The sequence below is a fragment of the Acetobacter pasteurianus genome (genome assembly GCF_009914215.2).
Lineage (GTDB): Bacteria > Pseudomonadota > Alphaproteobacteria > Acetobacterales > Acetobacteraceae > Acetobacter > Acetobacter pasteurianus.
Genome location: NZ_CP039845.2, coordinates 173015 through 230350, shown reverse-complemented (window position 1 = coordinate 230350; position 57336 = coordinate 173015). Strand labels below are relative to the sequence as shown.

Annotated in this window: 58 protein-coding genes, 1 other RNA gene and 1 other annotated feature (2 of these 60 only partly in view); of the genes, 37 read left to right on the top strand and 22 right to left on the bottom strand. The window is 45.6% G+C overall.

The window, feature by feature from the left end:
• Together FCN51_RS01010 and FCN51_RS01005 are read right to left on the bottom strand one after the other, a co-directional pair.
• A protein-coding gene (locus FCN51_RS01010) for a site-specific integrase (RefSeq protein ID WP_160256076.1) crosses the window boundary here: on the bottom strand, positions 1–748 show its 5' portion. The gene continues 203 nt to the left of window position 1, outside the view; the window shows 748 of its 951 coding nt (coding positions 1–748); its start codon is at positions 746–748; its stop codon lies off the left edge, out of view.
• 51 nt (positions 749–799) lie between these two features.
• On the bottom strand, positions 800–1348 hold the full coding sequence (locus FCN51_RS01005; protein WP_160256075.1) for a hypothetical protein: 549 nt from the start codon (positions 1346–1348) through the stop codon (positions 800–802).
• A 116-nt stretch (positions 1349–1464) separates the two neighbouring features.
• Between FCN51_RS01005 and FCN51_RS01000 the strand changes: the two genes are divergently transcribed.
• Positions 1465–2313, top strand: coding sequence for a hypothetical protein (locus tag FCN51_RS01000; protein WP_160256074.1), 849 nt, complete (start codon positions 1465–1467; stop codon positions 2311–2313).
• A 29-nt stretch (positions 2314–2342) separates the two neighbouring features.
• Entirely contained in the window at positions 2343–3668 is a 1326-nt protein-coding gene (locus FCN51_RS00995) for a hypothetical protein (RefSeq protein ID WP_160256073.1), read from the top strand.
• 47 nt (positions 3669–3715) lie between these two features.
• Here FCN51_RS00995 and FCN51_RS00990 read toward each other — a convergent pair whose 3' ends face one another.
• Positions 3716–5026, bottom strand: a complete 1311-nt coding sequence (locus FCN51_RS00990; RefSeq protein WP_160256072.1) for a lipopolysaccharide biosynthesis protein — start codon at positions 5024–5026, stop codon at positions 3716–3718.
• Positions 5027–5516: 490 nt separating this feature from the next.
• Between FCN51_RS00990 and FCN51_RS00985 the strand changes: the two genes are divergently transcribed.
• The gene (locus tag FCN51_RS00985; protein WP_143225591.1) at positions 5517–6584 is read left to right on the top strand and encodes a glycosyltransferase family 4 protein; all 1068 of its coding nucleotides are present in this window, start codon (positions 5517–5519) and stop codon (positions 6582–6584) included.
• Positions 6585–6617: 33 nt separating this feature from the next.
• Entirely contained in the window at positions 6618–7757 is a 1140-nt protein-coding gene (locus tag FCN51_RS00980) for a glycosyltransferase (RefSeq protein WP_160256071.1), read from the top strand.
• A 169-nt stretch (positions 7758–7926) separates the two neighbouring features.
• On the opposite strand, the gene ssrA is transcribed toward FCN51_RS00980, so the two are convergent.
• Positions 7927–8276, bottom strand: a transfer-messenger RNA (tmRNA) gene (gene ssrA, locus FCN51_RS00975).
• Between the two features lie 116 nt (positions 8277–8392).
• Between ssrA and FCN51_RS00970 the strand changes: the two genes are divergently transcribed.
• Positions 8393–9040 (top strand): hypothetical protein, encoded by a 648-nt coding sequence (locus FCN51_RS00970; RefSeq protein WP_160256070.1) that lies wholly within the window; start codon positions 8393–8395, stop codon positions 9038–9040.
• Here FCN51_RS00970 and FCN51_RS00965 read toward each other — a convergent pair.
• Positions 9029–11431 (bottom strand): autotransporter outer membrane beta-barrel domain-containing protein, encoded by a 2403-nt coding sequence (locus FCN51_RS00965; protein WP_160256069.1) that lies wholly within the window; start codon positions 11429–11431, stop codon positions 9029–9031. The two genes, FCN51_RS00970 and FCN51_RS00965, sit on opposite strands and share 12 nt — an antisense overlap.
• 343 nt (positions 11432–11774) lie before the next feature.
• Here FCN51_RS00965 and FCN51_RS00960 point away from each other — a divergent pair, with 343 nt between their 5' ends.
• The 4 genes from FCN51_RS00960 to FCN51_RS00945 all read left to right on the top strand — a co-directional run bounded on the left by FCN51_RS00960 (position 11775) and on the right by FCN51_RS00945 (position 16030).
• Positions 11775–13244 carry a protoglobin domain-containing protein gene (locus tag FCN51_RS00960; RefSeq protein ID WP_160256068.1) on the top strand — a complete coding sequence of 490 codons (1470 nt, stop codon included), beginning with the start codon at positions 11775–11777 and terminating at the stop codon, positions 13242–13244.
• 163 nt (positions 13245–13407) lie between these two features.
• The gene (locus FCN51_RS00955) at positions 13408–13596 is read left to right on the top strand and encodes a hypothetical protein (RefSeq protein WP_160256067.1); all 189 of its coding nucleotides are present in this window, start codon (positions 13408–13410) and stop codon (positions 13594–13596) included.
• 603 nt (positions 13597–14199) lie between these two features.
• Positions 14200–14901, top strand: coding sequence for a hypothetical protein (locus FCN51_RS00950; protein ID WP_160256066.1), 702 nt, complete (start codon positions 14200–14202; stop codon positions 14899–14901).
• Between the two features lie 319 nt (positions 14902–15220).
• Entirely contained in the window at positions 15221–16030 is an 810-nt protein-coding gene (locus FCN51_RS00945) for a hypothetical protein (protein ID WP_160256065.1), read from the top strand.
• Positions 16031–16100: 70 nt separating this feature from the next.
• Here FCN51_RS00945 and FCN51_RS00940 read toward each other — a convergent pair whose 3' ends face one another.
• Positions 16101–16664, bottom strand: coding sequence for a hypothetical protein (locus FCN51_RS00940; RefSeq protein WP_099541929.1), 564 nt, complete (start codon positions 16662–16664; stop codon positions 16101–16103).
• A gap of 1494 nt (positions 16665–18158) precedes the next feature.
• On the opposite strand from FCN51_RS00940, the gene FCN51_RS00935 reads away from it, so the two are divergent.
• The 3 genes from FCN51_RS00935 to FCN51_RS00925 all read left to right on the top strand — a co-directional run bounded on the left by FCN51_RS00935 (position 18159) and on the right by FCN51_RS00925 (position 19829).
• Complete coding sequence (locus FCN51_RS00935) at positions 18159–18722, top strand: hypothetical protein (protein ID WP_160256064.1); 564 nt, start codon at positions 18159–18161, stop codon at positions 18720–18722.
• A gap of 167 nt (positions 18723–18889) precedes the next feature.
• The gene (locus FCN51_RS00930; protein WP_236661115.1) at positions 18890–19474 is read left to right on the top strand and encodes a hypothetical protein; all 585 of its coding nucleotides are present in this window, start codon (positions 18890–18892) and stop codon (positions 19472–19474) included.
• Between the two features lie 34 nt (positions 19475–19508).
• A complete protein-coding gene (locus FCN51_RS00925; RefSeq protein ID WP_099541926.1) occupies positions 19509–19829 on the top strand; it encodes a hypothetical protein in 321 nt (106 codons plus the stop codon).
• A gap of 139 nt (positions 19830–19968) precedes the next feature.
• Here the strand turns inward: FCN51_RS00925 and FCN51_RS00920 are convergent, their stop codons facing one another.
• Together FCN51_RS00920 and FCN51_RS00915 are read right to left on the bottom strand one after the other, a co-directional pair.
• Positions 19969–20565, bottom strand: coding sequence for a hypothetical protein (locus FCN51_RS00920; protein ID WP_160256062.1), 597 nt, complete (start codon positions 20563–20565; stop codon positions 19969–19971).
• Between the two features lie 26 nt (positions 20566–20591).
• Complete coding sequence (locus FCN51_RS00915; protein WP_124296424.1) at positions 20592–21548, bottom strand: hypothetical protein; 957 nt, start codon at positions 21546–21548, stop codon at positions 20592–20594.
• Between the two features lie 217 nt (positions 21549–21765).
• Between FCN51_RS00915 and FCN51_RS00910 the strand changes: the two genes are divergently transcribed.
• Positions 21766–23601 carry an RNB domain-containing ribonuclease gene (locus tag FCN51_RS00910; protein WP_160256061.1) on the top strand — a complete coding sequence of 612 codons (1836 nt, stop codon included), beginning with the start codon at positions 21766–21768 and terminating at the stop codon, positions 23599–23601.
• Positions 23602–23905: 304 nt separating this feature from the next.
• Here the strand turns inward: FCN51_RS00910 and FCN51_RS00905 are convergent, their stop codons facing one another.
• Positions 23906–24169 (bottom strand): hypothetical protein, encoded by a 264-nt coding sequence (locus FCN51_RS00905; protein WP_099541922.1) that lies wholly within the window; start codon positions 24167–24169, stop codon positions 23906–23908.
• Positions 24170–24440: 271 nt separating this feature from the next.
• On the opposite strand from FCN51_RS00905, the gene casA reads away from it, so the two are divergent.
• The 6 genes from casA (at position 24441) to FCN51_RS00875 (ending at position 30425) form a co-directional block, all read left to right on the top strand.
• Positions 24441–25946: a type I-E CRISPR-associated protein Cse1/CasA gene (gene casA, locus FCN51_RS00900; RefSeq protein ID WP_099541921.1), complete on the top strand. Its 1506-nt coding sequence runs from the start codon at positions 24441–24443 to the stop codon at positions 25944–25946.
• Positions 25939–26427 carry a type I-E CRISPR-associated protein Cse2/CasB gene (gene casB, locus FCN51_RS00895; RefSeq protein WP_160256060.1) on the top strand — a complete coding sequence of 163 codons (489 nt, stop codon included), beginning with the start codon at positions 25939–25941 and terminating at the stop codon, positions 26425–26427. The genes casA and casB overlap by 8 nt, the downstream gene beginning before the upstream one ends.
• A 52-nt stretch (positions 26428–26479) precedes the next feature.
• On the top strand, positions 26480–27547 hold the full coding sequence (gene cas7e / locus FCN51_RS00890) for a type I-E CRISPR-associated protein Cas7/Cse4/CasC (protein WP_099541919.1): 1068 nt from the start codon (positions 26480–26482) through the stop codon (positions 27545–27547).
• Positions 27547–28221 carry a type I-E CRISPR-associated protein Cas5/CasD gene (gene cas5e, locus FCN51_RS00885; protein ID WP_099541918.1) on the top strand — a complete coding sequence of 225 codons (675 nt, stop codon included), beginning with the start codon at positions 27547–27549 and terminating at the stop codon, positions 28219–28221. Before cas7e ends, cas5e begins: the two co-directional genes overlap by 1 nt.
• Positions 28221–28907 (top strand): type I-E CRISPR-associated protein Cas6/Cse3/CasE, encoded by a 687-nt coding sequence (gene cas6e / locus FCN51_RS00880; RefSeq protein WP_099541917.1) that lies wholly within the window; start codon positions 28221–28223, stop codon positions 28905–28907. The genes cas5e and cas6e overlap by 1 nt, the downstream gene beginning before the upstream one ends.
• A 123-nt stretch (positions 28908–29030) precedes the next feature.
• Entirely contained in the window at positions 29031–30425 is a 1395-nt protein-coding gene (locus FCN51_RS00875) for an RES domain-containing protein (RefSeq protein WP_160256059.1), read from the top strand.
• Positions 30426–30494: 69 nt separating this feature from the next.
• On the opposite strand, the gene FCN51_RS00870 is transcribed toward FCN51_RS00875, so the two are convergent.
• On the bottom strand, positions 30495–30962 hold the full coding sequence (locus FCN51_RS00870; protein ID WP_099541915.1) for a hypothetical protein: 468 nt from the start codon (positions 30960–30962) through the stop codon (positions 30495–30497).
• A gap of 195 nt (positions 30963–31157) precedes the next feature.
• Here FCN51_RS00870 and FCN51_RS00865 point away from each other — a divergent pair, with 195 nt between their 5' ends.
• Entirely contained in the window at positions 31158–31751 is a 594-nt protein-coding gene (locus FCN51_RS00865; protein ID WP_099541914.1) for a hypothetical protein, read from the top strand.
• A gap of 45 nt (positions 31752–31796) precedes the next feature.
• Positions 31797–32570: an ATP-grasp domain-containing protein gene (locus tag FCN51_RS00860; protein WP_099541913.1), complete on the top strand. Its 774-nt coding sequence runs from the start codon at positions 31797–31799 to the stop codon at positions 32568–32570.
• Here the strand turns inward: FCN51_RS00860 and FCN51_RS27115 are convergent.
• Positions 32542–32967 (bottom strand): DUF4326 domain-containing protein, encoded by a 426-nt coding sequence (locus FCN51_RS27115; protein ID WP_099541912.1) that lies wholly within the window; start codon positions 32965–32967, stop codon positions 32542–32544. The genes FCN51_RS00860 and FCN51_RS27115 overlap by 29 nt on opposite strands.
• A gap of 111 nt (positions 32968–33078) precedes the next feature.
• On the opposite strand from FCN51_RS27115, the gene FCN51_RS00855 reads away from it, so the two are divergent.
• Positions 33079–34218: a hypothetical protein gene (locus FCN51_RS00855; protein ID WP_099541911.1), complete on the top strand. Its 1140-nt coding sequence runs from the start codon at positions 33079–33081 to the stop codon at positions 34216–34218.
• Positions 34219–34328: 110 nt separating this feature from the next.
• Here the strand turns inward: FCN51_RS00855 and FCN51_RS00850 are convergent, their stop codons facing one another.
• Positions 34329–34853: a hypothetical protein gene (locus FCN51_RS00850; protein WP_099541910.1), complete on the bottom strand. Its 525-nt coding sequence runs from the start codon at positions 34851–34853 to the stop codon at positions 34329–34331.
• A gap of 544 nt (positions 34854–35397) precedes the next feature.
• On the opposite strand from FCN51_RS00850, the gene FCN51_RS00845 reads away from it, so the two are divergent.
• The 4 genes from FCN51_RS00845 (at position 35398) to FCN51_RS00830 (ending at position 38577) form a co-directional block, all read left to right on the top strand.
• Entirely contained in the window at positions 35398–35931 is a 534-nt protein-coding gene (locus FCN51_RS00845) for a hypothetical protein (protein WP_099541909.1), read from the top strand.
• Between the two features lie 56 nt (positions 35932–35987).
• Positions 35988–36305 (top strand): hypothetical protein, encoded by a 318-nt coding sequence (locus FCN51_RS00840; RefSeq protein WP_124296426.1) that lies wholly within the window; start codon positions 35988–35990, stop codon positions 36303–36305.
• Positions 36306–36578: 273 nt separating this feature from the next.
• The gene (locus FCN51_RS00835) at positions 36579–37211 is read left to right on the top strand and encodes a hypothetical protein (protein ID WP_124296427.1); all 633 of its coding nucleotides are present in this window, start codon (positions 36579–36581) and stop codon (positions 37209–37211) included.
• 781 nt (positions 37212–37992) lie between these two features.
• Positions 37993–38577 carry a hypothetical protein gene (locus FCN51_RS00830; RefSeq protein ID WP_160256058.1) on the top strand — a complete coding sequence of 195 codons (585 nt, stop codon included), beginning with the start codon at positions 37993–37995 and terminating at the stop codon, positions 38575–38577.
• A gap of 1041 nt (positions 38578–39618) precedes the next feature.
• Here the strand turns inward: FCN51_RS00830 and FCN51_RS00825 are convergent.
• Positions 39619–39918, bottom strand: coding sequence for a hypothetical protein (locus tag FCN51_RS00825; protein ID WP_160256057.1), 300 nt, complete (start codon positions 39916–39918; stop codon positions 39619–39621).
• A 507-nt stretch (positions 39919–40425) separates the two neighbouring features.
• On the opposite strand from FCN51_RS00825, the gene FCN51_RS00820 reads away from it, so the two are divergent.
• Complete coding sequence (locus tag FCN51_RS00820; RefSeq protein WP_160256056.1) at positions 40426–40755, top strand: hypothetical protein; 330 nt, start codon at positions 40426–40428, stop codon at positions 40753–40755.
• A 57-nt stretch (positions 40756–40812) separates the two neighbouring features.
• On the opposite strand, the gene FCN51_RS00815 is transcribed toward FCN51_RS00820, so the two are convergent.
• The 4 genes from FCN51_RS00815 to FCN51_RS00800 form a co-directional block, all read right to left on the bottom strand.
• A complete protein-coding gene (locus FCN51_RS00815; protein WP_160256055.1) occupies positions 40813–41292 on the bottom strand; it encodes a hypothetical protein in 480 nt (159 codons plus the stop codon).
• Positions 41293–41354: 62 nt separating this feature from the next.
• A complete protein-coding gene (locus FCN51_RS00810) occupies positions 41355–41999 on the bottom strand; it encodes a hypothetical protein (protein ID WP_160256054.1) in 645 nt (214 codons plus the stop codon).
• A 183-nt stretch (positions 42000–42182) separates the two neighbouring features.
• Positions 42183–43487 (bottom strand): type II toxin-antitoxin system HipA family toxin, encoded by a 1305-nt coding sequence (locus tag FCN51_RS00805; protein ID WP_160256053.1) that lies wholly within the window; start codon positions 43485–43487, stop codon positions 42183–42185.
• Entirely contained in the window at positions 43484–43768 is a 285-nt protein-coding gene (locus FCN51_RS00800; RefSeq protein ID WP_201762546.1) for a helix-turn-helix transcriptional regulator, read from the bottom strand. The genes FCN51_RS00805 and FCN51_RS00800 overlap by 4 nt, the downstream gene beginning before the upstream one ends.
• Before the next feature lie 229 nt (positions 43769–43997).
• Between FCN51_RS00800 and FCN51_RS00795 the strand changes: the two genes are divergently transcribed.
• The 9 genes from FCN51_RS00795 (at position 43998) to FCN51_RS00755 (ending at position 50844) form a co-directional block, all read left to right on the top strand.
• The gene (locus FCN51_RS00795) at positions 43998–44714 is read left to right on the top strand and encodes a hypothetical protein (protein ID WP_160256052.1); all 717 of its coding nucleotides are present in this window, start codon (positions 43998–44000) and stop codon (positions 44712–44714) included.
• Positions 44711–45202 carry a hypothetical protein gene (locus FCN51_RS00790; protein ID WP_160256051.1) on the top strand — a complete coding sequence of 164 codons (492 nt, stop codon included), beginning with the start codon at positions 44711–44713 and terminating at the stop codon, positions 45200–45202. The genes FCN51_RS00795 and FCN51_RS00790 overlap by 4 nt, the downstream gene beginning before the upstream one ends.
• A 138-nt stretch (positions 45203–45340) precedes the next feature.
• Entirely contained in the window at positions 45341–46039 is a 699-nt protein-coding gene (locus tag FCN51_RS00785) for a hypothetical protein (protein WP_160256050.1), read from the top strand.
• A 154-nt stretch (positions 46040–46193) separates the two neighbouring features.
• Positions 46194–47021, top strand: coding sequence for a hypothetical protein (locus FCN51_RS00780; protein ID WP_160256049.1), 828 nt, complete (start codon positions 46194–46196; stop codon positions 47019–47021).
• A 290-nt stretch (positions 47022–47311) separates the two neighbouring features.
• Positions 47312–47695: a LexA family protein gene (locus FCN51_RS00775; RefSeq protein ID WP_236661113.1), complete on the top strand. Its 384-nt coding sequence runs from the start codon at positions 47312–47314 to the stop codon at positions 47693–47695.
• 6 nt (positions 47696–47701) lie between these two features.
• A complete protein-coding gene (locus tag FCN51_RS00770) occupies positions 47702–48955 on the top strand; it encodes a Y-family DNA polymerase (RefSeq protein WP_160256048.1) in 1254 nt (417 codons plus the stop codon).
• Between the two features lie 272 nt (positions 48956–49227).
• Positions 49228–49503 (top strand): hypothetical protein, encoded by a 276-nt coding sequence (locus FCN51_RS00765; RefSeq protein WP_160256047.1) that lies wholly within the window; start codon positions 49228–49230, stop codon positions 49501–49503.
• Between the two features lie 18 nt (positions 49504–49521).
• Entirely contained in the window at positions 49522–49719 is a 198-nt protein-coding gene (locus tag FCN51_RS00760; RefSeq protein WP_160256046.1) for a hypothetical protein, read from the top strand.
• A gap of 198 nt (positions 49720–49917) precedes the next feature.
• Positions 49918–50844: a hypothetical protein gene (locus FCN51_RS00755; RefSeq protein ID WP_160256045.1), complete on the top strand. Its 927-nt coding sequence runs from the start codon at positions 49918–49920 to the stop codon at positions 50842–50844.
• Positions 50845–51141: 297 nt separating this feature from the next.
• Here the strand turns inward: FCN51_RS00755 and cas6f are convergent, their stop codons facing one another.
• Genes cas6f through FCN51_RS00735 form a run of 5 tightly spaced genes read right to left on the bottom strand, consistent with a single transcriptional unit; the run spans position 51142 to position 56249 of the window.
• Positions 51142–51708 (bottom strand): type I-F CRISPR-associated endoribonuclease Cas6/Csy4, encoded by a 567-nt coding sequence (cas6f, locus tag FCN51_RS27110; protein WP_309402423.1) that lies wholly within the window; start codon positions 51706–51708, stop codon positions 51142–51144.
• An 11-nt stretch (positions 51709–51719) separates the two neighbouring features.
• A complete protein-coding gene (gene csy3 / locus FCN51_RS00750) occupies positions 51720–52769 on the bottom strand; it encodes a type I-F CRISPR-associated protein Csy3 (RefSeq protein WP_236661111.1) in 1050 nt (349 codons plus the stop codon).
• 51 nt (positions 52770–52820) lie between these two features.
• Positions 52821–53786 carry a type I-F CRISPR-associated protein Csy2 gene (gene csy2, locus FCN51_RS00745; protein WP_160256043.1) on the bottom strand — a complete coding sequence of 322 codons (966 nt, stop codon included), beginning with the start codon at positions 53784–53786 and terminating at the stop codon, positions 52821–52823.
• Positions 53783–55072: a type I-F CRISPR-associated protein Csy1 gene (gene csy1, locus FCN51_RS00740; protein WP_160256042.1), complete on the bottom strand. Its 1290-nt coding sequence runs from the start codon at positions 55070–55072 to the stop codon at positions 53783–53785. The genes csy2 and csy1 overlap by 4 nt, the downstream gene beginning before the upstream one ends.
• A 19-nt stretch (positions 55073–55091) precedes the next feature.
• Positions 55092–56249 (bottom strand): hypothetical protein, encoded by a 1158-nt coding sequence (locus tag FCN51_RS00735; RefSeq protein ID WP_374727181.1) that lies wholly within the window; start codon positions 56247–56249, stop codon positions 55092–55094.
• A gap of 74 nt (positions 56250–56323) precedes the next feature.
• Here FCN51_RS00735 and FCN51_RS00730 point away from each other — a divergent pair.
• A protein-coding gene (locus FCN51_RS00730) for an IS3 family transposase (protein WP_096884248.1) occupies positions 56324–57336 on the top strand; the annotation gives its coding sequence in 2 pieces (ribosomal slippage) (positions 56324–56609 and positions 56609–57336; 1212 coding nt in all); it runs 198 nt beyond the window's last position.
• Positions 56602–56718 (top strand) — a sequence feature (AL1L pseudoknot). Its footprint overlaps the gene before it by 117 nt.

Below are 57336 nucleotides of genomic sequence, written 5' to 3'. Positions count from 1 at the left end.
TATCAGATCGTTTTTTGAGAATTTGCCTAATTGCGTCTGGCACCAGGGGCGTCTCATGCACTCGACCCCATCTGTCCACTTTGCGATACAGTGGGCCGTAAGAGATGCGGGCCTCTTTAAGCCAGTCTTTCAAAGCTTGTACTGGGCATGTCTCAGGGGAGGATCCCGAAGCGATGGTCAACACAGTGCCTTCTGCTTCAGCATCAGTCTTAGATCGCTCAATAATGATCTGCATACCATCTTCAATGTAACGCACGTTCGATACATCTAGAGCGACGATTTCGGATCTGCGCATTGCTCCAGCGAAGCCCATTAGAATAATAGATTTGTCTCTTAATCCAGCAAGATCTGAAGTGTCACAAACTTCAATCAGCTTTCTAATTTCTTCTGTTGCCAGAGCTGCAGACTGTTTGGGCGGTGCCGCGTGATTGCGAGCTATACCTCGAAGCGTTTCACGTATTGCAGGCTGTCTCACGTCCATAGGCATGCCTTCATGCCTATGCCTTCTTGCTATCGCTGCAACACGGCGTCTGAGGGTAGCCATTGCGTAAGACTCACCTGCTTCAGCCAGATAGGCACCTACGGTTTCACCTGATGCGGGCAGTGCTTGGAGGCTATTTTTTTCGCACCAATCTTCAAATGCCTTCCAATCGGTTTCGTATGCACGAATTGTATTTTCAGCGTCAGCATCTTTTTGGTATTCCTGAGAAAGGTTAAACCCGTCTTTCCGCCGTTCTGACCATTTCATGTCCATTCCTCCGGGTGCCCAAAAATGCTTACAAGCTGATGAATGAATGATCTATTCGGGATTGCCAACCTTTTTCCGATACCGGCGCATTTCAGATTTCTTTTTCTCTCTCAACAAATCATTGATAACTACATCAAGATTGTCTCCTTCACTCAGGAGAACGCCTAAGGTTTGGATATATACATACCCTCCAGCTTTCCAGATTGATTTGACAGTTTCCAATAGGTGAATCTGGCTAAAGCCAACGCATAATGGCGAGCGGAAATACACTATAAAAATATCCGGCCTTATTTCGTCCCTATGCTGTTTTGTAGGTTTTAGAATCTGTTTTATATTCTTTGACATACTTGATTCACGCTTCAAGTCCTCAATCAGAAAAGCGCGATTTTGGAGATGATTGCTCCAGTTTGTGGTTCTTACATTAGACACATCATCACAGTAACTGTTCAATCTGTGATACATCGCCGTTTGATGGCCAGTGGCAAGCAGGAACGATCTGGCTCCTCCGGTTTGGAGTGTTAAGTCTGGTAGGTCAGGATGGATTGTAAGAGAGACGGCGATGTGAGGCCCTCCCTCTTTCCCGAAGTAGATATTCATCATTGAGCGCACCTTATTTAGCTGATTAAACTTTCCCTATATGTAGTGAAAGCTATTGCGCTAAGCAATGTCCGCATTTAGAATGTCTCTAGAAATTACTAAGGAAAGCAAACGGATACATGTTACATCACATTTTTGACAATCCTCATTTTGAAGGTAACTTTGGGAATGATGGAATTAAGCATCAGAAGTCCGCGGGTTCCAAAGGTATAATCAGCAAATTCCTTAGCATCGCCTGGCGTCCTGCTTTCTCATCTTTCATGATTGCCGCAGCATTGTCAGTGTCGGGCTGTTCAGGCGTTATGGTTAACGGGAAGTTTGTCCCAACTGGATCACCAGAAGCCTCATACATGTTTTATGGGCATACGTTTGATATTGTTCCTACACTTGGGAGCACTGATCGTATCGTGATCCGAGGCGGCACGAAGTCCATCGATACCAAGCTGAGTAAAGTAAGGATCGTTGCTCAAAAAGTCATCCAGGGTGAGAGCATCGTCGTGATCGCAGGCACCAAATATTCTGGTGATTACGCTCCCACATGGGAGATTGTCTCTACCAGACAGGATGGTATGAGCATCTATCGGATACCTCTGGCCCCAACTGGGGTGTCAAGCGACCCGTATTCTTTCACGTATAATGAAGATGGGCTGGAAATTCGGGATATTTCTGCAGAAGGCGGGAATTCGCAACTCGGCGGTGGTGTATTCTATCGGGCAGGCAAGTTTTATTCCCTGGCTGACTATTATCGTCACAAGGCAGCTCTTGAACGCCGGGCCGCATCTTCTAGTTATCATCAGCGCGCTCAACAAACCTCTTACCGTAAGACCGATCGGGTTCGGCCGACCCGCTTGGGTTCCTCGTCTAACGCACCTTCAAATCAAGGCTTTGTCGATGATGTAAGCCGTGTTGAAGGGAAGGGGGTTAACAACACTTCCCAATCAACGGGGCAGATTAACCTCCAAGACTAATTTTTGAGAAAATTAAGTTGAGCTAAGAGATGTCATATACAAATGGTAGAGGCTATTTGCCTTATATCACCATAATAACCATTATTTATCTCATATTTGAGTTGTCATTTAATGCGCGACTTCTTGATGTTGTCGGCGGAGGTGGCACATCAGATAATGTCCATAGCATCGAAAACTGGGGCCGTATTCTATCTGGTATGGCAGTCACGATCTTTATCTGGGGCGTATTCATTATGCCCCGGTACAATTGGTCTGTCTTCGGTCGGCTTGTAGCTATGGTCGTAACCGCTGTTCTGTGTGTCAGTTGCGTTTACAACCTAGAAAAAAGACTTGTGACGCATTTCGTTGACATTTCCACTGGCGAGCAGCGTAAAGAAGCTGTTGCTATTAACTTCATTTCCCATGGCGTCCAGCAGGGGACAATCAATCTTGCTGGACTTCCCCTGAAGACTGGATCTGATGCCTCACCATCAGAAAAGCAGATGATGGCGATACTGCCTTTTTATGTCTTGTCGATAAAAGACGTAGATCTAAAGATCGCCGGCGGTATTAAAACAGCCATAAGAAATAGCCTTATTGATCAAGGTATGAATTCACAAAAGATGTTTGAAGACATTTACATGCCATTTGTGAATAGCATGCATGATTCATATAAAAAATATAGCGACATTGAGCGGAAAAAGCATTCTATTTTCTTGAATAGAGAGCAATATAAGTCATTTATGTACTCACTGTTCGGAGGTATTCCAGATCGAGAATACACTTATTTCAGTGATTTTTTTATGTCGCCAGCGATACAGGATAAAGCCAAGCAGGCATTGATAAATACTGATTGTTCATTTCCCATATCTCCAAAGCTTTCGGGCGCAGAATTTGCCACGCAACTATGGCCAGAGCTTATCAATTGTCGAACAGACTATGAATTTAGAAGCAAATTGGATCATGGCCCGGATAGCTATAAAGATGGTGAGATACGATCATACATTGGACGTCAGGCGATGGAAGCCCTCGTTGCACCTCCTCTTGCGTTGTTCTTTTCCGTCCTCGGTGCTCTTGTCCATATCTTCAAAAGCCTAAATTACCTCCTGAAATGGTTGAGGCCTGGCATTCCCCTCCAGCGTACCCTCTTGATTGGTTCATTAGCCTCTGTAGCTTTCTTAATTGGTATGAGACCAAATGCAGTGGTCGACACAAGTCTTTATCATACCATGGCCAATTCAGTAGCCACTTACTATCCACATGGTTCGATGGTAGCAAAGGGCATCACTTGGCTGATAAAAATGCAGAGTATTTTTTACCCTATCAATGAAATCATTAGAAAGTTGTGTCTGTTTGGCTTTAAATTTGGGTGCTAAGACATAAGTATTTCCCCTCCCTATAAAAAACAGGGAGGGGAATATTGTTATTTTGGAAGTCTTTTCTTCAAGTCGGAATTGAATGCGTGAAAACAAAAAGCAAATAATATTATTGATGAGAGAAGTATTTCTACAGAAGATCCGATTACCCCCCACGTGCTCATAAATACACCCAGAAGTGAGAAATATAGGAAAATGACGGATATTCTTATTTTGAGAAGATTGCTCACTTTACCGATCATAATGATGTAAGGCTCAAGAGGCACCATTAGGATATTTATTATGGAGTTGCAGCACAGAATAAACAGCACGCTGAACCCATATGTCGTTTTCTGATGGAGCATATAACTGATGATGTCTTGGCCAAAGAAATAGACGATGAGCAGCACGAGGGCTGATACGCCCAGCACAACGCCAAATGTTTTGTTGATGATGTGCTTAACGCCCGGCCAGTCCTCTTTATCTCTCATTTTGATGAATTCAGGATAAAGACTTGGGATCATGAGTTGGGCCGGTTTGACCAATCCATTGCCTATTTGCCTGGCTACCCGGTACACAGCCGCGTCTTTTGGCCCCAGATACGATCCGATGGCAAGGGTCGCCCCCTGAAGAAAAACAGCTTCGAGTATCTGATTGATGCTTGTGTTGACGTTATATTTCCACATCCCCTGCAGAGGTGTTTTTAGAGAGAAAATCAGCCTCGGCGCTGGCAGGCTTCCTGTAAATTTCTTGGTCAAATAAACACCAAAAAAAGTACACGACACAAACATGGTTAATTGTGTAAGGCACCAAACAAACAAAAAATAGTCGAGTGTGTAATGCCGGACAAATCCAATATATGTTGCAGTTGTTCTTACAGTTGTTGTTATCAATTCATAGCATGTTACATATTTGAATTTGTTGCACAGGCGCAGAATGCCCGTTGACCATCCAGTGTTCATACAGAGAATGGTCACGCTACATAAGAAAGCTTTCATCTGGATATCAGGCGACCAGTGCAAAACACTGCTGCCAAGAAAATAAACCAGGGTAATGCTCACCAGAAAACCGATCAGACCACTGATAAAATCTGATCTAATGCAAAAACCGAGAATATCATGGAACTTTGAGAATTCTTTTTTCTCGAAAAATGAGGTGCCATAGTGGAGCAGGCATTGCCACGATTGAAGATGGGTCACATCGCATATTAGAGAAACAAATGTGGTGACAAGTAGAAGATAACCAAAGTTGGCAAGCCCCAATGTCTGGGCTGCCCAGGCAACATAGATAAAACTGCAGATTGCGTTGATTATACGGCTACTTATCAATAAGGCTGTATTGCCCATAATGCGCGAAAATACTGAAGAGGTAGAGGTCATCTGGTCTCGCGAGGTAGCGTGATTACAAACAATCTGGGCATCACATGAAAATTAGCCTGTCAAATGCAGTTTAATTGCTTTTCTGTCAAGATTTTAGGGGGGCGCAAAGAGAAAGGTCACTATCATATCTAGATTTAATCGCGTGCAGATGGACTGCTATACATGCCTTCTCCTGATATGAAATTTAATTATTTTTAGGCAGGAAACCCATTTCATAATCATTTTTGAGCAGTTTTAACGGTTTTTTCCCAAAATATCCTCTTTTTAACAGCGTATAAGTTTCACTGGTTGTTTGCTGGTAAAAGCCAGATAGCTTTCGCAGTTCATAAGTCACTATCCTCTTGTACGCTTCAATCTGAGGGGTGTAGAATAGTCATGGCTATATGCCTTTTTTTGAGAATTGACTGATCAATTGGCATGAGATACCCCCATTCTAAATTTGGGTTTAGAAATTGATAATTCCCTTAGGATTCATTGAATTAGGTGCAAAGTGTTAAAAATTGGCTTTTTAATACAGGATATGGCGAAATTAGGCGGTACCGAGCGTAGCGCTTCAATTATCATGAATGGATTGGCTAAGGATGATCGTGTTTACCTAATTGAAGTCTGTCCAAAAGGTGAACCCGCATTTGAGCTCAACCCCTCCATTGAGAAGGTTGGCCTTTTCAAATCGGAAAAGTCTTTGATCTCCTCATATATTCCATTTGTGCATAAACTCTATAAGGCTATTTCAAGTCTCCAATTGGATGTTCTGGTGATTGTCGAGAGTAAGCATGCCCTTTACGGAGTGCCCGCAGCCAAATTAGCCGGCGTGAGATGTGTCGTCTGGGAGCATTTCAACTTTAATGTTGATCTTGGAAAAAAGAAAAGACGCATCGCAAGAAATATCGCTGCAAAATATGCTGATGATATCGTTGTTCTCACAAACCGAGATCGCCAAATCTGGAAAGAGAAAACTGATACGCATGCTCGAATTGTGACAATCCCCAATGCAGTGCCAGATCTAGGTGATATTCGTTACAATAAAAATGCTAAAACTGTAGTCGCTATTGGAAGATTAACCTTTCAAAAGGGGTTCGATCATCTACTCAATATCTGGGACACCCTTAAAAAGGACGTCCGGGCTAAAGATTGGACACTAAAAATTGTGGGAGATGGGCCTGACGCTCATGACCTGCAGTGTGATTCATTGAGAATTCCTGATGTGGAGTTTTTGCCGCCCCAGAAAGACGTGAGGCCCATATATCAAGAAGCCGGCATCATAGCTCTCACTTCACGATATGAAGGGTTACCCATGGTGTTGCTTGAAGCTGCCAGTGTGGGCATCCCCATTGTGGCTTATGATTGCGAAACAGGCCCCAGTGAAATCGTTGAAAACAATAGAACCGGATATCTGGTTAATTTTTGCGATATGGATGGGTTTGCAGAACGATTGCTCAACTTGATGGGCAGCGACAACCTGAGAGAAACTTTTTCACACAATGCAAAGGAAAGCGCTCTGAAATTTGCCCAGCCTGCCATTCTGAACAAATGGCAGCAAATGCTGGAAAATCATTGAGTTAAATATCAAATTGGATGGACGAAATTTCAGATGTTTAAGATAGGCATTGTTATTCATGATTTTAAGCTGGGCGGATCCGAGAGGATCGCAATTAGGCTGGCGAATTATTGGCATAGTCAGGGTCATAAGGTCATAGTTTTTTGCGGTTCGCGTACTGGTGAAATGCGTGAACTACTGAGTCCAAACGTCCAGATAGTCTGTGCAGTTCCCGCCATTGCCAGACGCCGAGGATCCCCAAGAGAAGTGGGGATCGCGGCACGCTCTTTCTTTAGCAAGTGCAATGTTGATTTCTGCTACATACCCGGAAATTATCATTGGCCGGTCACTTATGAAATGTCGAGAATGGCCAAGCCATTCCGCCCGATACTCGTTACCCAGATCAGTTCTCTTATCTATAAGCCTGGTCGGAGTTATTTTTCTCAAGCCGCATTTAATATGAGAATGAAGCTTCTGATTAAGAAAAGCGATATTATTGTGGCGCTTGACGGAAGTACAGCTCGCGAATGTGATCTCATCCTTAATCGCAGAGATACAAAGGTTATCCCATTGCCTGCATTGTCTGCGCAGGTAACCCGCCCAGTTTCACCTCCGACCAATTATAAAGCATTAGCAGTTGGAAGGCTTACTGAACAAAAAGGCTTTGACACGCTAATCAAGGCTTTTCGTTTGGTAGTTGACCGATTGCCAAACGCACATCTGAACATATGCGGTGAAGGTGAGCTCAGATCTTATCTAGAGAATATGATAAGAGAGCTGGATCTGATGCAAAATATCACGCTTCTGGGCTATCGTGACGAAGTGTGGGATCTTCTCGAAGAAAGCTCAATCTTTGTCCTTTCTTCTCGCCGTGAAGGATATGGAGCAGTCTTATTGGAGGCTCTGGCCGCTGGCCGGTTTATTGTAACAACGAACTGTACACCTGCCATATCTGAAATTTTTAGTCAAAATGGTCATTTGGGTGAAGTCGTGAAAGTAGATAATGTCCTTGAAATATCAAAGGCAATAATCAAAAACCTGTCTACAGTTCCAGATATATGTAATGAAGTTGAACCGATACTGCGCAAGTATCGTATTGATTATGGGGCGGGGCTATATCTCAATTTTGTGAAGGAATATAAAAGGGAACGATCATTATCCAAGACACAGCTAGTTCCTGAAGTGACATCTTGATCTTTGATATTGTCCAGCCGTGTTTTTGTGTGAAGGAGAGGGGATTTTTCATTGACGGCCAGACCGTCCGTAACCCGTAAATATCTTCTCCGGCACCCCACATGATTTTTGCTATACGGAACCCTGAACTGGCCTGAAAGGCTGAATGAAGGGGTGAAATTTCAATGGTAGTGGGGGGCTTCTGTTGCCCGGTGCCCCCCGAACCGCGCTTGCCGTCAAGCGACGGCAGCGAGTGCAACTTTGTTGTCGTTGGCACTTATAGGTTTAGCCCGATAACGGCGGTACAATGCCGGGCAAAAGAAAAGTCTTTACCACATCACGTCGATCCTATTTCATCCCCATTCTGCGATGCGAGGTTGACGTCGTTACGCCAAGCCTTAGTGAGGCTTGCAGATTTTGGTGGAGATGCAGGGTACTGCCCCCTGGTCCGCAATGTTTATTCCACTCTTCGTTTATTGCCATATCTCATATGGTTTGAGCAGGGACTATTTCGCATAACCTATTGCATATGGCAAGGTTAAAAATTGACAAAGCCTTGTCAATTTCCGCCGCGGCAAATTAGTTAGTCCTTTGCAAGGCCAATCATCTAGAATGATGGGAATGTCTTTACATCATTCAGCATGATAGGCTCCACAATGTCATTTCCCATGCAATATGATCTTACTGATCGTTTTTTTATGAAGAGGGGGTCAACCCCTTGCTTTGATTATTTTGACCGAACGAAGATGAAAAATGGTCAGTACGAGCGAATGGGTTGGATATCATTTGCATTGTTAGAGCCTCGGTTTGAGCCGAATTGCCCGGCGGAACTGAGGGAGATTATCCAATCTGAAGCTCAGAAATACTTCGCGTTGATGGGCTCGGAAGTGCCAATTCCCACACAAGATGAAACGGTTACGTTGGGGTACGCCAGGGCTGACTATTGTTACGAATGGGCAAAGCGAAGACACGAAGATTCTGTTAAGTGGCAACCGTTTCGTGACCTTGTAACGCTTAATGGCTATGATTTTGCCCACATCTATGACTTTGAGACTAAGATGCGGTTCAGGGATCATAATGGGGAGATCCCACCGCTTATTGGTGGGACAGGAAACTGGGTTATGTATGATCCGTCTGGGGCTAAACCTGCCTATAGAGCTGCTACCTCAGAAGGGTGTGCTGAGGCAGCAAAGGCTGACGGGAACTTCAGAACTGATATTCAGGCCCCCCAGCCAGATGCTCCAGATCCTTCGGTTGAAGATGAGTATACAGACAGCAGTGGCTTCTCTCCCTCATTTAGCTAATGCCAAGATTGCGGAGGTTGAACCGTAGGTTGTGCTAAAATCCTGCCCGCCCAAACTTGAAAAAGCTTCGACTCTGGAAGATCCAATGCCGGTTATTTCAAGCCTTGCGGCCTGACCGGCAGAGGAGATCAGCGCATCACCGTTTTCATATGAAATGGATAGTCCGCCGATACCTTCTGAGCCAAGATGCGTGAGGACGATTTCTCCATTCGCGGGATCGAAGCCTTTTATCGTTTCAACGGCCTCGGAGGACATGTCTAACACACTGGCCGTGTAACCCTGATCGTATGTAAGATTGGCCTGGCCACCTCCGATTGTAATCGTGGCATTGGTATCTGATGTTGCTTGATAATCTACCTGACCGCCATTGGCGTTAACATACAGACCAGTAGAATGTGTTTGAGCTGCCGTGATATTGCCAGATGCGCCGTTATTAAAAGTCACGGATCCATCGCCAGCCGTGATATAATCATATGATGGGCCATCTAGCGTCAAATTGCTCGCTGAGTCTTCAAGGCTTACACCTATATTCCCAGTAGCATCATACAATGCTCCCACACCGGCCAGAGAGACGCCAATATTGTTGTCTGTGCCGCCATAGATATACATCTGGCCCATATCGCCATACGCAGTTGTGTTGCCTGTGCCAGTGTGGGTCAGTTCACCGCCATAACTGAAAACACTGATATTGCTGTCATTTACATTGAGGCTCGCGTAGCTGCTTGATAGTGTTATTCCTGGTGTTCCTGATGCCTCCGCTATCGTCCCGGTGCCCGACAATGCTGAGGCAATTTGGGTATCCCCGGTAAGGCCAAAGAGGTTGAAGTACTTATAACTCCCGACCATCGTGACATTCTTCCCGCCATCTAGGTTCAATCCTCCATCAAGAGAGAGGATAGTTGAGCTGTCTGTTGTCGGGCTAAGGTACTGTGTCACATCGCGCTGTATCGTTATATCTGTAACGGTTGGCGTGCTTGATGTATTCGAACTGCTGGATGTCGATGACGTGCTGTTCACATCCGTTCCTGTGCTGGAATTGGCGGTGCCACCGCTTTGAACGAAATCTCCCTTGTCAGTCCGATTGTCGGTTATACTTCCATTAAATGAGCCGGATATGTTCACGGCGCCCGTGCCATTGAGGGTGATATTTTCATATCCAGAGGAAGGGGTAATCGTCAGATATCCATTGATATTGCTAAGATCGATAATCGCATTGTAGCCATTAAGATTGATAGTATCGTCAGTCCCTTCAGCATCGACCGTAATGGTTTTTACTCCACTGCCTGAGTAGGAGCTCAGGATAATGTCTGAAGAGCCATCGGATGGAAGGTGTATGACAGATGACTCATTATAAACTTTAATGGTAGAGGCTTGCCCATCACTGACCTGAACGATCTTTTGGTTTGCGGCCGAGTATGACTGATCTGCGCTATCACCGGAAGTGATCTTAATATCGTTTACTTCCATGGTGGCTGAATAACTTGGGTCAGTGGATCCTGAGGATACCCCCTCCGGGCCAATATAACTCCCAGTGAGCGTCCAATCAGAGAGATCTTGGTAATATGTCGCGTACTGCGGATATTTCAGAGATAGAGCCGATATAAGGCTATCAAGCATCGCGTTTAGATTGATAGTTACCTGATGGAAAGATGTGTCATCTTCCAAAGGTAGGGAATCAACGGCATCTGTGGCGTCAATATGCCATGCCCCAGATGTGTCCTGATATGTATCATTGTTGGAAACATTAAACACGCCTGTAGAGAGAGAGGTGCCATTCCCTGAATCAGCAGTTTCCTGGCCTCTGTTGTCGGCCATGACAGCTTGAGCAAAATAGCTGGCGGCCGGTACAGAGTATTTACCACTGAGGTTAAAAGCGAAGGTGAAGGCGTTGTAACAGAACCATGTGGTATTATCCCCATTTGGCTCGACGTTAGTAATCCGCTCATTGGCCGAAAAGGTTAACTGGTGGTCAAAGGTGTTAGCCACACCCGCATTCTGCTCTTTTGTTTGCAGGAATACGTCTGTGTTGGAACCTCCGGCCTGAGTTAAGGCATAGGTGTATCCATACTGTGATGACTTATAAACGGCCAATCCACTGGATACGTTGCCACTGACCGCGCTCCATTTTGCGATAGGATCCCCGTTTAACAGTGGATCGCTGTCTGCTGTGTCGTTGGTGTCTGGATTTGTAGGATCAAAATATCCTGGAGCAGTCCATTGGGTAATATCCCAGTCAGGATCGGTATTGCTGGTCAAATTAGGCAGGGAACTGTCAAATTCTTCTGTGTATCCGTCTACCTGGCCATTATTGAAGGCCATATCCGGCCCTGAGATGCTTGGGTCATCGTAAAGTAATTCGGAGGGGGAAGAAGTTGAAGCGTTATTACTCATCTGTTCCGCTCTTGACCGTGGAGGTTAATCAGTAGAAAATCCAATACCAAGTGAGACGCATCATAAGTTAATGCTCACTATTACAAAAAAAATTATAATAATCGGAATTATCAATCCAAAAACAAAACCATTATCTTTTAAAATAAAATAGGCCGATTGTAATAATCGTGTAAGTGTTTGGTTATGGCTACCAAATGAGAATTAGGCGGAGCTGTAATGCTTATTTTCATTTAAGAAAATGAAAAATAATTCAATAGAATTACATAATCCTTCTTAGCCTATTCATCCTAGGCATCGAAACACAATCTAAGTGGGAATATCGCGCAAAATGGAGGCGCATCGAATGGAACATATATCTCCATTAGGGGGCGATGGTGAACTGCCATCAATTTCAAATAGATTGGCCTTCTTGGGGATCAATGATCACCAAAGGCATGTTCTGAGCGAGATTAAATCATCTCCAATCCATGATATTTTAAACGATAGTTTGAAAATATTTTATGAGCGCATTCGAGAAACACCTGAACTGTCAGAGTTCTTTAAGACAGATGAGGTGGTTGAAAAAGCTTCACAGCGTCAAAAAGAGCACTGGGGGCAGCTTTTTTCAGGTGAATTTGACGAACACTATGTGAGAAATGTCACAAAGATTGGGGAAACACATGCAAGGATTGGCCTTGATCCTCAATGGTACATCGCTGGTTATGCGGTAATCCTTGAAAGGATTATTCAGGATGTCATTTCAAATTCCATAGTTCGTGGGACAAAGCCTCAAAAGGTCTCGCCCCAGCAGATGGCGCATCTTGGCGAACTGATTGGTGTGGTCGTTAAGGCGGCTTGCCTTGATATGGATATGGCCATTTCGACATATCTCAACAGATTAAAGCAAGAGAGAGAGAAGGCCGCGAAGGAAAATGACGCCCTAATCATTATATCTGAAGCCATTGATCGTATGGCTGAGGGCGACATGACTGTCACGCTGAACCCTTCTGTCATTGAGAGGTCGCCTGTCCTGGCCAATTCTTTCAAACGCCTGAAAGAGCGCGTGCAAGACATGGCGGAGGAAATTAAAGGGGCTTCTTCTCTTGTGGGAACATCCTCTGAGAAAATCAGTGATGGGGTGGCAAAAGCCGAAGAGCGTGCTCAGGATCAGGTGTCCGCAATTTCCGAAATCACGGAACTGACCCGTGTGCTTAAAAACTCTATTTCCGGCGTAGCTAAACAGACAGAGGCAGCGGAAGATGCCGTTAGGAGTTGTCTCAAAGCCACTATGGAGGGCAATGCTAACGTCACTAAAGCCCAATCCAGTATGGAGCAGATCGAAACCATCTGGAAGGTCATTCATGATCTGGTTGGCGCTATCGATGGCATAGCCACGCAAACCAACCTTCTTGCCCTTAATGCGAGTGTAGAGGCCGCGCGGGTAGGGGATGAAGGCGGAGGGTTCGCTGTTATAGCTGGAGAAATCAGGACACTGGCCAACACAACAAAGAACACGGCCGAACAGATTTCGGAGAAAACGCGACTAAGTAAGGATCTGGTCCTGGCAGCCTCTATATCAGTTTCCAGTACGGCAGAACTGCTTGCCAAGATCAAAGATGGCGTCTCATTAGTAGAGGTGGCTGTCACGAACATAAATTCAGAAATGAACAAGCAGACCTCCAGTGCTGAATCAACGCACCATGAGGCCATAAAACTACAGAAAACAACGCAAGAGTCAGTTCAATTGGCTGGTCTGATGAGAAAGTCGTCTCGTGATCTGATGGGGAGATCACAAGCCATGCAAATTCTCCTTAAAGAATTTGGGTTCGCTTGAGTTCAACTATATTGTAGCCAGATGGTCTAACTATCTGGCTCCTCCTTTTGTCCATTTGTGTTTGTGATGTTTAAGTTTTAAGCACTAATTTGGCTTGTTGAAAGGTTCGCGCTTTCACCGCAACCTGCTTCACAGCCTCATATCAGAAGAAAGTTACAGGATTATGAGTGGAAGTTTGACGTTGCTTTTGAGAAATTTGCGTTTGAAGTCTGAAGGCAAGCCAAACACTATCGATGCGATGGAAGAGCTGAAAGGCAAACTGATTAACGCACGCAAACGGTATGCAGAGCGAGGCCATGAAGCCGAACCTTCTGATCTACACAAACCTTACGTTGAAGGACAGGAAGCGTGAAGACAGGGCTGGATTCCGATTTCAACATCAAGGTTGTTTCTAGCATTATCTCTGACGGCATTCATCTGTAGTTCAGATCTGCGGATTTCATGACCGATAGCAGAAAAAGAAGAATGGCCTATCCGAATAGCATCTCTAAGCCCCTCAATTGACCTTCTAATTGACCTGGAACAGTCTGGAATATGGAGGTCTATTAACATGTGCTTTTCGGGGGGAAGAGAATGATTCCCACTTCCTCCGTATGTCTTATTGGTCGTGTCAGGAGATTCCGATGCCATTCTTTCAGACTTTTCTTTGACTGTGAACGTTCCGTTCATTTCCACTTAAACTAAAAAATCTTGCGAGAAAGGCCGGAACAGCAGTCAACTTCCCAACTGTCCCGCAAGACTTAATGAGCCCTCAAATCTTAGCCATTAGAGGCTTGTACCCTCCCGAAATGGAACGGGGTTGGCCCAGTCGTTCTTAAAACCAATGGCGATGAGGGACTTATAGGGCTCTTTTTAGAGCAGACTGAAGTGCTTTGCATACAAATCCTATAAAAAGGGAAAGACGGATTGAAGGGCTGAAAGCCTAGGAACTCAAGTTAGATATGGATATTCAGATATGACAAGCCCCACCAGTGAGCCACGACTGTTTATTCGACCGGTTGGCAGGATTGACGATGTCAGCAATATGGAAAGCATTCTGGCGGCTGAGAAGAATGGCATCCCCGCAATTACGGGTGAACTTCTGCTTTCAGTGCCTGTGCTTCCTGGCGACACCCTCAGCGACACTAAAGACATTATAATGACAATGGCCGAAGTGCGGATGCCTGAAGGGCTCATGCCAAGAGGCGCGCTTGACCCCAAAATGACGGAAACGGGTCAGAACTACACCAAAAAAGACTGGGAAGATGCTCTCAAGCTTTATTGCCGTAGCCGGGCAGACACAGAGATAACAGATCCCTCTGCAGCTCGTTACGATCAGGATGCAGAGAGATGTCCAACCAATATTATTGTTCAAGTAATCCCGATCGACAATCAGAGCGCGGCGCTCGATCTCTATATGGAATGTCTGGATCGATTTGAGAAAGGAGAGAGGGACTTCTCTGATCTCATACCTGAAGGCTACCTTGAAAATGACACTGCATTCCGTTGTGTAGATGGTTCGCTGTGGTCACGTGTGGAGGCTGCTGTTGATTCAGGGATGGATGTTGAAGGAGGTGAAAACGTCAGTTTCCGTGATTTAATGAACGGCACTTACGATGCCCCGGAATATGCCCCCAGTCATTCGCGAGAAGAAGTCTCAATGGCTCCAGGTGCCTAACAGGGCAGTTTACGAGGCGCGGTGATCACAGATCCGGGGGCAATCATTCAGGAATGCCCCCACTTTTCTTGCAGCTTGCGGCAAGCCAATATCACAGCGCTTTCTATCCACGCCATGAAGGACGGGGATTTGCGATACATCTGGTAAGCATTTGACATGGCCAAATGACAAGATTATTTCTTGGAGCCAAGGCAAGAGACAAGCATGCCTTCCGGCTCCACACACGGAAAAGTCTCTAATAACAAACGAGCTATATCCTCTTCGCGGAGAGTGATCGAATGGAGCCACGACACTGCCATCCGCTGAGGAGTGACCTGTCATGTCTCTTTCAGAAATCAAGCGAGCTGCACGATCCGCCAGCCAACGGTCTGATTTAACATATACACAGGCATTAGATCTTGAGTGCCAAAAGAGAGGTTACAGAACCTTCGCAGCATTTAAGGGGTCAAAAATAAATAACGCCCTTTCTCACGTTGATGAGAGATATAAAACGCCTTCTAGTGAGGCTTATGATGCTAATGAATTTGATGAGGTAAAATATTATCTTAATAATCTTCTCTCCAATCGTGGTCTTATAATAATATCAGGGGCTGCCGGAACCGGAAGAACCAATTTTGTAAACTTATCCATCCAGAAATATTTAAAAACAAATAAAACAGTTCATGGTATTTATATATCGCGCTTTAAAGAATGGAAGAATTCTCCGTGCTCTGGAAAACTAAAGCACATCAATCCGAGCCTAATTCAAAGTCAGGAACTACTCCGCCTCTGTAGCCTGAAAGAGAATAGCCTCATTATCTGTGATGATCTCTACCTAGACAATGTACTGGATGCCCTGAGGTGTTCACTTAAGCTAGGGAAGACGGTTGTTGGTATAATCCATGCAGCAAGTCCGAAAGACGCCCTCTATAGGCTGTCTTTAATGCTTTCCAGGTCTGAACTCCCCAATGACGACATAAGCGCAACAGGTCCTTTCCTTGGTGCCGTCCAATTAAATAGAATATCAGATCCTGAATCTGGCAGGACGCAAATCAGTTTTGTTACCTATCCGAGGGTATCAGGAAGGGAGGGATTAGATGTCACAGCCTGTTCACATCCAACCCCTTATGAACTCAAAAATCATCCATGAATTACAATGCTAAAACAAAAGGTTGCAGATCATGCCGGATCCGGTGGGATTAATCTCTGATCTCTAACCTCTAACCAAAACGGAAACATTCGCTTCGCTTGGAAGAGGGTGCAGGAGGGATATCATCTTGCACCCCTCCGGGAATTTTCTTCAGTGAAGGAATATCAAGGTCGGAGGGGAGCGGGGAGAGTTCAGCGAGTACACCTCGTACGGCCTGAAGTTTCCCTTCATTATCAAGTCCAGATACACATAATATGCTTCTGATAACTTTCTGAACATCCTGGATGTGACCTGCCAATCCTGGTGATGGACTTGCAGTTAAATCTTTGCTCTCTTTGGATAGCTCTGTGAGGGCGGGTTGTGGGGTACCGTAGAGACTGAGGATTTCCTTCTCAATTTCCATTTTTATCTGATTAAGGGGAGTGCCAAAGCCGCCAGAGGGCATGAATTCAATGATACTGCCATCTGGGCTTACAATTTCCCCAGTGAACCCTTCATGACCAGAGGCACGGTCTTTCCATGAAATGAGCTCAGCGATACGGCGCCCATTTAAATAGCCAAATGCCTTGCAGGTTTCATCGTCAAATGACCATGCTATACTGGTAGATGGATTGATGTTGATCGCCTTCGTCAATTTGAATAGGCCTTATCATTTTCTTTGGTGAACCAGAATAATTATTCTAACCTTGTTTTGTGTCTTTTGATCAAGGATATGACGTTATATTTTTAAAATAGCAAGGCTATCCTGTCGTGGAACTTATCCACATTTATGTTGGTAAGCCTGTGGATAAATCTGTGCCCAAGTTTTTATCTGAGTTAGCTTTTTTTCATAGGAATCTCCGATTAGAGAAAGATGACTTACCTTAATTGACAAATTCTATCTATCTGATTGTTTTTGAATTGTTTTCTTTATGTAGTTAGTGAGCGGTTATTATTTAACCTCACCCCAACCCAACCCCACTACCATTCTCAGAACTGAACACTAAAATTGATTTTGAAAAATACAAAATACCCTTTTGCAGATCATGGCGTTTGAAGGCTTTAGCGGGATAGGCTTTGCAAAGTCTTTTTTCTAAGATTTAAGATTATTTTAGCTATCTTTGGAGAGAGTGCTGACAAAGGCAATTTTTCCAATGTTTTTGACAACGATAGATGATATAGCCCGACTGTCATCAAGGTGCGTTTGGGATGCTGGAATTTCAGGTTTTTATAGGGAAACGGGATCGATATACATCGATTCAAACATGGCCTTCAAAGAGGTAGAGACACTTCCACCAAATCTTAAGGCTTGTGATGTTACCCTCTCATCAATGCCCAGCTTATGCGCAATTCCTCCTGGCCTGCAGGTGCGGGATCGGTTGATACTCCGTAATCTTCCCCAAATAACTGAGATACCTGATGATTTGCGAGTTTCCGAACTACAATTAACACGCTGTCATCGCGTCAAATCTCTTCCTTTCGGCACGACGACCGGATCCCTGTTCGTTACTGATTGTGCCAGCTTTTCCGACATACCTGCAGGATTTCAGGCCTACGGGCAGACATATTATCTTGGTGGGCGATGCCTTACATCAACGGCTGACCTTGTAATCAGCAAATGCCCTTCATTATCCATTTTGCCTGAAGGGATGAGAATTCAGAGAAATCTTCTAATTTCTTTTTGTCATTCTTTTGTTGGGTTGCCTCACAGAATGTATGTCGGCGGGACTATTGCTATCCGCCATTGCAGGAATTTCGAGGGGTTCCCAGAAAATCTAGGTCTTGTACGGGGCGACTTGATTATTGAGGACTGTCTCCATGTAGTCGATCTCCCCAGATACCTTAATATTTATGGCAATTTGATCATCAAAAATTGCCCAAATCTCAATTCAATCCATGACGGAATTAACGTGAAAGGTAAGGTGATTAGAATTTAGAACAAGGCCATTTCCAAGATCTTCTCATTTCATGCTTATGAGGTGTGTAAGAGAAATAGCCTTGACATTTAGGCTTTAACCTCATTGTTTCTTTTGCGGTTGATCATGCCCCTCTATCGATCCAGCATTTTCAACACGGTTCCAAAGGATGGTCGCTATTATAGGCCAATTTGAGGTGGGAGTATTAGGCCTAAAGCCTATTATTGTGCAGCATGACGAATGGTGACCTTGAGGGATTTACTAGGGTCGGATGGTACTATGAATTTTCAGATTGCTTGATCGGCTGGAAGCCTGATTTGTGTATCCATGAACGAGACATATATCTGTCGGGGATGAATGTCCGTAACATCAAAAGGGTATATATCCAAAATCCTCCACAGGAGGGGCATGTTGCCCAGCAGAGCGCCAAGCAAGAAGCTCCGATGCATCCTCATGCGGAAGATGCATTGAAAGCTATGGCTTGGATGGCTGACGGTCAGACCGGTGTGTCATCTCAAGCTATTGCATTCAAGATGTGTGGAATACCTCTGAGGGATTTTAATACTGCCCCACGTGATGCTGGCGACTTCAGTCGCTGTCACAAGCTTTTAGAGCGTTACCCGGAATGGAGGCTCAGGCTAAATGAAATGACAGCACTTGGGCGTGACTGGGCAGCTCTTGTGCCTGTTTGGAATAAACTGGAGGAGATGCTTCTTTCAGGAAAAACAGAACAACTCTTCCAAATTATTCAGACCCTAATCAATGGCCACGGAAATGAACAGGATCTGAACGACTGAAAGGCGGTATCGGCCTGATCGCCTGACCGTATCTCAATGATACACACACTCTTAATTAAAACTGAAAGGTCGTGTTGGTGAGAATAGATGGATTGACTAACAAGGTATCTCGCCGGGGAATGCCTTTTGTGTGCGTACAGCTTCTCACGTTGATTTTGCCGCCCCCTATGGCTTTAGCCTCAGAACATGATAGCCAGCCAGCTTTGCTGGGCACATCGAGCCCTGAAAACTTCAATTTCACCACCTATGCCAATGGTGATGTGACTTTAAATACGGATAATGGGTCCGTGGTGGAATCTAAGGCTGATGACGGAGAGGGCGCTTCCCCTAGCCACGAGGCGAACAGTTTTGTAGGGACTTCGGTGGATCCTGAAACTGCTGCCAGGATCAAAGTTGTAAGGTCTCACCCTAATCCTGAATTCACCAAGGATCTGCAGCCCGGTGACGCCTTATATGAAGGCATGGTCAATCATGCTCACCTGTACATCGACCTTTGCGATGCATCAAAAAAGGTGTGCATTTCAGCACTTGCCCAGGCCTATGGCCAAAGCTGTGAGCAATCTTTGGCTGACTCATACGGATATAGCCACTCCTTTGTTCTGGAGCATTCTCCTGATCACTCCAACCCAATGAGATATACCTCCTGGCATTGTGTTCTGGAGATGCCCTCCGATGAAGATATGCTGGCTGACGGAATATCTGGAAAGCCGGGCAAGACTGCAAAGGTAGATGCCTCTGTAACGCCTCAATAGGCCAACAAAGAGGGTAGAGGGGGAGATCCCGTTAATGAAGTTCTCACGCTTAGACGATATGACCAGAGGGTGGTTTATTGGTGATTTTGCTCCATCGGTGAACCGTACAAAGCAGTTTGAGACTGCCGTTCAGCACTTCTCTAAAGGAGATGTTGAGGCTGCCCATTTCCATAAGATCGCAACGGAAACAACCGTCATCATAAAGGGTGAGGCGATCATGGGGGGAAGGAAATGTACGGAGGGAGATATTATTGTGGTTCCTCCAGGCGAAGCAACTTCCTTTGAAGCTGTAACAGATGTCACAACAGTAGTCGTGAAGTTCCCCAGCGTGCCAAACGATAAATATCCTGCCTAACCTTGTTAAGGTCGGGATAATGTGGGCATGGGCTTAATCCTCCCATCGCCCACTAGACCTGTCTGGCTGTCTGGAGAAAATACTTACGAATTTACCGGAAGAGCCGTAAAGCCCCGTCCTTCAGGGGGGAGAATGTCAATCAAGTGGCTCTTGAAGATCCTGATGAGTTTTTCAGCTTGATATTCTGGGCTGTAACTTCTTGCATTCGGTAGAGAGGGTTGGGGTTTGCAATAAGTAGACCGGTTGATCTAGACCACTTCTTCTTTTTAGCCACTATCTGATTTTTTGTGACTTTTTCTATTTTAAGAATTTCTGGGTTTTCTCCATTATAACCACTTAATACGAAAAAATGATCTCCGACCTTCAAACCGGTGAGCCATTCCAGATAAAACTGTTCAGTTTGCCATCTTAGGGAGTTTCGGTAGGGGGGTAAGGTTTCCCCAGCCCGGATCATTTCAGAATAGGTTTTGCCAGTCCCGAATATATAATTAGGATTCAATGGCGGTTGATCTTTTTCGGACGATTGGAATCTTAACCACATTTCCTCATCTAGCCACTGCTGTCTGGTTGGGATCTGGGGCTCCAGGTGATCTGCGGAGCAATCATTACAGCATGGAACATCCTGAGAAGCTGACAGCATGTTGGTCTCAGTTCTGCAGAAGCAGCAGTGGTCATGACCATCGTCAGATCGTTTAACAATCCTGATCACAGCATCACGCATTGGATGGTCTGTCATTGGGACAATTCCTCTTTTCCATGGTTTTATGTATCAGCGGAGGGAGTTAACAGAAAATGCCTCATTCCATGACAAGACAACTGTTTGTTTGAGTAGTTGGGGATAGATTTATAAACACTTATAATCCTCTCTTTATCCCGCAATATATGATCCAGACTGCTTTGCGCTTTTAAAATCCTTTCATAGTCATATGTAGAGATTGGTTTCCCACTTTGGGATCTCTTGGCCTCTATCCTTGCGATAGTTGATTTGTAATTTTGGATCGACCTTTCGGCCAGATCAACACCGCTCACAATGTACAATCGATGATTAGGAAATGCGCTCCGTAGTTTACTGATGACAAAAGACGCATAGTGAATAGGCAGCTTGAACAACCATCTGTTTCCTGTTCTCTGTGTAAATTGTATCTGCTGAATGAGAAGCCGCTTGCAGCTTGCAAACGTAAAGCCAATTGTTAAAACGTGGGCACCACGATATTTAATTAGAAAAGCCATACTCCCGTCTAGGTACGTATTGTAGGAATATTCGGCATAACCGTGCGTATTAAATCCAGTGGTGTGGTCGACTTCCACCTCTAGACCTAGATTGCCCATTTCAAAACGGTGCAATCCTTGCCATGCCTCGACAATTTCGTTCCAACCAGCATGAATTAAGGAAGACCTCCATATGGAATTCTTTATTTTTGAAAGAAGTCTATGAGGAGGCGATCTTTGAAATAGATCTTCAATATGTTCATTCAGCATTACTCTACTTCCAGAGTAAACACGACAGAGGGTTTCAAAACTTGTCCGACCGATAAGTGATAATGGCAATCTAAATATGCTCTGGTATTCAAGCTCATCACATAATTTCTGCCATTGCTTAGGTGTAAAACGATCATCTGGTGTGGGGTGGAGATATGGATATTTGTCTAGATGAACAGGAACCTTGTGCAAAATTTCTGACATAAAAGACAGGTGAAGACCGTTAATTTTTAGTGTCAAATTGATATTCCTTATCAAACAATGGAATGGTTCTATTTAGCTTTAAGTTGATAAACCTATATTAACACCTTCTTCGCATGCGTCTGATCTTGTTTGTTGAGCAATTTAAATGGTGATTTTGATCAAGCTATTCCCAAGATAATACCTTCAAGGATATTGATTAAGAATAATCATGATGGAATAATCAGGACATTCTAAATCTTAGAAGAAAAATGATATGTCAGAAGATCAAAATTACCCCATCTATCAATGTATAACAATTGATTCTGCCTCATCTTCAGATCTGGATGATGCTTTTTCAATCAGAAAGAATAACGAGGGATGGACTGTTAGGTGTTGCATAGCGGATATTTCAACCATTGATGTAGGAAGTAATCTCGAAAGATCAGCAAGACAGAATGTCCACACGGTTTATTCTGGTGCAAATATTTTAAAGCCTATGATACCGGATGAAAGCGTCGTAAGCCGAATATCACTTACACCAAGGAATACGCTGATCCCCGTTCTCGGTGTGACATTTAAGCTCAATCCAAACGCAGAAGAATGCATTGATTTAAAGGTCGAACGAGCAAGGTTAAGACATCTAGGGCGGTATACTCAGAAAGGTGCGGCCACAGCCATTAAAAATGGTCAATCAGAACTAAGCGATGAACTTAGGGACGCTTTGACTCTCGCAATAAGGCTGATGCGTCAAAGAATGGCAGCTCTTGGTCTTGATTCGCGAAATGATGTTTATATTGATGAAAGTGGAATATTTCGAGATCTGAAGATAAGTGATCCAGATACTGCAGGATACATTATTGTTCAGGAAATTATGATCGCGACAAACTCTCTTGTTGCTAGTTGGTGCCTCGATAAGTGCATCCCAATTTTATTCAGAAATCACATCCCAAAGAACTATGATGATGAAGCTTTCATTGCAGAGTTGAAGATCATACCCGCCGCCAGGATGCACGAAATGGGTAAGGCTTTTATCTCTGCAACCTGTCAAGGGCACATGGCTTTGCAAGCTCCTTCATACTCTTGGTTCACTTCGCCATTACGGCGTTATGTTGATATGGTTAATCAGCATAACATAATGGCTTACCTCGATGGGCATAGGCATTTTCCATATCCCGGTGGGGAAGATATGAGGCGTCTAGCCGAGGAAATTGAAAGCCGTTTAGGCGCAATCAATAAAAAGGTTAGTGAAGGTTATAAGCTTCGTATGCAGAGGTTTGTCGCAAGAAGCTTAAAGGCAGGTATGGACTTTAGCGGAGTGGAAGATGGAGTTCTCATTCGAGTTATAAAGGCTGCTTCGACTGATGGGACATTAGATCAGGCACCTTTAGGATTGATGGATGAGTGCAGGAAAAGACTTCTAACGCGAAATACTTCCCTATCTCTTCTCTCAACGGCGATAGAGTATGGGAACCGTGACTGGCACCATCTCGTGTTTGAAATTTTGGCACGGTTCCCGGAACATGCGGTGTCACTTCTCTCTGCTTTGGCCATGTCGAGTGAGTTGATCGCTTCGGTTGAGTTTCGTTCGACCGATATGACCAATTTAACGCAGGAGCTTGTTGTTCGGACAAAATCTGGGCTTACAGTTTCGAAGATCGCCACAGGCTCAAATAAGGCGCTCGCAAAGCAAAGATCTGCTATCCTAGCATTGATTGAAATTTATCAAGTTGAGTTATCAGAAAGTGATCAAGAGGAGATCGGGATCAATAAAATCCTGACTGATCCAGTTTCAAAGGCTTCTGACAATGAGCCTGGTCAAAAAGAAATCTCCATTAATGCGTGTTTAGAAGATCCTTCAAATGGGAATTACAAAGGGAAGGTGCTGGAGTACTGTGTAAAGGCAAAAATTGCACCACCTCATGTCAGTTCAACTATGGAGCAATTAGCAACTTCTACAAGACATTATGTCACGGCGGAATTTGTCTTTTTAGGTTGTGTCATCATCGCTAAAGGTGAGGCATCGAAATTGAGAGATGCTGAGCGTCAAGCGTTTAAGGAGATCTTCCTTAAAATTAAATCAGCCACTTTAAAGCAAAATATTCCAGCATAATGATACTGATATTCCAGCCCCTAGAGGATGGGGCTGGAGTTTGTTTTGCGCTGACAATCAAGGGTTTGAGTTCCCAAGCCACGCATTGTTCAGATTGTCTAGGAATGTCTAAAAAGTCATAAAAACAATAGATTGCAGATGTTTTTTAATGAAATTATGAAGCCCTTAAGTCACATTTTCTATTGAGATAAAAGCGACAACTCTAGATCGGGTGGCGTATGTAAGTGTGTGATCTTTTGAAGCACAAGGAGCAATTCTGGTTCTTAATCAAGGTTGTTTGCTCTTGTCGTGTGAAACTTGGTGACTAAGATTTCTTGGCTTTCTTTTCGTGTTTTTTGCAATATACGGCATAATGTTTTTTAGCTTTCTTAGATAAGTCCTTTGCAACGTCTTGTTTCCCTGCGATCATATTAACTAACGCCCACATCGCATTTGATGCCGCACCGTACCTATCCAAATCCATCATAGATACACTACTCCAGCGTATACTTTCGTCAACAAGATCCAGAAGGGCTAAAGCTTCGTCCCTATCGATTTTGACCATATCTCTATTTTTAGTCTTTTTCATTTTATCCTATCTGAATTTTGAGTTGCATCATTCTATAGATGTCTTGGGGAGATGGTAAGACTATACAACCTGACTTAATTCAAGGTTTGTCAAAAAAAATATAAGGCCATTTTACGAACTCTAATTATGACCTTAAAAAAGGCCTTATTATTCCTTTCTTAGGATTGACGCGCGAAGGACATATATATATTGATCTCGATTATAACAAAGAGAAAGTGCAAACCACGCTCAATTTTTCTTGGATTGGGTGGAATGATCAAGGCTAAAGTGTTTGAACCTTAATCTGATAACTGATCCATGGATACCAGTGCGATGCTCAGACGGCAGTCACCGAGTTATCGCGCCATGGCAGATGGCCGAAGATGGTGTTGTGTGCCCTGATTGGCCTAGAACTGACCTCAATATAGCCTGTTATGAACTGCTCATCGGGTTGGTGTATCTTGCTGATCCTCCTAAAAACCTTTCGGATTGGAAAGCTAGGAAATCCGCAGATCCTGACAGGTTGCGCAAAAAACTTGAGGAATACTCAGAAGCCTTCAATCTTCTTGGTGATGGCCCAAGGTTTCTGCAAGACTTAAGTAAGCTTGACGGTGTTCAGCTCTCACCTGACATACTTTTCCTAGATAGTGCAGGTGCTCAGACAATCAAAAATAATGCTGACGTCATGGTCAGGCGATACCGATATGATCGTTTGACGCTCCCAGAAGCGGCTATGGCTCTTTATTCCTTACAATCTAGCGCAGCTTCAGGGGGGTCTGGAAATCGTACATCAATGCGTGGTGGAGGCCCCCTAACAACCATTGTTAACCCTGAGGTTGGTTTATGGGATCTTGTCTGGGCCAACACGCCATATGGCACTCCCTCTGACATTGACGCATTACCTTGGATGCGTGAGACGGTAACTTCTCAAGACGGTGTCGTTGTGCCACCACCGAAGGGTAAACTCTTTAACGTTGAAGCCTTCTTTGGTATGCCGCGCCGCATTCGCCTCGTTTCAAATGGTGTCTGCATTAACGGCGTGATTCAAAAAACTCATGGCACCAACTATGTTGGATGGGAGCATCCCCTAAGTCCTTACTACAAGCTGAATGCCAAAGATGACTGGCGTGCCAAGCATCCTGGGGCTGGGAAATATGGATACCATAATTGGCTTGGAACGATAGCCCAGCGTGATAGTGATGATTTGTCTAAACTCGCACTTTCCTTAAGGACATGGGTAGGGGAAAGAGGAGGAGGTGGGTCAATTATTGTTGCTGGTTGGTCTATGGATAATGCCAAACCACGAAATTACATTTATTCGCAACAGCGGCTATCTAACCTCAGCAAAGAAGATCTTAAGGTATTAACATGCCTTATTGATGGAGCTTCATCCGTAGCGGGTGCCCTAACATCTGCATTTCGTAGTGTTATCGGCACAGGTGAAGACCGTTCAGCTCAAAAAGAAGAATTCTTTCTAGCTACGGAGAAAGATTTCTTCCTTATCTATTCGGCTATGAGAGGCAATGACGAAGAGATAAGAAAGTCATTGTCAGATACGGAGATAAGCCTGCATTGGCTTACAGTGCTCAGGAAGCATGCATTAAAGCAGTTCGATCAAATTGCCTTGCCAGGAATGGCTTTGAGAGACGTGGAAACTATCAAAGGTATCGTTCTCGCCAGAAAATTCCTTGGCATGGCTCTTTACGGGTATGGAAAGCAAGGAGAGGCAATTTTCAACGCATTGGGCCTTCCCATTCCTGCCTCCAAAAAGTCGAAGAAGGTTATGTCCAATGACTGAAGTAAAATCCACTCAGCCCCTTACAGAAACTAAGGCAGAAATCGCGTTTAGATGGTGGGATCATAATATTCGTCCCCGCGACACGAAATCTCGCGCGCGGTCCCTGGCTGCTTGTTTGAGGCGCGGTGATGGGGTCACGATACTTTCTCAACCAGAAGTTCAGAAGTTGGCTTCTGATCTTGAATTTCAACCGCATAATGCGCGATCTCTTATACGCCTGTCTCAAATCCTTTCCTGTATCAGAGAGGATGATTCCCGTTCGCTGGCTACGATAATCGGCGGCAACCCGCCTCTTTTATCTCCTCTTCGTTTTCATAAGATACTCCGTGCTGAATTCAAAGACGAAGAACTCGTTGATTACCTACGTCGTGCCGTTGATATGGCTGGCAAGCGCTGCAATGTGGAATCCATGGCAGGCGACCTGATTTATTGGGGCGATGCAGTCAAGACCCGTTGGTGCTTCGATTATTTCGGCTCCTGAACTGGATCATCGCCAGATACTCATAAAACCTACATCCCGGAGAAATAAAGCTATGACACGATTTGTTCAATTCCACCTTCTGACAAGCTTTGGCCCGTCCAACCCTAACCGCGATGATCAGGGTCGCCCGAAACAGGCAATCATAGGGGGATCCCCACGTCTGCGCATGTCCTCTCAGTCCATCAAGCGTGCACTTCGTGAAAGTTCATTCTTTGCCTTGGACTTGGCTGGCCATATTGGTATGCGCACAAAGCGTATCTCTGAAAGGCTGATGAACCATCTTTTGGAGCTTAGCGTACCAGAAGAAACTGCTCGAAAAGCAGCGGAGCAGGTCGCTTCAATATTTGGCAAGCTTGAAAGTACACCTCGTTCAAAAGATGACAAAGTGCTTACAACACTTGCGTTTGTTTCACCCGAAGAATGGGAGCTGGCGCAGGATCTGGCCGAGAAAATTGCTAATGGCCAAGAATTACCAAAAGAAAAGGATCTGAAGAAAAGTGTGATGCGCCGAGCTGATGGTGCAGTCGATATTGCCATGTTCGGCCGGATGCTTGCCGATGATTCTAGCTTTAATCGTGAAGCCGCAGTTCAGGTTGCCCATGCTTTTACCACTCACCGTGCTCAGACGCAGGAAGACTGGTTTAGCGCCATGGATGACCTAAATAATTCATTCGGCGATACTGGCGCTGGCCATATTGGTGAAGCAGAATTTGGCTCAGGTGTTTATTATCAATATGTATGCGTTGATTCTAAACTTCTTGTTGAAAATCTCGCAGGCGATAAAGATCTTGCTGTTAAAGGAATTGAGGCACTCGTGAAGGGTTTGGCGATCTCCGCGCCAAAAGGGAAGCAGAATTCCTTTGCTCATCATCCCAGAGCTCATTTTATTTTGGCTGAATATGGAAATCAGGCTCCACGTGATCTTTCTGGTGCATTTTTTGAGGCAATCCATGGCACCGATATCATGGAGAGATCTGTAAAGGCGCTCGAAAAAACTCGTGCTGATATCGATCGGGCTTACGGGCAGTCTTGGGAAAAAGATTGCGTTTTGGAAGTCGGTAAACATGGCAGTCTGGACGAAATCAGTGCTTTTGCTGGTGCTGCCGTTCGGGGCTCGTAATGGAGAACTTCCTGATATTCACGTTGAATGCCTCTATCTCCTCCATGGGGGAGATGGCAGGACATGAGCGGAGAGGATCTCTCATGTGGCCAGGCCGATCATTGATTGTTGGCTTGATGGGCGCGGCTTTAGGTATTCGAAGGAATGGTGATTTCTCCAGACTGGACAGCTTGCGGATTGATGTCGCCATATTCGATGTCGGCACGGCAATGAGAGATTTTCACACGATACAGACTATTCCCACGCCAGCCGCCCGAAAGCCCAACTCAAGGCCAGAAGCCCTGAAGCAAGGGCAAGGCAAACTCAACTCGATAATCTCCATACGGGATTATCGGACAGATGCGCTGTATGGGATTGCGGTACGCGGTGAAAATCTCCCGGAAATTGCCCAGTCACTGCATACTCCGCATTTTACCCTTTATCTTGGTCGCAAATCTTGCCCCCTTGCCGCACCCCTAGGAGCGAAGATCGTTCAAGCGGACACTGTAGAAGAAGCACTGTCTCAACTTACTCTGCCAGTCTGGCGCAACAACGATCGTGCTGAAGTCCTGATTGAGGAGGGCGGGAAAGGGGAAATAATTACAGATGTACCCTTTGATCGCAAAAGATGGCATTTCAAAACACGGGAAGTTGGGATGCGTGCTGTTAATATCGCACCTGGGGGACAAGTTTAATGTTTCTAAGTCGCCTGCAGTTTTCCAACTCGCCTACAGCTCAAGCTTTATCAGGCTTTTGGAGGTCTCCTGATAGCGGGCAACGTCGCTCTGCCCAGCACAACATCATGTGGTCAGTGTTTGCGAAAGAGGGGAATAGTGAGCAAGAGCGAGATTTCCTATGGCGGGAGGAGGGAGAGGGCAGTTTCATTGCCCTTTCGCATAGGCCGCCAATGCAGAATGATCTGTTCAGGCCTCATGTAATAAAAGAATTTGCTCCTTGCCTTAAAAGCGGGGATCGTTTGGCTTTTAAGTTGCGTGCGAATGCAACCAGATCCTTAGAAAACGCGGAGACAGGGAAAAGCAGACGTTTAGACGTCGTGACCTATGATCTTTTGTCATACCCCATGAAAGAGAGGGGATTGAGAAGAAGAGATGTCGCTCAGTCCGCAGGGACTGAATGGATCAAACGCCAAGGGGCAAAGCATGGTTTTGAGATCATTCAGAATGCCGTAACGGATTATAAAATTGATGTTTTGCCTAGATTTACAGTTGGACCAAGATGCACACCGAAATTTGGAATTATTGATATGACAGGATTGCTTGTCGTCACGGAGCCTAAAAAACTCTGGAATCAAATAATCTTTGGGTTTGGTCGGGCTAAATCCTTTGGTTGCGGCCTCATGCTATTAAGGGCGTCTTCCTGACATTTGCCCCTCCCTTTCCCTAGGGAGGGGCAATGAAAGTACGATTAAAATTTGACTAATTTTTACTGATATATAAAAAGGATTCGTATTCTATAAATTCCAAATCTAGTGAGATTCTAAATAATGCATGGTAACACAAATAATGATTTGTATATATGTTCGGGATGCTTCGGGGATGAACATATAAAGAAATTTATAACTTATAGAAATTCAAATAAAAAATGCAATTATTGTAGTCTTTCTTCAGACCCATCTGCGAAACAAAGCGAAATATTTAGGTTTATTGCTGAACATGTAAACAAAAGCTTTACATGCTGCGATTATGTTGGCTTTTATTATGTGGCAAACGCTCCTGAAAATGCTCCATTTCCCCATGGCCGTTATACATCTCCGTACCTCCTAAAAAACATATTAAAATTAGAACTTCCGAGAGATAGTGATGGGAAGTTATTGAGAGCAATTTGCGATATACCTCTTGAAAATAAAAAATGGGCTTCACTTGACTTCGGGAAAGTAACTCTAGACAAAGAATTAGACCTATATTGGTGGATGTTCTGTAACTTTACAAAATATAATCGCAGATTTAATTTAGATGCAGTTCCAAAATTATTCACACAAAATCTAGCAGAGAAAGCACGACTATTTAGTCCGAAAGCAATATTTAACCTTCTAATCCCTTATATGAAAAGACTTGTAAGGGATATCCCGGTAGGAATGATATTCTACCGGTCGCGAATTAGTAAAAATGGAGAGAAATATACAAGTGTGAATGAATTGGGTCCCCCACCATGCAACCATTCCCTTCAATCAAATAGAATGAACCCACCAGGGATACCTTGCTTTTACGCCTCAGAAACCAGAGAAGGAGCACTTGTAGAAGTACGTGCCACAAATCAAGATAGTTGGTCTTTAGGTGTATTTGAAACCATAAAGCCAATAAGAATTCTGGATTTGACTAATCTGCCAGAAGTTGGCAGCTTTTTTTCTGACAATGAAATAAATGACCAAAAGGCTATAAAATTTCTACATAATTTCTCATCGAATATTTCATGTCCGGTTACAGGTGATGATCGCACACATTTGGAGTATATCCCGACACAGGTTTTAGCTGAACTCGTTAGAGATTGTCAGGAATTGAGCGTTTGGGGAATTAGATATCGTAGTGCAGTTCAGAACGGCGGTGAAAGTTATAATAATATTGTTCTCTTTATTTCTACAGATGAGATAGAAGGAAGTGTCAAAAGATCCACTTTAATTGACGATCAAGAAATATTAAAAGAAGCTTATAAATATGTTGAGTTGATAAAATTAAATTCTATAGAGTATTCTACCCACAAGTGTGAATACATAAGTAATAATGCTCATTCAATGACAGCGCCTTCTTCAGAAGCTAGTGATATAATTTCATCTATTTTAACCATACCCGCCATGAAAACAGCATATGAGAAACTCGATGATGCCGAAAAGAACAAAATGGTGGAGCAAATAACCTCAATCATCAATCTTAAATACCCCTAGATTGAATTACTAGGTGACTTGCTTCTGCTTTCTGCTCTGAACAACCGCTTCTCTCTAAATTAGTGATGATTAAGTATTCCTAAAAAATGAGCCAAGCGCCTCTTTTGCAACTGAAGTGACAGCTTTAAGGGCTTGTGAAGATTGGTCTACTGTCCATTTATACCGTTGCAAGGAGGCGATTTCTCCTACTGTCAGATTTCTTCCTTGAGCACGGACATTCTCAACGTATGTCTTACATGGGCCGTAATTCTCTGGATCATAAGCATTTGATTCTTTCTTACTGGCGTATTGGTAGATCTCAGGATTGCTGTCATTTAGCCATTCATCAATTGCTTTGAATGGCGCAGTGATGACACTCTCTGCAATTGACATGGGAATAGCGATAGGTAGCAGACAGAGATCGACAATAGGGGGGGCATATAAAATCATTGATTCACCAATAGTGGAATCATTATTCGCCTTTTGCTTTTGCAGAGCCTTGTTATATAGCCTGGTGATTTCCTCAGCATCAGGTGGGGATGAAAGGATTGAGAACATGATGTGATTTCTTTCTTAGAAGCCCAATTTATGACCCTTTCTAACAGAAAGGGTGGTTTTAAAAGATAGCAGTAAGGTTAAATTCCACCTTACAGGAGTTCTTACACAGGTATATCTGGCTTTTTAAGGCAGGAAAAGGCCTAGTCAATCTATTGCTGTCACAAAACTGGCCAATCTTATTGGGGAAATTAAAAAATGAGAGCACTTGTCAAGGTTAACTTGTTGAATGGTCTTCTTGTACCTGAAAAATATCCTGATTTTGTTTCATGGTACAATGCAGAAACAGACAGGAACCCTGTTCGACCTAAGTTTGTCCTGGGTGTTAATATCCAAGATCTGGATACCAACCCTGAGGGATACAATTCCCCCTTTCTAACGATGTTAATTTTCCCACCAGAGCTTACCCACTCGGAAGAGGCACAAAAATATGGGATATGGTCATTAAATAGCGCCGGTTTTGTCGGATGTGATGGCCAATCACCATTGGCTTGTCGACAATCTGAATCTCTTTCATTGATATATGCCCATAATTTTTCGGCAAATAAGATCGCTCAAAGGATACTTTGCGAAGCATTTAAAATATGGCCGGCACATTCAGAAATGATAGAAGTAGAACTGCCCGATCCTCTGACTTTTTCCACGCCAAAAGAGAGAAGGGTGCAACGGTCAGCACAGGGTAGTGGGCTGAGTATCAAGGCGAGTGAAATGGGAGAAATGAGAGACCTTGCAGGACGGAAAAGATCATGGGCCGCAAGGCGGATGATGAAAAAGAAGCATAAGCATGACTGACCGGAATAACACTATTTAATCTACAATGGTTTTCAGGATACGAAAATGGACTTTGCCTTGCTCTGGCAGCATTGCGTGACAGATATTCCCGACACCAATATCCTGTCGGTATGTCTTGACCGAACCCCTCCTGATAGTCTTGAGTTTAAGGCTCTAATTCCTGAGTTAAGAAAGAGAAAACTTATTTTTCAAACCTCTATCGCCATGCGATATAGATTGGAGAAACTGGGGCTTTACCCGCTTATCTCTGACAGCGAATACCAGTTCAATTATGCCTTTTTGTCGCAGGCATTGGCTAAAATCGAGTGTTATGATTACCTCCTAAATCCAGATGCGTTTATCGCACCTTTCGGTGTCATCTCTGTTCATCCATATGCACCTGATCCGATGTTTCTAAGGCCTAACTCTGGCTGTAAGGTTTTTCCTGGTCAGGTGGTCAAAAAGAGTGATCTGCCATCACTACATTTGCTTTATAAGCTGTCGCTTGATGAACTATGTGTTGCCTCTCCTGTAATGGACATTCAGGATGAGACACGTTGCTTCGTAATGCCGTATTCAGATAATCCTCTATTGGCATGCACAAGGTATTTTCACAAAGACACGCCTTTAGAGGCAAGAGGGGAAATTTCCCCGCATGATATCAAACCATTTTTAGCCAAGCTCAAAGACTATCCTTGTTGGCCAGATGCGATGGTTATTGATTTTTGCAGGTTAAGAGTATCCGGGGCCATAAAAATCATTGAAATGAACTCGATACACACTTCAGGCCTCTACGAGGCAAAAGGTATGATCACGGAATTAATAACCCGTCTTGAATGAGACTTTTTTTTCCTAGCTCCAGCAGTACATCAACATGACACGGTCTTTCTAGGGGGCAGAAGCAAGCAAGATTAAACGTCCTGATCTTGGGTATGGCTTGCTCTCTAAGCCAACTTCCATAATCTGGAGAGAGTGTGTCAGGGTGAGTTTTCTTTGCGAACTGAAGGCGCCCAGGACTAATCTCGAAATGCCCAACATTTTGTGTGACAAGCTTCCTAAAAGCGTCAACCGCGACCTGAGGATCTGATTCACAAACAAAAGGGTTTCCAAGTCTGCCCGGCCGACAGCATGAGATAGTGTTAGGAGGCATTTTCCAACCCGACACTCTCCTACGTTGTATGCGACAAGGTAGGTCTTTGACCTGAATTGGATTATGTTCGATGCGGTATTCAATCATGTTAGCAAATCATGTCTTATCTTGCATAAAAACGGGTTATCGTCGCCTTAGCATAACCGACATCGCGGCTATCTTGAATCTCAATAAGCATAAAGGGAAGAGCGATAACCTATGATAAAACTTACAGAAAAAGATATGGAAAGATTGCAGGATGAATCCTGTAATATATTGATCCCAGAAACAATGAGATCGCTGCTTGTGGGGTTCCCAGATGAAGTGGTGTTCCCATTCAGCATTAATGCCATGAACTGCGTCAATATAAAGAGTATATCGGCTCGGAACCGCATATGCGGAAGCCTCACTTTACGTGGCTGCACATCACTTGCAACTCTTGGTGATGGTCTTTTTGTTGGTGAGAGCCTGGATGTAACAGGGTGTGTCGCACTCACCTCAATTCCGAACAGCCTCAGGGAGATAAAAAGGGACTTGCTACTGTCGGGTTGTCTTTCAATGCGCGATCTACCAGAAGGTCTTAAGGTAAAATCTAATTTCTACGCCAATGATTGCCCGCAGCTCGAAGTTTTACCCAAAGGACTGGAGGTTGGGCTGCTAATGACAATTCGAAATTGTGAAAGAATTGCAGCTATTCCAGATCATGTCAGGGTTGGTCGAGATCTAATCGCAGACAGATGTCCTAACCTAAAAAGTATTTCTGGCGATCTGATAGTGGGGGGCAAAGCCTCGTTCAAATCATGCCATTCTCTACAAGACATACCTGCTACCATAAATGTTAAAAGCCTTTGTCTGGACGATTGCACCAACATTCGCTTTTTACCGGCCGGTCTTAACATCCCTGACAATCTCTCTTTGAGAGATACAAAGTTCCAAGATTTCCCACGCAATCTTACTGTGGGCGGCCTAATTGATATAAGTGGCTGCCAATGGGTAACCAGTTTTCCTGACGATTTTAATTTCACCGGGCGTATCCTAATCGCTGAGAATTGCCAGAATCTTATAGAGCTTCCTAAATCAATGCCTAACCTGATGAACATGGCATTGGATGGGTGCACATCTCTGACGCATCTGCCAGAAGGCCTGAATGTCTACATGCTATCCCTGAAGGGCTGTACCGGATTAAAAGCACTCCCAAGGGATTTGCGAGTTAGTCGGTCGGTCGATTTGAGAGGATGCGAGGGGATATCAATACCACAAGAGTTTATTGACGCCCATGAAGGTTACGCAAGAATACTATTCCCCAAAACCTATGATATTCTGCCTGCGGTCAAGGCAGAGAATGCACCCACACTGTAGTCTATAAGAGAAATGGATGTTGGGGAGCATTAAAAGATAATGCTCCCTGGGTTCCCATTCCGATCTTGTTTTAAAAAATCGAAATGGGATAGACATCAACGGATTACTTGCTAGGGGGTCGGTAAATCTGCTTCTTGAATGAGTTCGTATTCTGGCCATTCTGCAGGATCCAAAGATATCTCAGGCCCCATTCCAGTTGCTTTGCGTAGCAGGTCAAATGCTTCCTGCGAAAATCGAACATCTCCAGCACAGAGCATGCTGTTGTCTGGAAATACTCTTCTAAGAGCATCGACAACCGGCTTGTCTAGATGCAATTTCTCACCGAGTTCACCATACAGATGCAGCAGGGCAGCCTCTTCAGGGGTAATTTGAGCTGGAAGTTCGCCCAGCCAATCAAGAGAACGGCTTTCACGCATCTGAGCAGGGGAAGCAACAGATTCACCACAATCTGTCAGATAGTCGCAGTATCGTTTGGAAGCCAAAAACAATATTCGCCTAATATTGTATAAGGCATCATTAGGGGCTTCTCCCTGATGACGAAAGGACACCTCATCACCATTATATGTTACTGCACGATTTGCATCAAAAAATGAATTAAGTTCGTCGTCAGCTAAGGCTTTCAGTTGGGATGTCATTTTTCCGCCTTTAAGTGGGTAATGAATCACAGTTAAGGTGAAACCTTAGATCTGAAATATGCAAGTGACTAAGTTAAGCGCCCAATGGACCTCTATCGTGTCAACTGATGAGTATGTCATCCGAGGTGTGACTGAATTAGAAGATTATTTTCACAAAAATAATATGAGTAAAGGGTGTGCAAAAAACCTTATATACTTCTATAAAAGGGTAGGGGGGGGAGTAATATTCCATATCAATACAAAAAACTGCACTATAATTGACTTATATTGCCATATTATCCATTTTACTTAGTCATAAGGGCTAATATAGGCTCAATTGAACTGTACATGGATGAGATTTAGATGTGCCTCACAGCGCATTTAAACCACTGATTACTATTGTGGGGCCAGTAAGATTATAAACCTCCGCCCAGAAGCTAATTTTGGATTTTATACTTTTTCTTGCATCATGCCAGCTTAATCTTCATCACCTGATGAAGGCAGAGAGCGTGTGTTCGCTGCCATATGATCTCGATAAATGACCTTCTGTCAAAAGGATTGGTCTATGCTGATAAAGTTGAAATCAACGCTGAAAAGCGCGATGGCCAGTCTAATAAGCGAAGGAAGGAAGGAGGGATGCCTTGGGGGCGCCCTCATTACTGACTGGGAAGAACGGATATCCTCTATCCGTGATAGCGTTTATGGCGATCTGGGCACCACTGTAGGTTGCGGGCCATTCGATGGTGGATGCCTTATAGTGGCCGGTGCACTGCAATCAGTTATTGGTGGCGATCTGGTTGTGTTAGTCCGGCCAAATGGCTTCGCTGATCATGCCGCTGTATTGAAGGATGGACTGCTTTGGGACTTCTCTGGCCCACTGCCACCAGCCAAGTTTATTTCACGGTTTAACAAGAGAGAACATGCCGAATGTGCTGGCTTTCGTAAGATCAATTATGATACCGACCTCATTGAGGCGCGCGAGATTGCTGACAATTCTCTCCAGGATCGACTGGCCGATCTCTTCGCAGAAGTTCTGCCAGATATTGCAGTGGAACGAAATATCCATCAAGAACACTCCCAAGGCCCAACTCCGTCTTAAGTCTCCAGAGAGGGCGAGAGCGCCGAACGTCACAACAATTACTTAGGACACCAGACATGACGTACGATGACTTTGTGAAGTCTCGCAGAGAAATGACGAACCGGGAGTTCGGAAGGCTTGTCAAGGATTCTATGTGGGAAGACGAGCCAGAACAAACGTTTTTGGTTTATGCTGATAGCTTTTACATCTCGGCACTTGGAGACGGTCGCTATGACTTGCTTATCGGGAATGAGGAAACCATTACAAGTGATACGACCTCACTGTCTGATCTGGAGAAGCAGTTGTTTGATTATGCTCAATCTGAATGTTACCCGGAATGGCAGCAGCGTGACACTGGCCTTAAGGCCGATGATGCGTCATCTCCCAATCCCTGATCATTCTTGATTTGAAGCAGTCCCGCACGTGTTCTTACACACGCTTGGTTAATTGATTGCGATGTATTCTGCCGGTGGGTGATGGATCGACATACGGCCGGAGGCCAAGGTGGTAACAACGCTACCCGCCATCGAACCTGAAATCCATGCGGCAGATGAACCAGATCCAACCGCGCCTTAGTGTGCGTATAAGTAGGCCGCATCCCTTGCATGCTCCTCGGTTACTATCTTGGAAGAAAGTAGAATGTTTACCAAGAAGCAGGAGCGTATCCCGTGACTAGCCCGGACATCTCAAAAAATCTTAAAGAAACTCTTTCATCCGAAGGAGTTAAAAATGTTCGCGAGGCCATGCTTGCCACAGGAATAGAGTTGATAAAACGAGAAAAAGATCTTTGCGTCTATTCAAGCCGGCTTTCTGTGTCCTTGTTGCAGGATTATAGAATCAGCGCCTCCTTTTTTCTGGATCCGTGCGGTGATCATCTAATGAGAAGTGTCCGGTCGATGTACCCGACTGAGCAGGAATTCGCGAAATTTCCGCCCAATGTAGAAATAACTCGAACAGGCTACAAAGATATCAAGAGTGTGGCGCATTGGGGAGCATATGGGATAGAAATCCCTCACGCCACGGATGGGGTAAGCAGCATCCGTTATAGTGATGCAATCGCGCCAAGCCCTGAGGCTGCGGAAATGGGGATATCCGGTTTTTCTATTGAACGGGGTGCGCGTGGAGAAATGGCGGTATCGATAGAATTTGCTGACGGCCAGAGTGTTGAGAAGACTTTGTCGCGTCAGGAATTCTCAGATATCCTTTCTGATAACCACAACGCATTCTGCCTCGAAACCATTCAGTCTCTTGTTCACGATATGGCTCCAGAGCCAAATGTATCTGAATCTCCTGCGCCGTAATTGCGCATAGTGGAATGAAATGGATTGCTCCGAGCGGCCGGAATTTTGTCCGGTCGCCATCGCATTTAGCGCACAAAGAGTCATCGGAGGATGACTGCCCTTGATATCATTGAGATGCTTAAGGAATTCCCGATCTAAACTATCTAAGTGCGCCACATTCTATCCTACGAGCAAACAACCAGTCAGATCTGGCGTATAATTCTGAAGCAAGGACTACTCAGGCGCTCCAGCATGGATTTTTCCCTCTATTTATAACACGCGATAATGGACGTTATCACGTTTTGATATTGTAGAGGCCAGGAAAACCGGTATCGACCATTGCTCGTGTTACAAAGTTGCGCTTTGCTTTAGCCCCCTGACCATAAGTTGCATGGAACAAAGTTTACTGTCCTCAAGGAAATCCGGCCGGATCCGGCCGGATAATCCGACAAGATTAAAAAAATACCCTACCCCACCCACCAATTCGCCAGAAAAAGGCGGGCAAGACGTCATTCGGAACGTTTCAACTGATGGCAAAATTATCTCGCGATGCTGGCAAGATAATTCCAGATATCTTTCCGAAAGGCTGACGGAGGTAAGCAACGCACATCTCTTCTCACCGATAACGGGAGAACACAGTAGCTCACGCCTTTCAGCGTGAGCTCTGGCAACGGCGCATCTCTGCGACCTTCATCATTGTAATTCCAAAAGTGTTATGCCTTCAACCTTGAAGGTAGGATCAATGGTGCCTTGCATCAGGGATAGATACTCTTTTGTTACTGAAAAGAGAGGAAATCTGAGTATGTCGGACAGCCATCTGAATCCCCATCTTGTCGAACTGGAACAAGAAGCGCGTGGGCTTGTAAACGAATCAATGAGGATCGCCTGCAAAGATTTCGCGGACCTTTGCAAAGGCGGTGATAATCTGGATGGCCATATTATCAGCCTTGCTTATCTCTCCGGCTTCGCCGACGGGTTGCCTGCGAATAAACGCCCCACAATTGGCGGGATGGCTCCTGATCCCGTTGGGATTGCTGCTTCTGCTTATAATAGCTTGCCTCCGATTGCAGCCGATAATGAGAAAGACCGAAAAGAAAAATTGCAGGATCGCATACGGATTGCCGGCGAGATCAAAGACTCTGCAGACAAGCTTTACGAAAGGCTCATTGGAGTTGCAGACTCTGAACTTTCTGGAATCTCTAAAGACGAAATTGTTCGCGAGTTTGAAAAACTCCCAGGCCTTTGTGCCGTCATTCGCTCCTATGCCTATGGAGAATACCCACAGGTTGATTTGGACGTTCCGGGTTTGATGAACGATGCTCTGTTGATTGATATGGAATGCGCCGCCGAGTGGACAGAGGAAATGGACGCTCCATCCCCAGCCTAATACACACTTAGATCATCGCCTCTCAGTCCCACGATAAAGTATGCTACAGAATACCTAAGTTATGCTTAGGTCTGTTTTAGCTGACCTGATAGCTCAAATGAGAGGCGCCGATTTGGCCATTTTCCGATAACAATCAGATGTGGCCTTAGTGTTGATAGATTATGACTATCTATTTTACAGATCTTCCAGATCTCCAGATCATGTCTCGATGTCTTAGCCATGATTTCCAGATAAAATAAAAAATAAAGAAAAGGCTTCTGAAATGCAGGTCAGAGATTTCGAGACTCTTGACGAGTTAAGGGAGGCATTCCCCTCCGCGTTTCTACCCCAAGGCACGCTAAATCTTTCTGGGCTCAGTGGCATACGCTCCCTCCCACGTGATATGGCTGTAGAGGGTGATCTGAAATTGGATGGGTGCTCCGATCTTGTTGAGACCCCGGATGGGTTGGAAGTTCGAGGCTCAGTTTATGCAGTTCGATGTAATTCTCTCGTAAGGATAGGGCAAGCGAATGTCCATAAGGCGCTTCACATATCAAGATGCAGTAATCTTGATGAGATTAGCTCCTATGTCAAAGTTGGTACACTCGTATTGTTTCACTGTCCCAATCTGGAATACATACCACCAACAGTAATAGTAGAGGGGAGCGTCAGCTTGACGTACTGCTCTGGACTTGGTGAGGTCCCATGGGAACATATCAAAGGTCATTTCAACGCTGTCGGATGCACCGGGCTGAGAGAACTCCCATCTCCATTTTCCGTAGAAAGCTTCATAGATATCAGCAGCACGAAAGGCTTGGAATTACGGGACGACATAACGTGTCATCGAATAATTGCTCGACGGACTAATGGACTCAAGGTCTCAGAAAACCTTTTCGCTCGAATGCAAGACGACATGGATCTAGATGGTTCAGAATACACTCTCACTGACCCTTTGCTTGAAGATTCATCACCAAGGCCATCCTAACTCCATTTGTGGAACATGCCCCTTATGATAAGAGGCAACCCGCAATGGATTTTTTGCGAAGATGAGTATGTTCCTGATTACGGTGCAGGACTTTCTTCTTCTACTACATCTGGATAAAGTTCTGGCACTCGATCGCGAGGCACCCAAGCCCAAGCTTGCACCCATGCGCCTTCATCAGAAATCGACATAAAGGCATGATCGTCAATTTCAAGATCATCGTTAGTATCAACAGCCGAGGTGAGAACTGCCGGCGCTTTAGCCTCGCTCAATTCCTTCATCACGGCCACAGCCGCGTCATGATTTGGATTGGAAGCATCTGCGGCAATTTTTTCTACGAGATCAATTGCATGTTGAACTGGGGTAAATGAGATCTTCAAGTTACTATCCTTTCGCGGACTGCTTGGTGTCTATGGATTCAAAGTAATATAGCCACGATGCATAGGACAGACTTCATTAAGCTTTTGGCTATCCCCCCTATTCTGCCAGAAATGATAAGTTCATCTTCGTTTTAACCCGCCCAATAAACAAGAAATTAGCATCGGCAACCAGGATGCGCATTCCTTGTTTGGAAAAGTAGAAAATATCAATATAAATCATATACTTGACCGAATTTTAATATCGGCAATATCGATGTGTTTAGAGTGCATTTAAAGGTGAAGGAAAATCGAATACAGGTATTGTCTCAATTACAGCGTGTATTGCTTCCAACGCTCTTACCTGAACTCGCAGATCTCTCATCAAAAGCCAATCTACCTCTTTGTCTCGGCGGAGAGTTTAGAATAACGATGGCACTTCCTACACGGATCTTGGCCCGACATAATCGCTCTTCCTTGCATGGCTTCTAATTACTATGCATCAAACGCTAATAGTGAGAGACCGGCAAAATGAACGATCAATCTGAAGGAAAATACATCATCGGAAATGTTTCGTTTGATGACAAGATTGTTGGCTTTTGGGGGGAAGATTCCGCCGATGGCCGCCATTTGCCGTCTCGTTTCAATTCCGAAGATGAAGCGCAAGCCGCGATCAGTGAGTGTGTGAGTGAGACAGAGCAAGCTTATAGAGATGGTTATATGACCTCTCCATGCTCCGAGGACGATTTTAAAGCTTTGGATTCCTCTGATCCTATAATTGCGGACATGCTTCTCGAAATATTTCCTGATCTCGCGCAAGAAGGTCCTGGCGCTTCCCCTGAAGACCAGCCTTCACCCTGAAGTTCAGAAAAATCTATCCGCAAACAACGCTACGCGCCAGTTCAAAGAGAAAATCTCTTATACTGATGGGAACACCTCTGAGACCTCTGAGGCTGGTGCACCTTGCGATGGGAAAACAAGAAGGTCCCTTAACACATCGCGTGCTAGATCCAATGCGATAGAAACATCGTTATCATCATAGCTTGAAAGAGGCTTCTGAAACCCATCCGCTGTTTTCTCTATATATTTTTGTAAATCATATTCAGAATCTATTTCGTCAATATTAGGCTGATATCTTACGTTGTTATCGAACCAACCCTCGATCACCTCTTCCACATCGTGGCGCCCAGTGGCGTCATAAGCGTTGCCTTCTCCATCAACAGCATAAACGTGATTAGTGGCCGGAATAAAATCGCCATATAATTCAGACTCATCAACCAGAATAAGATAACTGAACCCCAACTCCCGATGAAGGGCTGTCGCGAATACATGACATTCTCCATTCATGTATCTGTCTATGTTGTTGGGTTCTGATATATTCTGCGACACATGCGACATGTGGCTGTAATCCTTAGCACTGCATCACTGGGGTCATTATTCCAGTGATGCAGTGAGAGATATCAGGGAGATGGTGCGTCGGACACTTCCGGCTTAGGAGCAGCTTCTGCAACTAAGCGGTTAATGGCAGAAACATCCAAATTCTTTTCTGGCCCACTCATCATTTTGGCGAACTCCTCGTGGGACAGAGTCAAGTCCGTTTTCTGTCCGTCCGCCCATTCAAAGCTGCAGTCCCAGTCCTGAGCCCCCTTTTGCAGCGAAAAGCCTTTAAGGCCAGCTTCACCATTAACCATTACTGGCTGTTGGCCTTCTGGGGTGGCAAAGGTGATTTTATCGACTCCTGTCGCGGCAAAAGGAATGTCCAGCCCCATTTCTCCCCAGTGCGCTGGAGATTTCACCCCGACATAACCGGTACGCTCGACTACAACATTGGCTGGAAATTTCTGGAAGTCCTCGGCCGCAGGGTACATGAACGGCACATCGAACATTACCTTGCGCCCCACCTGATCTGAAAATGTCATTTCAGAAATAGTCCTCCGGTCCTTACCAAAGGATGACAGGATCTTTTGCGTCAAAGGTGTGGCATAAACATACAGATCTGACGCATGTTTGGCCAATTCGACACCGCTGGCCAACATTGCCTGGCCAATGTTCGTCACACCAAGCGCGGTCAGATCTGCCTTAAGTTTTTTTTCATCGATAGGCATGCCAATCAATCCCTTTTGCTTTGTCGGCCATGCCATGGCCGATCGCACTTATCAGTGGGGATTTAGATAGCCCATTATCTTGCAAACAACAAAAGGCACTTTTTCATAGCTCAACACAGATGAAGATATGCCTGAATAAAGTGAAATTAATAAAATAAGATAACGGTTAGCGAATTTGTATGATTAAGATGGTGTTGGGGTTGGAGAGTCGTCAATTAGTTCTGCTCCAGCTACATATGCATTCTCTGGCTTGATGTTAATTTTTATCGATCTGCATCTCTCAGAAATCTCTCTCTTAATACCTTCTAACAAATAACTGTCGCCTGCCGGCATGGATCGTACTGCGTCTAGTGACTTGTCTATTCCACTTTCAACCCTGTCGGCCATTTCTCCCACCAGATTTATTACCATTCGAGGGTTGAAATTGCACACATTAGCCAACCTCTCCCAATTTTTTGGCATGAGATGCTTGCCATCTTTCTGATTTCCAATCGATTGGGCCATGTTTTTATTTATATGAGGCCATACTGCCGCACACATGAGATCATAAAGAGGGGCAAGTTTTGGTGCGGACTTTCCACTTAAGAGTATTGAAAAATTCTTCGCGTGGGCATCCCCATTGGTAATGAGAGTATTAAATATTATCCCTTGCAGTAATCGATATGTGTCATCACCACCGAGATCTTTTGTAATATTGACCATGTCGTTAATCGTGACACCACGCTTGCCTGCCCCTCTTTCGTATTTTAGTGCTGGAGGGAAGCCGAGGGCCTGACAGAAGTCTTCCTGATGCAAGCGATAGATCTTGTTGTCTCTGATCTCTCGATCATACCTCGTCACGAGGCACCATGATCTTTCCCCTGCAGCTCCAGTCGTTACCTTGGAGGCATCAAGGCCAATCTGATGAGCCAGTGTTAGGCAGAATGCTTCGTTTTGCACGCCTCCTGGAAGACGCTGGGCATCTGGTTTTAATATATGTGTCGATGGCGCGCCATTGATCGGAATGTAAAGCTTCCCTTTTGACAGGGTCACAGGGAGTTTTTCCTGTGCGCCGGCCAGGCTCATCGAAACTCCCTCATCCCCCACTAGAAAAGGTTTGCGAGGCAACTCGTTTATGATCTTTTCCAGTTCTGCATCACTCTCGATTAACCGATAACCAGGTTTACCTGTGGTCCGTTTTCGGCCGACGCTTAATGCCCCAGCCACATCCTGACCTATGCGCGAAAGCATTCCGATTACATCTTCTGTCGATACTCCCAAAGCTCTGCCCGCGGCAGCTAAGGGATCCCCTTCTGGAAGAAGGTTCATCAGCCATGGCGTGACTAATGAGTGACCATAGCTTTGAGTGCTTAGTGGCATCGATAATGAAACAGGAAAATTAGAATTACGCGCTAACCACTTATTGGAGTAGGTAAACGTGATATCAGGTTCAGGGGTAATGCTCCCCACGATTATGTCGCCGTAGTAAACAGGAATCACGTCTTTCATGGCAGCATCACCCCTTCATCACCATCTTCGTCTGGCTCAGTATGATCGGAGTGTGCTGCCTCATTCCTCTGTAGCGATTGGTCGGCAGAAAAAAGCTTTAATCCTGCCATTCTGGCCACTTTAAGAGCTTTGTCGAGATGGCATGTAGGCTTGCCGCACTCAAGATCAATGATAAATCGCACGCCGACATTCGAAATGAGAGCCAACTGCTTCTGAGTGAGGGCGCGGCGTTTCCTGCACTCTTTGACCAGTTGACCGAATGTCCTTGCATCGTAGATCATATCACATCTCTCACAGTCTGTCAGTTTTCGAATGACATATTCCCGAACGGGAATATTTTACACAAGAGACGCTGAAAGTGCAAAGAATATTCCCGACCGGGAATATATTTAGACCGGTGGGTGAGTCTTTCAGCAATGCAAGGCAAGATTCCACTTTGACAATTGATCAAAGGGGTAGCAAACATCTCATATTAAAGTTTGAGCCATATGATTTGAAACGGATGCAGAAATGAATTGGAAAGCACTTAACAAAACAATCGGACTTTCTGCGGCCACGCTCATTACCATAGGAGCAGGAGCTTCTTTACCTTGCCGTATTGCTCATGCTCAAATGAGCTTAATCGCAAAAAGTGCTACATTTGCTGGTGGTGAAATATCATCTCTTCTATTCTTTGAAACCGCAGATGAAATGTATATGGCAATTTCAAAAGCAGTGATAATTGCTTCGTCAGGTCCTGCGGCCTGTAATTCTGCGGACTGCACGAAACAGATTGAAGAGATTATCAATCGGCACCCCTATATTGGCAAGTTTATAGAAAATTACGAAATATCACGATACCTAAATAAATATCCTGATAAATCCCAAGCTATAAAGGTCATATCCACTCAAACCAATATCCCCTCAACACAAGATGAACGAACATTCGATAAATATGGAAATGCAATCGCTGTAACTATCCCGCCACCTCCAGGAGACTGTTCTCCAAATGAGCATCGGAATATGCAAAATGACGTTGATGAATTATGCAAAGGGACTGAACTGAGAAGGTGCTTAAAATCAGATTCACCAAGTATAATAAATCAAAAAATCGAAGCTTACAGAAAATGTTCTGATGCCAGGCAAACAATAAACACAAAATGCTTTCGTGGAGGAGATCATGGACACAGAGAGGCTGTTTATGGATTATATATCGGGCTTTCAAATTGTCAGGGTTTAATAAAATGACTGATAATAAAACACCTATTGATCAGGAAAATATGGAAGATGTTCTTCACGAAAAAGCTTTGTCTGTGTACTTCGCTTTTAAAGATTTTCCCAAACCCCAAAAGACTGATTTCATCCCTTCAAGCGATTACTTGAGTTGTAGAGAAAAAGAAGAATTTTTCAGCATTTTTGGGTATAATAAGAACATAAGTTCTATTGATACTTTACTGAATTCCCTCATACCGATGCATTTTCTACGCCCTGCAGCTCTAGTTTTTTATACCCCTCAAATCGTATTATATAGTGCTCTGGCTGGTGAAATCGCAGGCGATATAATAGAAAGCCTTGCTATGAAATATTCTACGAAAGAGGGGAATACACCAGATGGCCACGAATACGAGATCGCCTTAAAAAATCTACTAAACCCCATACAACGTAAGACACTGAAAAGTTTTTTCTCAATTTGGGGGCTACTTTTTGGAAAATTACATTGCCGTCTTTGGTTGTAGTTGTAGAAAAAAATGTGATCCAGACAGTCTTTTAGCCTATTTATTATCAACTTCCAATTAATTGAATTATTGTGCCTTGCATCAATATCTATCATTCAGATTTCACCAAAATGTTGTGAACTGACATGGATAGGATCGATGGGTATCAAAGATTTTTCGACAATTGACGAATTGAGAGAAGCCTTTCCCTCATCCTTCCTGGCCAACGGCACTGTTGATCTGACTGCTCGGAGGGAAATCAGGACGTTGCCCTCCGACATGACTGTTGCAGGCCACCTTATTCTTGATAACTGCGACAATCTTACTGAAACCCCAGAAAACCTTTCTGTGACAGGCTGGATGTGCGCCACTACCTGTCATTCACTTGAGAAAATCAACAAAGCTAGAGTTGGCGGGAACATGCATATAACCAATTGTCCTCGTTTGCATGTGTTGAGCCCTGCCCTATCTGTTGGGGGATGCATAATTAACTACTGCAGTAGTTTGTCTGAACTTCCCAAGTTCCATGTTGCTCGGAATATAGATGTCTCGTACTGCCCAGAAATCCAAGTATTACCATGGAATGATGTTCGAGGTTATTTTAGCGCTGTCGGATGCACCGGGTTGAAAGAACTTCCCGCACCATTCTCTGTCGCAGGTCAATTGGATATCAGCGGAACTCGTGGACTTGAGTTGAGAAGTGATGTCTCGTCCCCATTAATCTGGGCGCGTAATTGTGAGGCCCTTGAGATCTCTGACGGCTCACTATTGCGCCGTTTGGGTGGAAACATTGATCTTGATGGATCTGAATACACCATCCTGACGCCTGACAGCATGCCTCAAGCTTTCTCCCCATAACCGCTTTCACTTCTGCTAATGACTTACATGTTGATCATAAATCCGCAGGGAATGGTTAACCTATAAACCAAACCTGCGATATGTAACCTATATATTACACGGTTCAACTGACACTTATCGGTGCTAGTTCAAGTCCCAAAAAGAGAGAATGCCAATGTTTCTTTACCATGGCTCCCCAGATCGAAATCTCTTTCAGGATGAGTTTACCGTCACTGCAAAAGAAAGCTCGCGTCTGCAAGCTTTCTTTACCACCACTGATCCTGGAGTGGCTGCTCTCTATGCGGGGCCTGATGGCGTTGTCTACCGATTTAATGCCGATCAGACATCGATGCGCTCTGGTTATGATAAACAAATAATCCTTGATGGAAGGTGGGATCCTGATTCTACAGCACATAACTGCCCAATATCTGACGATCAGTATTTGCTGATTGAGAAATACTTGCTTAACAATCAGATTATTAAGGAAGGAGACTATCTCGATCTTTGCTCTGAGAACTTTTATTACGGATCAATGCAACCAGCAGATCAAAATACATGGCTGCGCGTACTCCATGATGATTTTTTACCCGCCGAGATGCCGGCCAGCAAACGAGAAGCAGTGGCAGGCGAATTGCTGAAACTATGCGGTTACACTGCCGTAGTGGGTTATGATTCCTCTGATGGGATGGAAAACGACTTCACTAAGCGATATTCGGAATCAAACTGGTCTGACGCAGCTCGCTTGGGCTGCAAGAAGGTATTACAGGGCATTCAAAGGGATCCAGTAGATTATGATTGGACACCCGTTGTCGCCTTTATGAACGGTACGAAACCAAACTTAAAAATTTGCGGCAAAAAGCAGGCATCACTTATCTTGGAACAGATCTCGGGCAGCAAAACCGATTATCGAGTATGCAGAGAGTTTCCCAATTGGATAGAGCCCGAAAAGATCGTAACGCCTGCCTCTTCCCTTTCCATGTCTGATCGTGCACCTGCCTATTGACCGCCCTTTCTGCCCCCTTCTGCCGCGGCCGCCCTCCGCCGCCATGAAGCGGATTTGCGGGATGGATTATTAGAGTGCTCATCCTGTGATCTACATCTACACACAGTAACAGAATGGCACGCAAAACATGAACGGACAAAACATGAACGGAGGCCTATCTCCAGATTTTAGGTTATGAAGAACCAACAGTCATTATCGTCTATATCTCCCATAACTATCAGGTCTTTCTTGACTCATACAGCTCGCGTGTTCTTTATATGTTCTCGTGAGTGAGTGAGGAGGCTAAGGATATGACTACGGGCTATGCAGGCGACAGGACAACAGGGTTCGCAAGCCCAGCTTCAGACGCCATTGAAGGGCCAATTGACCTTTCGGAAGTCCTGTCCTTATCAAAGCCCAATCGATACCCGGTTCGAGTAAGTGGCACGTCATTCTCCTCCCGCGGTGTCATGAATGGAGACGTACTGATTGCGGATACCGCGGGAGCGCCTGCATCTGGACGGTTAGTCATCGCAAGCGTCAGTGGGCAGATCATTCTCGCAGAACTACGGAATGATCATGGTCGCTGGCTTCTCATATCTGGAGACGGCAGTTCTCAACCTCTATACGTTGATCCCGCGAAGGATGTTGAAATTTGGGGAACCGTTACTGCCCTCGTAAGAACGGAGGTCTAACCCCAAATGTTCGGTCTGATTGATTGCAACTCCTTTTATTGCTCCTGCCAGAAGGCGTTTGACCCGCGATTGAAGCACCGGCCGGTTGTTGTTCTCAGCAATAACGATGGGTGCGCCATAGCACGCACGAAAGAAGCCAAGGATCTGGGTATTAAGATGGGCGATGCCTGGCATTTGATCAGGAATATTCGCAAATTGGAGCATGTGGCCTGGTTCTCCAGCAATTACCCACTTTATGCAGATATGTCCCGACGGGTTTATGAAGTGCTTTTGGATTATGTTCCTCGCGTTGAAGCATATTCAATTGACGAGATGTTCCTGGATCTGAGCGGATTTCATGAAGATCTGTCCGTAGTGTGCGAGCAGATACGAACAGCAGTCGACCAGATCACTAAAATCCCTACATGTGTAGGATGGGGGCCGACTAAATCAATCGCAAAATTAGCTAATTATATCGCTAAGGACAGGCCTGAACTGGAAGGGTTATGCGATCTCAGCGCCTCCAATGTGCGAGAGAGGTATTACCGCAATCTGTCAGTTAGTGAAGTCTGGGGAATAGGGCGCCGCCTCGCGCCAAGGTTGCATGATTCAGGGATACGCACGATCCAGAATTTCGTTGATGCAGATGAGGCATTTATCAGAAAGATTATGTCTGTCACGGGCGTAAGGCTTCAGGCCGAATTGCGAGGAGAAAATTGCCTCCCTCTGTCAGAAGCTCCAGGGCAGAGAAAGGGTATGGTGTGCTCCAGATCCTTCGGTTGCATGGTTACGGACTACACGAGCATGCGTGAGGCGATCTGCACATTCACATCTCGTGCCGCAGAAAAGCTTCGCGCAGAAGATCTTGAATGCGGACACTTGACTGTTTTCATCCAGACCAGCTCACATAGGCGTCAAGATGAGTGGTATGCCCCTCAGGTGTCCCTCTCCTTCCCGCCGACCAACAGCACATTCTCTCTTGTTAAGCATGCTACACGGCTGTTGGATGCTATTTGGAAAGATGGATTTCGCTATATGAAAGCCGGAGTGGGGCTTAATGATCTTGCTCCATCCAACAGGCAACATAGCCTATTTGTGCAGGAAGATGAACAAAAGTCGCGTGCATCAGATGTGATGGACGTTATAAATCGCAAGTTTGGACAAGGTACCCTTAACCTTCTGGGCGCAGGCATACAGAAGAAATGGGCGCCTAGGCAGAATATGCTATCGCCTCGCTACACTACCGATATTAACGAAATCATGGTTGCCACCACCTTCTAATTGGGAATAGAAGGTTTTCCTGCAAATGGGGTTGATGGTGCAAGGGATAAATATTTCGATTGTGGGTTGTCAGTCGGCCTTGGGCCTTGTGATAACATACCCATCCACTGAGACCGGCTTCAGTCTGTCTTGCAACCCTTGCGTTTCCAGCAGAAGTTCATTCTACTGCGGGCTGATGATTATGCATTGATGCTTCAATTCACATCATAGGCTCTGGGATAGTAGCCGGTCACAGTCACATAGTATCAATTTACAAGGTTTTAGATTTAATTATGGAAACACGCTTTCAATTTATCATTCCTGAAGGCTCTATTGTGAAAACTCTTGGAGTTCCTGCAACAGCAGAGTCTCCAGAAATACCAAGAAGAACCTATCCTGCTAGAAAATACCTAACAGACCTAGTGAGGAATGACCTAAAGGCGCATGTTCGCCTCCCCAAAAAAGATTTTGACGACTTTCTAGTTACAACCAAGACATTTCAACAAAAATTACGCATGGAGTCTGCAGCAGAGGGTGAACTCTCGCCATTTTTCAAGAAAAAATGGTAAGATCTGGATAGCATCAGCATGAAACAACATCGTGAGCACAAAATCACCAAAAGTGCAGTTTTGATTGAGCTGAATGGTGAGGCTGTAATTCTTAAAATATCTGCACAAGGGTGGAATGAAATTCTGGCCATAGCAGCACGCGAAGCCAAAGGGGAATTGTGTGTAGCTAAAGTGCCAAACCAAAATATCTTTGATCTTATATCTACTCAGGCCTAAGGACCTGCCTTAAATTGATGATTACCTAACCTTAGGCGCCCAGCATAACGGGGGTGACATCTCGAAATGTCTGTATTATATATATGCATAATATGAATGCACGGGTAAGAGATGATGATTAGAAGTAATATTGTTTTCATACAGGCATATTAACCGCAAGATGAATGTATTGCTTTTATTATTAGAAGAATTTTAATCATGAAATCTACATTGAAATTATTATTAACTCCAAAGAGAAAACTTCAAAAGGATGCAGAGTTATGCATCAACAGCTTTTTTGAAAAGCTTTTAATAGATCCCTTCACGCTATCCCAGAGATACTCTCCATCTGAATTGTGCCTACAAAACGAGTTTGAGCGCATTCAGAATATAGTTTCTTCTGATGAACGACCATTGATAGAGCATCCAGCACTACCTTTATTACGCATATTGTTTAAAAAATTACCTCCTTATATGGCTGTTATCGATATCAGATCCATAGGATCTGTTAGCGGATCCCGTGATCCCTTTACGAACGATCTGGATGCATTGCCCCAGACAGTGAACCACAATGCATTATACGACCCTGAAATAGGATGTCTGGACTACAAGGGAATCAGGAAGCTAAGGCGCGAAGTTTACAACAGCTTTTTTCATACCACCAAAACAGAGCGGATTTTTACGATTACAGAAAGAGAGTGGGACGGACATCGTACGGCCCATAATTCAGACGGATCACATAGGTTCAGTTATTGGCGTCAACTCGCGTTAATCCCAACAGTGCCCTATCGGATAAGGGCGAGGATTGTTCCTTTCTCGCTTAATGAGAAAGCATTTTTGAGTCTCATTTCATCATGGCGTATTGTCGCTGTGACCAGATCTGGAGAAGGTGTGAAAGATGCCATGGACATGGCGACTTTTTGGCCTGAAGGGTTCTGCCCAATCACCAGGGACAGGTATAACAACAGTTCGCAAGATTATTGGATTGTTCCCCAGCCTCACATGGCTCCGCTTGAGTACAGAGATCCACTCATAACAGTGCATCAGAAGCTTGATGAACTGAGACCATTTGAACCACTGAGGGTTATCGCCGAACAAAGAGTTATGCCCACAGCATCAAAGCCATGGAGGAAGGATCGCCTCTAATTTTTTAAGAAAAAGCTAGTTTGCTCGGAAGTGAGGATGTTGACATTCTTCAGTCTGGAAGTTCCGGGTTTTACGGCGCATCTGATAAGTAAAACTAATATCGAGAACCAGTTCGATGAGTAACAGCACGCATCGACTGACTGTTTTCTTTGAAAGAAAAAGAGCAACACCCGAAGATGTCGCTCTTGTAGTTATCCACCTATTCGGCAGTTTACTTAACCTGCGAAATAATATTTTCTAAACCACTTTGCAGTGTTCACCTCATAACTATCGGACGATGCCACCTTTTTCAAGGGGTTAGAACCAAGGTACAGTGGCTTCTGAACTTAGCCCGTAACCAGAAAACGGCCCTGGAACAGGGGAGCTGAGCAAGGGGCCGTGTTTGATGAAAATTGGATATGATGGCGTGGATGTAGTCTTGCTGCATACCAATATCGATGGAAGGTTTAGGCGCTTCTCAATACTGTCAGGGATAAGGCGTTTTGCCTCTAGTTCCGAAAGGTTATGCCTACGCATCAGGCGTCTGCGCAGTCGTGGTGCGCTTGACTTAGCGCGGGCACGGCTCACGCATCGGTATTTAACCTGCTCTGGTACAGACATGATCCCGGATGAAAGCGTGTAATCTTCCAGCCGGAATAGCCACCCACCATCGAGCAATCTGGTGAGCGCATCCTTTGATCCGTGAACCCGCAGCACATCGCCAACCGACATGAAGGTGTGGTTCGGAAAACTCACTCCGACATCAGATGTATGAAGGCTCGCGATCGCACCATGCAGCCGGTAGAAAACCCGAGACATGATATCTTGCACAGTAATTTCCTGATCCGGTGATAAACACCGGACCTGAATAAAGTGGCTCAACATGGAATGACCCATTAGTCCGCGCTACCGAAAACACCGCCTCGAATGATGCAGGCCATGACATAATGCTGGTCACCTTCTGAGGGGACTTTGTCCTTAAGCATCCACCCATCGAGCAGATTGTAGAAATCACGCTTCAGGCGAGGCTGGCGGAAAGCCTTGCTCATAGTGGTCACTGACCCGTACATCTCCGCCGCAATCGGCATGCCATCGCTATCGGGATACCACGTATCGACCGTCCGCAGCGCGTTACCAACCTTCTGAGAATGCAACGCTGCAACAGGCCCTGATTTCGTTTCAACAGCATAGAGGGTTCGGCTCTTGCTGTTGCGCGTGCGATCCATGATGAGTTCCTGTGAAGGAAAGACCTCCAGTCCAGGAGCCATCCGCGCTTTGGAGACAACCTCTAGCAATGCAAGGCTTTTGCCGGCGAGTGCATCGGCAATCACGGTGCCAAGGTCTATGATATCCTTGTTATCGCTCACTCCCGCCTCATTGAGGCGCAACGAGAAGCTATCGAAAGACCAGCTCTTGACGCCCTTCCCATCCTTGAGGAGACGAACCGTTGTCTCAATGTCTTGCGCGCTCAGACGATTACGCCACAGAGCACGGGCGTTGGCGATATTCTCGGCATATCGCAGTCCCAGAGTACGGAAACCATCGCGAGCGATGTAATCAGCAACGACACTCTGCACGCGATCTCGGTATGTCGGCTCATTGCAGGCACAGGGGATACCCACATTGCCAATCACGCGCACGGTAAAAGTGACAACCAGCGTATCGGCCCCTTCTCCATCCACTGGAAGCGTTGCCACATCAACGGTCTGGAGGTTCGGAGACTCAATTGCGGCGTCCAATTTCGCTGGATCAGCGTCTTTCTGTTTCTTTATACGGTTGGAAATTGTCCCACGAACCGCTTTTTCACGCAGAACAATCGGATCCCCGTTGCCTGATGTGAAGATTGCATCTGACGGGTCAATCTTACGCTCGAATGCGAGGACGGATGGGTTGGCAATGGCGCTTTTTGGCATAGCTTTCTCGGTGGACAGTGAGAGTTGGGTCATCTGTCATGATCCTTTTACAATTAAAGTATATTGAGGAAATGGACGGCGTCTCTAAGCCGCATTATTACGGCAGCGGTAGAGCCCTTTTTCTGGGTCGTTCTCCACATGCCACAGCAAACTGGAGGGAGATGAAAGTCTGTGAGGGCCAATCCACTCCCCTATGGAGTAGAGTGCTTCAGCAAACTGGAACGGCACATCTGATTGCCTTGCGCCCTCGACAGTTCCAGCAGGACTAACTGGAACAAGACCGGCGTAACCGACTGTGATGGGCACCAGCCAACCAGGAGATTTCTCGCTCTTCCATTCGCCTTTTTCTGGATCGCCGTCATGTTTGTCTGGCATCCATTTCCATTCACTACGACACACTGAAAGCCAAGCGTCCATCAGAGTGGCATCTGGTGAAGTGGTGCGGAGACGCTCCAGACGGGACGTCAGAACATCCTGTCGGTCAATCAGGGCAAACCCCGGCATGAGACGATAGCGAAGCCGCTGATAAACATGATCGTCCTCATCGACCGGCGCATCGAATATCCAAGGCATAGGTGAGATCGCGTGACTGCCGCGAGGGGCCATAATGGAACCGCCAGCACAACGCATCTGGGCAACGATATCCCGGATGGTTTCTAGATCTTTTTTGAATGTCTCTGTACTACCCGTGCGCCAGCGTTGACATGTGACGCCGAAGACCAGAGAGATGTCGAGATGGATGCGCCCTTCCTCAATGATTGGTGCGGTAGAGCCATTTTTGGTGAGAGGATTCCGAGTTAATCCAAAAACCTTTCGAAAGCCCGATCCTCCGACCATCTCCTGATAATCGTGGCATACCACACCGACTGATTCGAAGAATACATCCTCTATACCAGCTTGGCACAATTTGCGCCCAATCGCCCACATAAACCCCATGAACGCTGTGATTGATGGGAAGCCATGAGTCATAGGACTGGAAATGGCGTTAGCGTTCTGTACACGTAGGCGTGGTAGAACCAGACCATGAGTAAATGACGGAGCCTTGCTCATGCCATACCTCCCTGAGCCAGACTTGAGGTCTGCCATGAACTTTCTTGCAACAAAATCCGACACCAATGGGCGAATTCTGTATCGCCAAGACCGACAACACCATACTTAGATAAGGCAGCATTCAGCGCATTCGCAATGCGCGTACTAACATCATCCTCCCATCGGTCGGGACGTGCTGTATCAGAAGAATCATCGAAGGCGCCTGGATCAAGCCATGCCTTCTCCCCCAGCGGTAGCCGGCAATCTGATGCTAGGGTCCATCCTGGCTTTTCGTAAGACCTAACCGATTCAGTGAACTCAGCAAGGGCCTGACACAGATCGTCTTCGTAGATCGTGCGTTGCTTGCGCGTCTCAATCGTCGGTGGCGGATTTGTTTTGAGGAAGCCAGCCAGTTCCTTGATGATATGATAGGCGCGCCGAGATCTGACAAAGGTCGGAATGGCGCTATCGCGTCCACGTAAATCAGGGACAGAGCGCCCGACCCATTTGGGTGGCAGTGTCGATAGCAGGTAACTGACGCCTCGGCGGGACGAATTGAGCGGAGAGACGTTCTGCGGATTGGCTCCGCCTACATGCCATTCGACGACATCATGATAAGAGATAGAGGGATGTTCAGACGGCTTGCCCTCCCGGCGAGCCTTTCTGGCCTCTTTGCTTTCCTCTGAAAAATTCGCTGATTGCACGGACATGTACAGTTCATGCATCAGCGAGCTGCATGCTAATGGCGCAAGCAGGATGAAGTCTTTGTCCTCTACCGGATCATCCCCGTTGAGCCAAAACACCTGCTTCATCAGGGCATCGACACGAGGTGCCTTGGAAGGCGAGACAACTGACGCAAATTTCACCATCATTTCGTCGCCTTTTGCGGACGATGGCGCCAGCGCATCGCGCAGCGCTGGATCATTCGATAGGACGTAATCCAGCAGTCGTTGCCCATCTACACGAAGATTGAGGAAGGCTATTACATAAAGGGCGGCTGCATTTTGCGCGGAGGCATCCTCATGAAAAGACGGCCCCATCGCGTTTCGCGCCACAACGTCACAGTGTGGGAGCGTGTCAGGCGGAGCGTAGAAACTGTCACACTGTGAGGACGAATGAGTGATCCGAGCGACGTGGGTTGCGAACTGGATTGCCTGAGCATCCTCGGACGCTTTCTCAACCCACGTTTGATATTCGTAGCGTGGATCACCCTCCGCCACCTTTTTCGTTTCTCGGCGCTCTTTGATAAAGTTCGCTATAGCCTTCCTGAATATCGCTGTTCTCTCAGATTGCGAGGACACATTCATTTCACAGTCATTTCCTTTTTCATTCCCCCCTATACACGGCGAAGCCGAGATTAGGATGGTACCGCCAGCCAAAATCAGAATTAGGGACACGGACTGACATGAGCGCGGCCGTCGTAGGAGAGACTAAGCCAGAGGTTACTTTATAGTCAATACCATATTGTTTCGTAGGAGACCAAGAATAAGGAGTATCAAGGCTCACATCATGACGAAGGCTCTTTTCCACAAGCACGTACAACCTCTCACCAATTTTTCCATCTTCCCGATAAAGGCGAGGAATCCCATCTTCATCGGGCATCAGAACGAGAGTCACCTCTTTCCCTGATGAAGCACGAAAAGGTTGTTGCTGAGGAAGAACCCCGGTCATAAGCGACTGTGGGAACTTCCACACGAGATAAGACATGAAGTTTGCAGGCCTGAATGCTGATGCAGTCAGGAACCTCTGACGTCGAGATCCCGATGATACCGCCTGCCGCAACTCATCCGGCAACATATTGCGTACCAATGCGGCCTGCTCCAGGTCCGCAAGGCTTGTAGTGGTGTGCCATTCAGAGCGAGGGGGGGGATCGATCCTTGGGCGCGCATCAATGTGCTTTACAAAGCCGCTCTCCAGAAGATCGCAAGCATGATGGGTCGCAAGACGAAAATCACCACTTCTCCCCTCATAGCCCGGACGGCAAAAGGCCGCTTCAGTGGGTTTGAGCAGGGCTCTTATCGGCATATCTAGGATCGCCATATTCGCATCAATCGGGATCTGACGACGATGCCGCTGAATACGACCAGCCAATTGAATTATCGAACGGACTGATGATGGTTCCACTACTGCCCAATCAGCATCCCAATCGCGACCAACCTCGCACACTGGCGAAGCCAACACGACAAATACGTGATCTTTGTCAGGATCAGCATCAATTGCTCTGCGGATCTCAGGCTCGGAAAAGGCGGCGTCTGGACTCTTTCGTGTGAACGACCGATCCAGCATGTTCTCTATCGCTGCCCGATGAGCCAATGGGAAACGCGCATGGTAGACGCAAATATGAACACGCATGCCCGGAACTTCCTCCGCGCGAAAGAGGATCTGGGCCACGTCAAAAATTGGTTCTATGTTGGCCATACGCACAATACCGAAACTTACCCGCCTCCCAGTGACGGGATCAGCGCCTGCGTGTCGGCCATGCATCTTGAGACAGGAAGCCATGATGAATTGCCCCGGGTTTTGTGGAGACAGAAAGACCCGTGAGGTAAGAAGAATTCATGAGCAATAAATCGAAGCGTTTTCCGCCTGAGTTTCGTGACCGTGCAGCCCGCATGGTTCTGGAGGAAGAGAAGAACCATCCTTCGCGGTGGTCTGCAGTGATGATGATAGCGCCAAAGCTGGATATTCATCCTGACACGCTGTCAAAATGGACCCGTCTGCATGAACGTGCCAATGCGCCTGCGGTGAGTGACCTGCCTGATCGAGAGAAGATCAGGCAACTGGAGCGAGAGAACCGCGAATTGCGGCAGGCCAATGAAATCCTGCGTAAGGCGTCGGCATATTTTGCCCAGGCGGAGCTCGACCGCATCTTCAAGCCATGACACGCTTCATTGAGGAGCACCGGCAGACATATGGTGTCGGGTCAATCTGCAGGGTTCTGTCGATTGCACCATCTGCCTATTATGCAACTGTTGCCAGACAGAAAAATCCGTGTGTGCGCAGCCAGAAAGACAAAGAACTGTGCGATGACATCCGTAGAGTGTGGAATAATAATTTCTGCGTCTATGGAGCGCGCAAGGTCTGGCATCAGCTCAGACGTGAAGGCGTGGATGTCGCCCGCTGCACGGTAGAGCGGCTGATGCGCCGGATGGGGCTGAAAGGCGTCATTCGTGGCAAGGGGGTCAGAACCACACGGCCTGATCCGCAACGTCCGTGTCCGCAGGATCTGGTGCAGCGCCAGTTTCATGCTCCTGCCCCCAACAGACTGTGGGTTTCGGATTTCACGTATGTTTCCACTTGGCAGGGCTTTGTTTATGTGGCCTTCATCATTGACGTCTTTGCACGGGTTATTGTGGGTTGGCGTGTCTCCTCAACGGCTCATACCGACTTCGTACTGGATGCCCTTGAGCAGGCTCTGTGCCAGAGGCAGCCTGAGGGAAAAGTGACCCACCATTCCGACCGCGGCTGTCAATATGTGTCCATTCGCTACACGCAAAGACTGGCTGAAGCGGGGCTCGTTGCTTCTGTCGGCAGTGTTGGGGATTCCTATGATAACGCCTTGGCAGAGACC

Excerpts from the sequence above, each read along its gene's own strand:
- FCN51_RS01005 (WP_160256075.1), bottom strand. The coding sequence starts at position 1,348 with ATGATGAATATCTACTTCGGGAAAGAGGGAGGGCCTCACATCGCCGTC.
- FCN51_RS01000 (WP_160256074.1), top strand. The coding sequence starts at position 1,465 with ATGTTACATCACATTTTTGACAATCCTCATTTTGAAGGTAACTTTGGG.
- FCN51_RS00995 (WP_160256073.1), top strand. The coding sequence starts at position 2,343 with ATGTCATATACAAATGGTAGAGGCTATTTGCCTTATATCACCATAATA.
- FCN51_RS00990 (WP_160256072.1), bottom strand. The coding sequence starts at position 5,026 with ATGACCTCTACCTCTTCAGTATTTTCGCGCATTATGGGCAATACAGCC.
- FCN51_RS00980 (WP_160256071.1), top strand. The coding sequence starts at position 6,618 with ATGTTTAAGATAGGCATTGTTATTCATGATTTTAAGCTGGGCGGATCC.
- FCN51_RS00970 (WP_160256070.1), top strand. The coding sequence starts at position 8,393 with ATGTCATTTCCCATGCAATATGATCTTACTGATCGTTTTTTTATGAAG.
- FCN51_RS00965 (WP_160256069.1), bottom strand. The coding sequence starts at position 11,431 with ATGAGTAATAACGCTTCAACTTCTTCCCCCTCCGAATTACTTTACGAT.
- FCN51_RS00960 (WP_160256068.1), top strand. The coding sequence starts at position 11,775 with ATGGAACATATATCTCCATTAGGGGGCGATGGTGAACTGCCATCAATT.
- FCN51_RS00955 (WP_160256067.1), top strand. The coding sequence starts at position 13,408 with ATGAGTGGAAGTTTGACGTTGCTTTTGAGAAATTTGCGTTTGAAGTCT.
- FCN51_RS00950 (WP_160256066.1), top strand. The coding sequence starts at position 14,200 with ATGACAAGCCCCACCAGTGAGCCACGACTGTTTATTCGACCGGTTGGC.
- FCN51_RS00945 (WP_160256065.1), top strand. The coding sequence starts at position 15,221 with ATGTCTCTTTCAGAAATCAAGCGAGCTGCACGATCCGCCAGCCAACGG.
- FCN51_RS00935 (WP_160256064.1), top strand. The coding sequence starts at position 18,159 with ATGACGAATGGTGACCTTGAGGGATTTACTAGGGTCGGATGGTACTAT.
- FCN51_RS00930 (WP_236661115.1), top strand. The coding sequence starts at position 18,890 with ATGGCTTTAGCCTCAGAACATGATAGCCAGCCAGCTTTGCTGGGCACA.
- FCN51_RS00925 (WP_099541926.1), top strand. The coding sequence starts at position 19,509 with ATGAAGTTCTCACGCTTAGACGATATGACCAGAGGGTGGTTTATTGGT.
- FCN51_RS00920 (WP_160256062.1), bottom strand. The coding sequence starts at position 20,565 with ATGACAGACCATCCAATGCGTGATGCTGTGATCAGGATTGTTAAACGA.
- FCN51_RS00910 (WP_160256061.1), top strand. The coding sequence starts at position 21,766 with ATGTCAGAAGATCAAAATTACCCCATCTATCAATGTATAACAATTGAT.
- FCN51_RS00905 (WP_099541922.1), bottom strand. The coding sequence starts at position 24,169 with ATGAAAAAGACTAAAAATAGAGATATGGTCAAAATCGATAGGGACGAA.
- casB (WP_160256060.1), top strand. The coding sequence starts at position 25,939 with ATGACTGAAGTAAAATCCACTCAGCCCCTTACAGAAACTAAGGCAGAA.
- cas7e (WP_099541919.1), top strand. The coding sequence starts at position 26,480 with ATGACACGATTTGTTCAATTCCACCTTCTGACAAGCTTTGGCCCGTCC.
- cas5e (WP_099541918.1), top strand. The coding sequence starts at position 27,547 with ATGGAGAACTTCCTGATATTCACGTTGAATGCCTCTATCTCCTCCATG.
- cas6e (WP_099541917.1), top strand. The coding sequence starts at position 28,221 with ATGTTTCTAAGTCGCCTGCAGTTTTCCAACTCGCCTACAGCTCAAGCT.
- FCN51_RS00875 (WP_160256059.1), top strand. The coding sequence starts at position 29,031 with ATGCATGGTAACACAAATAATGATTTGTATATATGTTCGGGATGCTTC.
- FCN51_RS00870 (WP_099541915.1), bottom strand. The coding sequence starts at position 30,962 with ATGTTCTCAATCCTTTCATCCCCACCTGATGCTGAGGAAATCACCAGG.
- FCN51_RS00865 (WP_099541914.1), top strand. The coding sequence starts at position 31,158 with ATGAGAGCACTTGTCAAGGTTAACTTGTTGAATGGTCTTCTTGTACCT.
- FCN51_RS00860 (WP_099541913.1), top strand. The coding sequence starts at position 31,797 with ATGGACTTTGCCTTGCTCTGGCAGCATTGCGTGACAGATATTCCCGAC.
- FCN51_RS27115 (WP_099541912.1), bottom strand. The coding sequence starts at position 32,967 with ATGATTGAATACCGCATCGAACATAATCCAATTCAGGTCAAAGACCTA.
- FCN51_RS00855 (WP_099541911.1), top strand. The coding sequence starts at position 33,079 with ATGATAAAACTTACAGAAAAAGATATGGAAAGATTGCAGGATGAATCC.
- FCN51_RS00850 (WP_099541910.1), bottom strand. The coding sequence starts at position 34,853 with ATGACATCCCAACTGAAAGCCTTAGCTGACGACGAACTTAATTCATTT.
- FCN51_RS00845 (WP_099541909.1), top strand. The coding sequence starts at position 35,398 with ATGCTGATAAAGTTGAAATCAACGCTGAAAAGCGCGATGGCCAGTCTA.
- FCN51_RS00840 (WP_124296426.1), top strand. The coding sequence starts at position 35,988 with ATGACGTACGATGACTTTGTGAAGTCTCGCAGAGAAATGACGAACCGG.
- FCN51_RS00830 (WP_160256058.1), top strand. The coding sequence starts at position 37,993 with ATGTCGGACAGCCATCTGAATCCCCATCTTGTCGAACTGGAACAAGAA.
- FCN51_RS00820 (WP_160256056.1), top strand. The coding sequence starts at position 40,426 with ATGAACGATCAATCTGAAGGAAAATACATCATCGGAAATGTTTCGTTT.
- FCN51_RS00815 (WP_160256055.1), bottom strand. The coding sequence starts at position 41,292 with ATGTCGCATGTGTCGCAGAATATATCAGAACCCAACAACATAGACAGA.
- FCN51_RS00810 (WP_160256054.1), bottom strand. The coding sequence starts at position 41,999 with ATGCCTATCGATGAAAAAAAACTTAAGGCAGATCTGACCGCGCTTGGT.
- FCN51_RS00805 (WP_160256053.1), bottom strand. The coding sequence starts at position 43,487 with ATGAAAGACGTGATTCCTGTTTACTACGGCGACATAATCGTGGGGAGC.
- FCN51_RS00800 (WP_201762546.1), bottom strand. The coding sequence starts at position 43,768 with ATGATCTACGATGCAAGGACATTCGGTCAACTGGTCAAAGAGTGCAGG.
- FCN51_RS00795 (WP_160256052.1), top strand. The coding sequence starts at position 43,998 with ATGAATTGGAAAGCACTTAACAAAACAATCGGACTTTCTGCGGCCACG.
- FCN51_RS00790 (WP_160256051.1), top strand. The coding sequence starts at position 44,711 with ATGACTGATAATAAAACACCTATTGATCAGGAAAATATGGAAGATGTT.
- FCN51_RS00785 (WP_160256050.1), top strand. The coding sequence starts at position 45,341 with ATGGGTATCAAAGATTTTTCGACAATTGACGAATTGAGAGAAGCCTTT.
- FCN51_RS00780 (WP_160256049.1), top strand. The coding sequence starts at position 46,194 with ATGTTTCTTTACCATGGCTCCCCAGATCGAAATCTCTTTCAGGATGAG.
- FCN51_RS00775 (WP_236661113.1), top strand. The coding sequence starts at position 47,312 with ATGACTACGGGCTATGCAGGCGACAGGACAACAGGGTTCGCAAGCCCA.
- FCN51_RS00770 (WP_160256048.1), top strand. The coding sequence starts at position 47,702 with ATGTTCGGTCTGATTGATTGCAACTCCTTTTATTGCTCCTGCCAGAAG.
- FCN51_RS00765 (WP_160256047.1), top strand. The coding sequence starts at position 49,228 with ATGGAAACACGCTTTCAATTTATCATTCCTGAAGGCTCTATTGTGAAA.
- FCN51_RS00760 (WP_160256046.1), top strand. The coding sequence starts at position 49,522 with ATGAAACAACATCGTGAGCACAAAATCACCAAAAGTGCAGTTTTGATT.
- FCN51_RS00755 (WP_160256045.1), top strand. The coding sequence starts at position 49,918 with ATGAAATCTACATTGAAATTATTATTAACTCCAAAGAGAAAACTTCAA.
- cas6f (WP_309402423.1), bottom strand. The coding sequence starts at position 51,708 with ATGTTGAGCCACTTTATTCAGGTCCGGTGTTTATCACCGGATCAGGAA.
- csy3 (WP_236661111.1), bottom strand. The coding sequence starts at position 52,769 with ATGACCCAACTCTCACTGTCCACCGAGAAAGCTATGCCAAAAAGCGCC.
- csy2 (WP_160256043.1), bottom strand. The coding sequence starts at position 53,786 with ATGAGCAAGGCTCCGTCATTTACTCATGGTCTGGTTCTACCACGCCTA.
- csy1 (WP_160256042.1), bottom strand. The coding sequence starts at position 55,072 with ATGAATGTGTCCTCGCAATCTGAGAGAACAGCGATATTCAGGAAGGCT.
- FCN51_RS00735 (WP_374727181.1), bottom strand. The coding sequence starts at position 56,249 with ATGCATGGCCGACACGCAGGCGCTGATCCCGTCACTGGGAGGCGGGTA.